The sequence below is a fragment of the Sandarakinorhabdus sp. genome, assembly GCF_040398665.1.
In the GTDB taxonomy this organism is placed as follows: domain Bacteria; phylum Pseudomonadota; class Alphaproteobacteria; order Sphingomonadales; family Sphingomonadaceae; genus Sandarakinorhabdus.
On sequence record NZ_JBBATQ010000015.1, the window covers coordinates 1 to 54,995 of the forward strand.

Annotated in this window: 59 protein-coding genes and 1 pseudogene (1 of these 60 running past the window's edge); 30 read left to right on the forward strand and 30 right to left on the reverse strand. The window is 66.9% G+C overall.

Annotated elements, in window-relative coordinates; translation table 11 throughout:
- Positions 1–214 precede the first annotated feature (214 nt).
- From ABWP22_RS15025 to ABWP22_RS15045, 5 genes and pseudogenes are all read left to right on the forward strand, one after another.
- Positions 215–1,567: pseudogene (locus ABWP22_RS15025) on the forward strand (MFS transporter); the annotation flags it as partial.
- Positions 1,568–1,629: 62 nt separating this feature from the next.
- Positions 1,630–2,241, forward strand: a complete 612-nt coding sequence (locus ABWP22_RS15030; protein WP_353200802.1) for a glutathione S-transferase family protein — start codon at positions 1,630–1,632, stop codon at positions 2,239–2,241.
- Complete coding sequence (locus ABWP22_RS15035) at positions 2,238–2,801, forward strand: class I SAM-dependent methyltransferase (protein WP_353200803.1); 564 nt, start codon at positions 2,238–2,240, stop codon at positions 2,799–2,801. Before ABWP22_RS15030 ends, ABWP22_RS15035 begins: the two co-directional genes overlap by 4 nt.
- 111 nt (positions 2,802–2,912) lie before the next feature.
- Positions 2,913–3,308 carry a hypothetical protein gene (locus tag ABWP22_RS15040; protein ID WP_353200804.1) on the forward strand — a complete coding sequence of 132 codons (396 nt, stop codon included), beginning with the start codon at positions 2,913–2,915 and terminating at the stop codon, positions 3,306–3,308.
- Positions 3,305–4,696, forward strand: a complete 1,392-nt coding sequence (locus tag ABWP22_RS15045; protein ID WP_353200805.1) for a hypothetical protein — start codon at positions 3,305–3,307, stop codon at positions 4,694–4,696. The genes ABWP22_RS15040 and ABWP22_RS15045 overlap by 4 nt, the downstream gene beginning before the upstream one ends.
- A gap of 11 nt (positions 4,697–4,707) precedes the next feature.
- On the opposite strand, the gene ABWP22_RS15050 is transcribed toward ABWP22_RS15045, so the two are convergent.
- Genes ABWP22_RS15050 through ABWP22_RS15060 form a run of 3 tightly spaced genes read right to left on the reverse strand, consistent with a single transcriptional unit; the run spans position 4,708 to position 6,870 of the window.
- Positions 4,708–5,376, reverse strand: coding sequence for a TPM domain-containing protein (locus ABWP22_RS15050; RefSeq protein WP_353200806.1), 669 nt, complete (start codon positions 5,374–5,376; stop codon positions 4,708–4,710).
- Entirely contained in the window at positions 5,376–6,176 is an 801-nt protein-coding gene (locus ABWP22_RS15055) for a TPM domain-containing protein (RefSeq protein WP_353200807.1), read from the reverse strand. The genes ABWP22_RS15050 and ABWP22_RS15055 overlap by 1 nt, the downstream gene beginning before the upstream one ends.
- 28 nt (positions 6,177–6,204) lie before the next feature.
- Positions 6,205–6,870 carry a LemA family protein gene (locus ABWP22_RS15060; RefSeq protein ID WP_502951137.1) on the reverse strand — a complete coding sequence of 222 codons (666 nt, stop codon included), beginning with the start codon at positions 6,868–6,870 and terminating at the stop codon, positions 6,205–6,207.
- Between the two features lie 52 nt (positions 6,871–6,922).
- On the opposite strand from ABWP22_RS15060, the gene mscL reads away from it, so the two are divergent.
- Genes mscL through ABWP22_RS15075 form a run of 3 tightly spaced genes read left to right on the forward strand, consistent with a single transcriptional unit; the run spans position 6,923 to position 8,614 of the window.
- Positions 6,923–7,369, forward strand: a complete 447-nt coding sequence (gene mscL / locus ABWP22_RS15065) for a large conductance mechanosensitive channel protein MscL (protein ID WP_353200809.1) — start codon at positions 6,923–6,925, stop codon at positions 7,367–7,369.
- The gene (locus tag ABWP22_RS15070; protein WP_353200810.1) at positions 7,366–8,154 is read left to right on the forward strand and encodes a bestrophin-like domain; all 789 of its coding nucleotides are present in this window, start codon (positions 7,366–7,368) and stop codon (positions 8,152–8,154) included. Before mscL ends, ABWP22_RS15070 begins: the two co-directional genes overlap by 4 nt.
- 4 nt (positions 8,155–8,158) lie before the next feature.
- Positions 8,159–8,614, forward strand: coding sequence for an META domain-containing protein (locus ABWP22_RS15075; RefSeq protein ID WP_353200811.1), 456 nt, complete (start codon positions 8,159–8,161; stop codon positions 8,612–8,614).
- A 31-nt stretch (positions 8,615–8,645) separates the two neighbouring features.
- On the opposite strand, the gene ABWP22_RS15080 is transcribed toward ABWP22_RS15075, so the two are convergent.
- Complete coding sequence (locus ABWP22_RS15080; RefSeq protein WP_353200812.1) at positions 8,646–9,071, reverse strand: RrF2 family transcriptional regulator; 426 nt, start codon at positions 9,069–9,071, stop codon at positions 8,646–8,648.
- A gap of 294 nt (positions 9,072–9,365) precedes the next feature.
- On the opposite strand from ABWP22_RS15080, the gene ABWP22_RS15085 reads away from it, so the two are divergent.
- The 3 genes from ABWP22_RS15085 (at position 9,366) to ABWP22_RS15095 (ending at position 11,994) form a co-directional block, all read left to right on the forward strand.
- Positions 9,366–9,734, forward strand: coding sequence for a UrcA family protein (locus ABWP22_RS15085; protein ID WP_353200813.1), 369 nt, complete (start codon positions 9,366–9,368; stop codon positions 9,732–9,734).
- A gap of 247 nt (positions 9,735–9,981) precedes the next feature.
- On the forward strand, positions 9,982–11,079 hold the full coding sequence (locus tag ABWP22_RS15090) for a P1 family peptidase (RefSeq protein WP_353200814.1): 1,098 nt from the start codon (positions 9,982–9,984) through the stop codon (positions 11,077–11,079).
- A 3-nt stretch (positions 11,080–11,082) separates the two neighbouring features.
- Entirely contained in the window at positions 11,083–11,994 is a 912-nt protein-coding gene (locus ABWP22_RS15095; RefSeq protein WP_353200815.1) for an aminoglycoside phosphotransferase family protein, read from the forward strand.
- A 9-nt stretch (positions 11,995–12,003) separates the two neighbouring features.
- Here ABWP22_RS15095 and ABWP22_RS15100 read toward each other — a convergent pair whose 3' ends face one another.
- The 8 genes from ABWP22_RS15100 to ABWP22_RS15135 all read right to left on the reverse strand — a co-directional run bounded on the left by ABWP22_RS15100 (position 12,004) and on the right by ABWP22_RS15135 (position 21,252).
- Positions 12,004–12,522: an RES family NAD+ phosphorylase gene (locus tag ABWP22_RS15100; protein ID WP_353200816.1), complete on the reverse strand. Its 519-nt coding sequence runs from the start codon at positions 12,520–12,522 to the stop codon at positions 12,004–12,006.
- The gene (locus tag ABWP22_RS15105; RefSeq protein ID WP_353200817.1) at positions 12,519–12,941 is read right to left on the reverse strand and encodes an antitoxin Xre/MbcA/ParS toxin-binding domain-containing protein; all 423 of its coding nucleotides are present in this window, start codon (positions 12,939–12,941) and stop codon (positions 12,519–12,521) included. The genes ABWP22_RS15100 and ABWP22_RS15105 overlap by 4 nt, the downstream gene beginning before the upstream one ends.
- Positions 12,942–13,007: 66 nt before the next feature.
- Positions 13,008–15,404, reverse strand: a complete 2,397-nt coding sequence (gene gyrB, locus ABWP22_RS15110; protein WP_353200818.1) for a DNA topoisomerase (ATP-hydrolyzing) subunit B — start codon at positions 15,402–15,404, stop codon at positions 13,008–13,010.
- 35 nt (positions 15,405–15,439) lie between these two features.
- Positions 15,440–16,537: a DNA replication/repair protein RecF gene (gene recF, locus ABWP22_RS15115; RefSeq protein ID WP_353200858.1), complete on the reverse strand. Its 1,098-nt coding sequence runs from the start codon at positions 16,535–16,537 to the stop codon at positions 15,440–15,442.
- The gene (locus ABWP22_RS15120; protein WP_353200819.1) at positions 16,537–17,238 is read right to left on the reverse strand and encodes an NUDIX hydrolase; all 702 of its coding nucleotides are present in this window, start codon (positions 17,236–17,238) and stop codon (positions 16,537–16,539) included. The genes recF and ABWP22_RS15120 overlap by 1 nt, the downstream gene beginning before the upstream one ends.
- A gap of 135 nt (positions 17,239–17,373) precedes the next feature.
- Positions 17,374–18,477: an NADH:flavin oxidoreductase gene (locus ABWP22_RS15125; RefSeq protein ID WP_353200820.1), complete on the reverse strand. Its 1,104-nt coding sequence runs from the start codon at positions 18,475–18,477 to the stop codon at positions 17,374–17,376.
- A 79-nt stretch (positions 18,478–18,556) separates the two neighbouring features.
- Positions 18,557–19,420 (reverse strand): tyrosine recombinase, encoded by an 864-nt coding sequence (locus tag ABWP22_RS15130; protein WP_353200859.1) that lies wholly within the window; start codon positions 19,418–19,420, stop codon positions 18,557–18,559.
- 47 nt (positions 19,421–19,467) lie between these two features.
- Positions 19,468–21,252, reverse strand: coding sequence for a hypothetical protein (locus tag ABWP22_RS15135; protein ID WP_353200821.1), 1,785 nt, complete (start codon positions 21,250–21,252; stop codon positions 19,468–19,470).
- Between the two features lie 76 nt (positions 21,253–21,328).
- On the opposite strand from ABWP22_RS15135, the gene ABWP22_RS15140 reads away from it, so the two are divergent.
- Positions 21,329–21,988: a shikimate kinase gene (locus ABWP22_RS15140; protein ID WP_353200822.1), complete on the forward strand. Its 660-nt coding sequence runs from the start codon at positions 21,329–21,331 to the stop codon at positions 21,986–21,988.
- On the forward strand, positions 21,985–23,082 hold the full coding sequence (aroB, locus tag ABWP22_RS15145; protein WP_353200823.1) for a 3-dehydroquinate synthase: 1,098 nt from the start codon (positions 21,985–21,987) through the stop codon (positions 23,080–23,082). The genes ABWP22_RS15140 and aroB overlap by 4 nt, the downstream gene beginning before the upstream one ends.
- On the opposite strand, the gene ABWP22_RS15150 is transcribed toward aroB, so the two are convergent.
- A complete protein-coding gene (locus ABWP22_RS15150) occupies positions 23,083–23,535 on the reverse strand; it encodes a GNAT family N-acetyltransferase (RefSeq protein WP_353200824.1) in 453 nt (150 codons plus the stop codon).
- The gene (locus ABWP22_RS15155) at positions 23,535–23,915 is read right to left on the reverse strand and encodes a hypothetical protein (protein ID WP_353200825.1); all 381 of its coding nucleotides are present in this window, start codon (positions 23,913–23,915) and stop codon (positions 23,535–23,537) included. The genes ABWP22_RS15150 and ABWP22_RS15155 overlap by 1 nt, the downstream gene beginning before the upstream one ends.
- Before the next feature lie 89 nt (positions 23,916–24,004).
- On the opposite strand from ABWP22_RS15155, the gene ABWP22_RS15160 reads away from it, so the two are divergent.
- Both ABWP22_RS15160 and ABWP22_RS15165 read left to right on the forward strand, forming a co-directional pair.
- The gene (locus ABWP22_RS15160) at positions 24,005–24,700 is read left to right on the forward strand and encodes a GntR family transcriptional regulator (RefSeq protein WP_353200826.1); all 696 of its coding nucleotides are present in this window, start codon (positions 24,005–24,007) and stop codon (positions 24,698–24,700) included.
- A 74-nt stretch (positions 24,701–24,774) separates the two neighbouring features.
- Positions 24,775–26,232, forward strand: coding sequence for a DUF8689 domain-containing protein (locus ABWP22_RS15165; protein ID WP_353200827.1), 1,458 nt, complete (start codon positions 24,775–24,777; stop codon positions 26,230–26,232).
- 60 nt (positions 26,233–26,292) lie between these two features.
- On the opposite strand, the gene ABWP22_RS15170 is transcribed toward ABWP22_RS15165, so the two are convergent.
- Both ABWP22_RS15170 and ABWP22_RS15175 read right to left on the reverse strand, forming a co-directional pair.
- Positions 26,293–27,210 carry an alpha/beta hydrolase family protein gene (locus ABWP22_RS15170; protein WP_353200828.1) on the reverse strand — a complete coding sequence of 306 codons (918 nt, stop codon included), beginning with the start codon at positions 27,208–27,210 and terminating at the stop codon, positions 26,293–26,295.
- 47 nt (positions 27,211–27,257) lie between these two features.
- Complete coding sequence (locus ABWP22_RS15175) at positions 27,258–28,868, reverse strand: alkaline phosphatase D family protein (RefSeq protein ID WP_353200829.1); 1,611 nt, start codon at positions 28,866–28,868, stop codon at positions 27,258–27,260.
- A 17-nt stretch (positions 28,869–28,885) separates the two neighbouring features.
- Between ABWP22_RS15175 and ABWP22_RS15180 the strand changes: the two genes are divergently transcribed.
- Positions 28,886–29,110: a DUF2256 domain-containing protein gene (locus ABWP22_RS15180; RefSeq protein ID WP_502951138.1), complete on the forward strand. Its 225-nt coding sequence runs from the start codon at positions 28,886–28,888 to the stop codon at positions 29,108–29,110.
- 26 nt (positions 29,111–29,136) lie between these two features.
- Positions 29,137–29,913 carry a class II aldolase/adducin family protein gene (locus ABWP22_RS15185; RefSeq protein WP_353200830.1) on the forward strand — a complete coding sequence of 259 codons (777 nt, stop codon included), beginning with the start codon at positions 29,137–29,139 and terminating at the stop codon, positions 29,911–29,913.
- 485 nt (positions 29,914–30,398) lie between these two features.
- Here ABWP22_RS15185 and ABWP22_RS15190 read toward each other — a convergent pair whose 3' ends face one another.
- The 4 genes from ABWP22_RS15190 to ABWP22_RS15205 all read right to left on the reverse strand — a co-directional run bounded on the left by ABWP22_RS15190 (position 30,399) and on the right by ABWP22_RS15205 (position 35,423).
- The gene (locus ABWP22_RS15190) at positions 30,399–30,944 is read right to left on the reverse strand and encodes an HD domain-containing protein (RefSeq protein WP_353200831.1); all 546 of its coding nucleotides are present in this window, start codon (positions 30,942–30,944) and stop codon (positions 30,399–30,401) included.
- Positions 30,945–30,966: 22 nt separating this feature from the next.
- The gene (locus ABWP22_RS15195; RefSeq protein ID WP_353200832.1) at positions 30,967–32,694 is read right to left on the reverse strand and encodes a class I adenylate-forming enzyme family protein; all 1,728 of its coding nucleotides are present in this window, start codon (positions 32,692–32,694) and stop codon (positions 30,967–30,969) included.
- Between the two features lie 228 nt (positions 32,695–32,922).
- Positions 32,923–34,059, reverse strand: coding sequence for an acyl-CoA dehydrogenase family protein (locus ABWP22_RS15200; RefSeq protein WP_353200833.1), 1,137 nt, complete (start codon positions 34,057–34,059; stop codon positions 32,923–32,925).
- 173 nt (positions 34,060–34,232) lie between these two features.
- Positions 34,233–35,423 (reverse strand): acyl-CoA dehydrogenase family protein, encoded by a 1,191-nt coding sequence (locus ABWP22_RS15205; protein ID WP_353200834.1) that lies wholly within the window; start codon positions 35,421–35,423, stop codon positions 34,233–34,235.
- Positions 35,424–35,514: 91 nt separating this feature from the next.
- Between ABWP22_RS15205 and lgt the strand changes: the two genes are divergently transcribed.
- The 10 genes from lgt (at position 35,515) to ABWP22_RS15255 (ending at position 44,036) form a co-directional block, all read left to right on the forward strand.
- On the forward strand, positions 35,515–36,372 hold the full coding sequence (gene lgt / locus ABWP22_RS15210) for a prolipoprotein diacylglyceryl transferase (protein WP_353200835.1): 858 nt from the start codon (positions 35,515–35,517) through the stop codon (positions 36,370–36,372).
- Entirely contained in the window at positions 36,369–37,370 is a 1,002-nt protein-coding gene (locus ABWP22_RS15215; RefSeq protein WP_353200836.1) for a class I SAM-dependent methyltransferase, read from the forward strand. Before lgt ends, ABWP22_RS15215 begins: the two co-directional genes overlap by 4 nt.
- Positions 37,367–37,888 (forward strand): GNAT family N-acetyltransferase, encoded by a 522-nt coding sequence (locus ABWP22_RS15220; RefSeq protein ID WP_353200837.1) that lies wholly within the window; start codon positions 37,367–37,369, stop codon positions 37,886–37,888. Before ABWP22_RS15215 ends, ABWP22_RS15220 begins: the two co-directional genes overlap by 4 nt.
- The gene (gene pgeF / locus ABWP22_RS15225; protein ID WP_353200838.1) at positions 37,870–38,640 is read left to right on the forward strand and encodes a peptidoglycan editing factor PgeF; all 771 of its coding nucleotides are present in this window, start codon (positions 37,870–37,872) and stop codon (positions 38,638–38,640) included. Before ABWP22_RS15220 ends, pgeF begins: the two co-directional genes overlap by 19 nt.
- Positions 38,641–38,812: 172 nt before the next feature.
- A complete protein-coding gene (locus ABWP22_RS15230; RefSeq protein WP_353200839.1) occupies positions 38,813–39,730 on the forward strand; it encodes a sulfite exporter TauE/SafE family protein in 918 nt (305 codons plus the stop codon).
- The gene (locus ABWP22_RS15235; protein ID WP_353200840.1) at positions 39,730–40,500 is read left to right on the forward strand and encodes a TIGR02186 family protein; all 771 of its coding nucleotides are present in this window, start codon (positions 39,730–39,732) and stop codon (positions 40,498–40,500) included. The genes ABWP22_RS15230 and ABWP22_RS15235 overlap by 1 nt, the downstream gene beginning before the upstream one ends.
- Before the next feature lie 182 nt (positions 40,501–40,682).
- Positions 40,683–41,534, forward strand: a complete 852-nt coding sequence (locus tag ABWP22_RS15240) for a cold-shock protein (protein ID WP_353200841.1) — start codon at positions 40,683–40,685, stop codon at positions 41,532–41,534.
- Between the two features lie 194 nt (positions 41,535–41,728).
- Complete coding sequence (locus tag ABWP22_RS15245; protein ID WP_353200842.1) at positions 41,729–42,034, forward strand: hypothetical protein; 306 nt, start codon at positions 41,729–41,731, stop codon at positions 42,032–42,034.
- 113 nt (positions 42,035–42,147) lie between these two features.
- Positions 42,148–43,656 (forward strand): class I adenylate-forming enzyme family protein, encoded by a 1,509-nt coding sequence (locus tag ABWP22_RS15250; RefSeq protein ID WP_353200843.1) that lies wholly within the window; start codon positions 42,148–42,150, stop codon positions 43,654–43,656.
- Positions 43,657–43,706: 50 nt separating this feature from the next.
- Positions 43,707–44,036 carry a hypothetical protein gene (locus ABWP22_RS15255; protein ID WP_353200844.1) on the forward strand — a complete coding sequence of 110 codons (330 nt, stop codon included), beginning with the start codon at positions 43,707–43,709 and terminating at the stop codon, positions 44,034–44,036.
- A gap of 102 nt (positions 44,037–44,138) precedes the next feature.
- On the opposite strand, the gene ABWP22_RS15260 is transcribed toward ABWP22_RS15255, so the two are convergent.
- The gene (locus ABWP22_RS15260) at positions 44,139–45,518 is read right to left on the reverse strand and encodes a pyridoxal phosphate-dependent decarboxylase family protein (protein ID WP_353200845.1); all 1,380 of its coding nucleotides are present in this window, start codon (positions 45,516–45,518) and stop codon (positions 44,139–44,141) included.
- 256 nt (positions 45,519–45,774) lie between these two features.
- Between ABWP22_RS15260 and ABWP22_RS15265 the strand changes: the two genes are divergently transcribed.
- Both ABWP22_RS15265 and ABWP22_RS15270 read left to right on the forward strand, forming a co-directional pair.
- The gene (locus ABWP22_RS15265; RefSeq protein ID WP_353200846.1) at positions 45,775–46,485 is read left to right on the forward strand and encodes a CoA transferase subunit A; all 711 of its coding nucleotides are present in this window, start codon (positions 45,775–45,777) and stop codon (positions 46,483–46,485) included.
- Positions 46,482–47,117, forward strand: coding sequence for a 3-oxoacid CoA-transferase subunit B (locus ABWP22_RS15270; RefSeq protein WP_353200847.1), 636 nt, complete (start codon positions 46,482–46,484; stop codon positions 47,115–47,117). Before ABWP22_RS15265 ends, ABWP22_RS15270 begins: the two co-directional genes overlap by 4 nt.
- Positions 47,118–47,122: 5 nt before the next feature.
- Here the strand turns inward: ABWP22_RS15270 and ABWP22_RS15275 are convergent, their stop codons facing one another.
- The 9 genes from ABWP22_RS15275 to leuD form a co-directional block, all read right to left on the reverse strand.
- Positions 47,123–47,518: a type II toxin-antitoxin system VapC family toxin gene (locus tag ABWP22_RS15275; protein ID WP_353200848.1), complete on the reverse strand. Its 396-nt coding sequence runs from the start codon at positions 47,516–47,518 to the stop codon at positions 47,123–47,125.
- A complete protein-coding gene (locus tag ABWP22_RS15280; RefSeq protein ID WP_353200849.1) occupies positions 47,515–47,778 on the reverse strand; it encodes a FitA-like ribbon-helix-helix domain-containing protein in 264 nt (87 codons plus the stop codon). The genes ABWP22_RS15275 and ABWP22_RS15280 overlap by 4 nt, the downstream gene beginning before the upstream one ends.
- A 42-nt stretch (positions 47,779–47,820) precedes the next feature.
- A complete protein-coding gene (locus ABWP22_RS15285; protein WP_353200850.1) occupies positions 47,821–48,441 on the reverse strand; it encodes an outer membrane protein in 621 nt (206 codons plus the stop codon).
- A 253-nt stretch (positions 48,442–48,694) separates the two neighbouring features.
- Entirely contained in the window at positions 48,695–49,735 is a 1,041-nt protein-coding gene (locus tag ABWP22_RS15290) for an aspartate-semialdehyde dehydrogenase (protein WP_353200851.1), read from the reverse strand.
- A 30-nt stretch (positions 49,736–49,765) separates the two neighbouring features.
- Positions 49,766–51,025, reverse strand: a complete 1,260-nt coding sequence (locus tag ABWP22_RS15295) for a dicarboxylate/amino acid:cation symporter (RefSeq protein ID WP_353200852.1) — start codon at positions 51,023–51,025, stop codon at positions 49,766–49,768.
- Complete coding sequence (locus ABWP22_RS15300; protein ID WP_353200853.1) at positions 51,022–51,651, reverse strand: DUF502 domain-containing protein; 630 nt, start codon at positions 51,649–51,651, stop codon at positions 51,022–51,024. Before ABWP22_RS15300 ends, ABWP22_RS15295 begins: the two co-directional genes overlap by 4 nt.
- 11 nt (positions 51,652–51,662) lie before the next feature.
- Positions 51,663–52,727, reverse strand: coding sequence for a 3-isopropylmalate dehydrogenase (gene leuB, locus ABWP22_RS15305; protein WP_353200854.1), 1,065 nt, complete (start codon positions 52,725–52,727; stop codon positions 51,663–51,665).
- Positions 52,728–52,813: 86 nt separating this feature from the next.
- Positions 52,814–53,116, reverse strand: coding sequence for a UrcA family protein (locus ABWP22_RS15310; protein ID WP_353200855.1), 303 nt, complete (start codon positions 53,114–53,116; stop codon positions 52,814–52,816).
- A 123-nt stretch (positions 53,117–53,239) separates the two neighbouring features.
- Complete coding sequence (gene leuD, locus ABWP22_RS15315) at positions 53,240–53,833, reverse strand: 3-isopropylmalate dehydratase small subunit (protein ID WP_353200856.1); 594 nt, start codon at positions 53,831–53,833, stop codon at positions 53,240–53,242.
- Positions 53,834–53,912: 79 nt separating this feature from the next.
- Between leuD and polA the strand changes: the two genes are divergently transcribed.
- A protein-coding gene (gene polA / locus ABWP22_RS15320) for a DNA polymerase I (RefSeq protein WP_353200857.1) crosses the window boundary here: on the forward strand, positions 53,913–54,995 show its 5' end (the start). 1,683 nt of this gene lie beyond the right edge of the window; only the first 1,083 of its 2,766 coding nucleotides appear in the window; the start codon lies at positions 53,913–53,915; its stop codon lies off the right edge, out of view.

Sequence of the window (54,995 nt, forward strand, 5' to 3'; positions counted from 1 at the left end):
AACGCCAAACTGACCGAATAAAAATCCCAAACGTCGGATTATGCAACGATCCCCTGAGGGGGGAGGATCAATAAGTTCCTCCCCCCTCAGGGCAGGTGGCGAGCGCAGCGAGACGGAGGGGTCGCGCGCGTGAACGCAAGGGCCACCCCCTTTCCATCAGGCTTGCACCGCCCGCCCCCGCGCCGCAAAGTGCGCCCGGCCCTGGGGAGGGACCGCGATGTTGTTGAAACGCCGAACATTGGCGGCCTTTGCCGCGCCCTGCCTGCCGCTTACCGGCGTGGGGCTGCCGTTGGTGGTGTATCTGCCGCCTTATTATGCCGGCACGCTGGGGCTGGATCTGGCGATGGTCGGCATCCTGTTTTCGGTGGTGCGCTGGATCGATCTGCCGATCGATATTGCGTTCGGGCACTGGATCGATCGCACCGAGACGCGCTTTGGCCGTTTCAAGCCGTGGCTGTTTGGCGGCGGGCTGGGAATGATGCTGGGGCTGGCCATGGTGTTTTTCGCCGCGCCGGGGATTTCGCCGGGGCTGGCCCTGGCCGGGTTGCTGACGCTGTATGTCGGCTTTTCGGCGGCGCAGGTTTCGCACACCAGCTGGGGGCAGGCGCTTTCGACCGATTATCATGAACGCAGCCGCATCTTCGGCTGGTGGCAGGCCGCCAACATGCTGGCGTTGATCAGCCTGCTGGCGGTGCCGCCGCTGGCCAATGCGCTGGCGCCGCGCTTTGGCTGGATGCCTTCAGCATCGCTGGGGGTGCATGCCATGGGCTGGGTGCTGCTGCTGTTGGTGGTGCCGACCTTTGCCGCCATCATGCTGGGCGTGCGGGAGACGAAATCGGTGCATCAGCATCCGCATGGCTGGGCCGATATCGTGATGGCCTTGAAACGGCCGCTGCTGCGCCGGCTGCTGCTGATCGATCTGTTCGCCAGCCTGCCGCCGGGCTTTGGTGGCGCGCTGCTGATCTTCTTCTTCGAGGCGGCGCGCGGGTTCAGCGTGGCGGAGGCGCGGCTGCTGCTGCTGTTCTATTTCGCCGCCGGGCTGATCGGCGCGCCGCTATGGGGCTGGGTGGCGCGACGCACATCCAAGCATATGGCGGTGGCGTGGGCGATTGGCAGCTATGCCGTGCTGCACGCCGCGCTGGTGCTGGCGCCAAGCCAGAATTTCTGGCCGGCGGCGGCCGGCATGTTGCTGGCGGGCCTGCCAGCCGTGGCGCCGGCGTTTCTGGTGCGCGCCATGCTGGCCGATGTCACCGATGCCGAAACCCTGGCCACCGGGCGCAACAATGCCGGGCTCTATTATGCGGTGCTGGTGGGCGTGCAAAAGCTGGGCTACGCGATCCCGGTGGGGCTGGCCTATATGGTGCTCGATATGGTAGGCTTCGATGCCAGATTGGGCGCGGGCAACACGGCCAGTGCCATTGACGGCCTGGTGCTGCTGTTCCTGGTGCCGCCGATCGCCACCGCCCTCACCGCCGCCTGGTTGGCGCGCGGCTGGACGATCGGGCAGGACGAGCAGGCGCGCATCGTTGCAGCGCTGGACGCAGGGGCGGCGAAGCAACAGGCGTGACTTGACGCTGGTGCGGTCGGCGCTCATGCGTGTCGCTGGGAAAACCAGCGAAAGTATTTGCCATGCGCCTGTTCGACAGTGTGGGGCCCAATCCGCGGGTGGTGCGGATGGTGGCGGCGGAAAAAGGCATTGCGCTTGAACGCGTGAGCGTGGACATCATCAAGGGCGAGAACCGCAACGCGGATTTCGTCGCGCGCAATCCGACCGGCAGCACCCCGGCGCTGGAAACCGACGACGGCAGCATCATCGCCGAGATCGTTGCCATTGCCGAATATCTCGAAGAAACCCAGCCCGGTCCGGCGCTGATCGGCGAAACGGCGCTGCAACGCGCGCAGACCCGCATGTGGGTGCGGCGGATCGATCTGAACATCGTGGAGCCGATGGCCAATGGCTTTCGCGCTTCGCAGGGCCGCCGCATGTTCGCGCCGCGCATGACCCTGGTATCCGAAGCGGCTGCGGAGGAGCTGAAGGCGATTGCAGCCGAAAAATTGCGCTGGATCGATGGGCTGATGACGGGTGACTTCGTCTGCGGCGATCGCTTCACGCTGGCCGACATCTTGCTGTTCTGCTTCGTGGAATTTGGCGCGCAAGTGGGGCAGCCGCTGCCGGATGGTCTGGCCTGGCTGCCAGCCTGGCAACAGCGCATTGCCGCGCGCCCGTCGGCCGCCGCTTGATCGCGCGCGCCATGGCCAGCCCGGCGCTGTTGTTTGCCCGGCAATTTCTGGCCAATCCGCGCCGGATGGGGGCGGTGGCCCCAGCATCAACCGCGCTGGTGCGCTGCCTGCTCGATGGCGTTGATTGGGCGCGCGTGATCCACGCGGTGGAATATGGGCCAGGCACCGGGGTGGTGACGCGGGCCATGCTGGCGCGGATGCGGCCTGATGCCAGGCTGACGGCGTTCGAGATCAACCCGGATTTCGCCGATTATCTGCGCACCACGATCCCCGATCCGCGGCTGACCGTGCTGGCGGTGTCGGCCGCCGATGCCGCGCAGCATGTGGACGCCCGGTGCGATGTGGCGATTTCCAGCCTGCCGCTCGGTGTGATGCCGCAGGCCGTGCGCGCGGCGGTGCTGGCGGCGACGGCGCAGTTGCTCGGCCCCGGCGCGGCGCTGATCGGCTATCAATATTCCCCCGCCCGGCTGGCCGAGGTGCGGCGGGTGTTTCCCCACCTGTCGCTGCGGCTGGAACCGCGCAATCTTCCGCCCGCCGTGGTGTTCACGGCCCGGCGCTGACGCGGCGCCACGATAACCAATGGAACAGCTTGTCCGCAAAAGTTGCTGACGGAAGATTGTCAAAATGGTGGAAATGCCGTTAAGTGGCCCCCGGGAATATCGGGACGGGTCATGGCGTCAGGCGTTTCGGATGATCAGCAGGCGGAACTTGTGCGCCTGCGCCGCGAACTGCTCAGCTTTGTGGTGGCCGATCTGGCGCAAGTGCAGCCCGATGGCCAGGCGCATCCGTTGACCGGCAAGATCGCCGCCGCCATCGCCAGCGAAGCCAACAGCGCCACCCAGGCCGAACTGCGGCAATCGGCCGAACGGCTGGCCGGCGCGGTGATCGATGCACTGGAACCCCATCTGGCGGCACGAATTCCGGCAATTGTGGAACCGGCGGTGGCGGCCGCGCTGGCCGTGCACGAGGCCACGGCGGCGCGGCGGGTGCCGGATTGGATGCTGTGGGCCATGCTCGCCATCAATGTCGCGGCGATTGCCGTCACCGGCTTGGTGCTGGCGGCATGATTCCCAGGCTGGCGACGGCGCCGGCGCCGGCGCTGGTGCTCGGCCCGCCTGCGGCGGACGCGCCGTGGCAATTGCTTGCCGCCAGCCCGCCGCCGGATCTGACGGCGGCGCAGCAGTTGCGGCTGGACGAGATCATGGCGTCGCTGGCGCACTGGGCGGGGAGCGGCGAGGCACCGATCGTGGCGCTGCTGCCGCTGGGGCAAGGCGCAGCGCTGCTGATCCGTGCGGCGAGCGGTGCGGGCATCGGGCCGGGGGCGCTGCCACAGGCGCACGCAGTGCTGGTGACGCCGACGCTGCTTGGCCAGATCGATGGCCGCGCCGAACGGCTGTTGCCCGTGTTGCCGGCACCCGATGGCAGTCGCAGTTTCGGCCGCGGCCCGATCCTGATCCCGCCGCTGTTGCCGGCGCTGCCGCTGCGCATCGGATGGCAGGATATCGGCGTCGTCTGGCGCAACCGGGTGGTGATCGTGCCCGAAGCGGCCGATGTGCTGCCGACGCTGGTGACCCTGCTCGCCAATGCCGGCCCGCCCGAACAGGCGGCGCGCATCACCGGCTGGGCAACGACTGCGATCCTGCCGCCGGCGGGCGATTTCGATCCCTGGGATGATTGCCAGTTGCTGGTGCTGGGCCCCGGCCGCCGCCAGCCCAACGGCATGCCCTATCTGGCGGCGCGCTTCAATCTGCTGGGGGAACCCGAACCGGTGATCGCGCCGCCGCCGGCTTGGGCAGCCTGGACGGCGTTTCGCCACGCGACCGATGGTGCTGCGCTGCTGCCCTGGGATCATGACATGACCGTGGAGCCGGTGCCGGCGCTGCTGGCGCGCCTGGCCGACCATGCCGATGCCTCGCGCCGCAACCGCACGGCGCTGGTGCGTGCCCTGCTGGCCGGGCGCGGGCCGCAAGCTGCCGATCTGAACGCGGCGGGCCTCAATCTGCTCGCGGGCTGGCTGGAACAGGATGGCGCGGCGGATCTGGCCGATGAGGATTGCGCCGCGCTGGGACGGCCGACGCTGCTGGCGGCGCTGGCCCGGCTGGATGCGCCGGGGCTGGCCTTGGCGCAAATGCGTCAAACCCGTGCGGTGTGGCTGATCGAAGCGCTGGTCGATCATGCCGTGGCCGCCGGCCCGGTGGGCAGTGCGGCAGCACTGTGGCTGGCGCGCCATGTGCCCGATCACCCGGCGCTGCCGGCGATTGTTGCGGCACGGCTGGCGGGGGTGCCAGGGCTGGATGTGACGCGGCTGGCGTCTCCGGCGGTGCTGGCGGCGCTGGGGCCGCGCCACGCCGAATTGGCGCTTCAGGTGACGGCGGCGGGCCTGCGCCGGCCGGCCGGCAGCCTGGCCGGCATCGCCACCAGCCTGACGGCGCTGCGGCTGGTGAGTGCAGCTTGAAGCGCGATCCCCTATAGTTCGATCAGCGTATCCGGCAGTTCGTTCACATCGCCGACATGCGGCGGCAGGTGGCGGGACAGGACAGCGCCCGCGCGGGTGATCGCGGCCACCATGCCGTCGGCGGCGCGGCCGGCCTTGATGCCATCGATCAGCGCGGCGATCGTATCGGCCCAATCATCGGCGGCCACCAGCGCGAACACGCCATCATCGGCGATCACTTCGGCGACATGTTCGGGTTCATCGACATAGAGCAATAGCCCGGTGCGCCCCTGCGTCGCCGACAGGCCGCGAGCACGGAACTGCACCATGGCAGCGTGATGGACGCGGTCGCGGCGCAGCGGTCGCGGCGTAAGGATGCGATCGAGCCGCAGCCCCGCCACCAGCGCCAATGTGGCGACGAACAGCACCGCCTGCGCGGCGACAAAGCCTTCCACCGCATGGCGTTCGCGCGTGGCGGCATCCAGCACATCCCAATCCGGGAACAGCAGGGACGGCGCCCAGCCGGCCAGCACCGCGCCGAACGGCAACACGAAGGCGGCAAGCACGGCGGCGGCGAGCATGGTCGCCGTGTAGCGGTGCGGCCGCGTGTTGACGATCACCACGATCTCGCCAGCGGTGGTCGCCTCGGCATCGGCAATGGCACGGGCGATGCGGGCGCGATCGGAATCGTTGAACAACATCACCAGCCCCCCGACGCGCCGCCGCCACCGCCGGAGCCACCGCCGCCGCCGAAGCCACCGCCACCGCCGCCACCCCAGCCGCCCCCGCCGCCGCCCCAACTGCCGCCGATGCCAGGGCCCCAGATCACCACCGGGCCACGACTGCGGCCACGCCGGCCGGGCCGGGACGCCAGGACAATCCAGACGATCAGGATGACCAGCCACACCAGTGCGCCCAGTCCGGGCCGGTCCTTGCTGTCCTTTTGCGCTTGCGCCGCACTGGCGACGGCCATCGCCTGTTGATCGGGCGGCAATTGCAGCAACTTGATCAGCGCGTCGGCGCCGGCGACGATGCCGCCCGCCATGTCCCCAGACTTGATGCGCGGCACGATGGTGCGGCGGATGATCTGGCTGGATACCGCATCGGTCAGCGTGCCTTCCAGGCCATAGCCAACTTCGATGCGCAATTTGCGCTGCGCCGGCGCCACCAGCAAAATGGCGCCGTTGTTGGTGCCTTTCTGGCCGATGCCCCAACTGCGCAGCAGGCCGACGCCATATTCGTCGATCTCATAGCCTTCGAGATCGGCCACGGTGGCCACCACCAACTGCGTGCCGGTCGTGTCTTCCAGCGTCTTCAGCCGGGATTCCAGCGCAGCGGCGACATCGGCCGGCAATACGCCGGCCGCGTCGGTCACGCGGCCGGTGAGCGGCGGATAGGTGGGTGCGGCAAAGGCCGGGCTGGCGAGCTGCAACACCGCCAGCACGACGGCCAGCAGCAGCGCAATCAGGCCCATCCGCCGCATCTGGCGGTCGTGGTTCATGGTCAACTCTCTCCCCGCGCGGCGGGGCTCAGAATTTCACTTCCGGTGCCTTGTCAGCATTGACAGTGGTGGCCTTAAACGGCGCGATCGGTTCGGCGCCATAGATGACCTTGGCGGTGATCAGGCTGGGGAAGGTGCGGATTTCGGTGTTATAATCCTGCACCGATCCATTGTAATCGCGCCGCGCCACCGCGATGCGGTTTTCGGTGCCTTCCAACTGGCTCATCAGCGTGGCGAACTGTTCGTTGGATTTCAGATCGGGGTATTTTTCCACCGTCACCAGCAGCCGGCCGAGCGACTGGGTGAGCGCGCCCTGCGCCTGATCAAACGCCGCCAACTGCGCCGGATCGGACAATTTGGTCGGGTCCACCGTCACCTGGCTGGCGCTGGCGCGCGCCTTGGTCACGCTTTCCAGCACATCCTTTTCCTGGGCGGCATAGCCTTTCACGGTGCTGACCAGATTGGGGATCAGATCGGCGCGGCGCTGATACTGGTTTTCCACATCGGCCCAGCGCGCCTTCACGGTTTCTTCCTTGGCGGGAATGCTGTTCACGCCGCAGCCGGACAGCAGCAGGGCGGTGCCGGCAAGGGCGGCCAAAGCGGCGGGTCGGCGGAAATTCTTGTTGCTCACGAACGTCTCCAGACAGGTCGCCGGCTTGCGCAAAGCGGTCGGCGTGGTCAAACTGTGAACCATGCGCATGACATGAGATAGTGCGCTGTTGGAATATTCAAGGGGGGCATGCCCGGTGTTTCAGGAATTCAAGGCGTTCATTGCGCGCGGCAACGTGCTCGATCTGGCGGTGGCGGTGATCATCGGCGCGGCGTTCGGCACCATCGTCACCAGCTTCACCGAAGATCTGGTGATGCCGATCATCGGTCTTTTCAGTGGCGGCGCCGATTTCACCGGGCTTTTCCTGGTGCTGGGCGATATCCCCGCCGACTACGCGGGCAGCCCCACCGATTATGAAGCGCTGAAGAAAGCCGGAGTCGCGTTGTTCGGCTATGGCAAGTTCCTTACCGCGCTGCTGAATTTCCTGATCATCGCCTGGGTGATCTTCCTGATGGTGAAGGCCGCCAACAAGGCGATGGCACCGGCGCCAGCCCCTGCCGCGCCGGCCGAACCGTCGCCCCCCACGCCGTCCGAAGCGTTGCTCGCCGAAATCCGCGACGAATTGCGGAAGGGCCGCGGTTGATCTCCAATCTGGCCGGCCTGCTCGATCAGGTGCCCCTGGCGGCCGTGCCGGCGGTGCTGGTGGCGCTGTTCTTCCTGGCGTCCGAACTCGGCTTTCGCCTGCACCGGCGCTTTGGCGGCAGCGGATCGGCCGAGGATGAAACGCAGGTGTTGTCGACCGCGCTGCTGGTGCTGGCGCTGCTGCTCGGCTTCACCTTCTCCATGGCGCTGGGCCGCTATGACGAACGACGGCAACTGGTGGTGCAGGAAGCCAATGACATCGGCACCGCCTGGCTGCGCGCCGGGCTGGTGCCGGCACCGCACGGCCCGCACCTGCAACAGGCGCTCGGTGCCTATGCACAGGTGCGGCAGACCAGCCCGCTGCCAACCGAAACCGAAAAACTGGCCAATGCCGCCCGCTTGCGCGACCAGGTGTGGCGTATCACCGGCCTGGCCCAGGCCGGGCTGGACGGCGCCCGCGCCGCCAATCTGGTCGCAGCGGTCAACGCCGTGCTCGATACCGGCACCACGCGCGAAAAATCGGTGGCGGCGCGCGTGCCGGGCGAGGTGATGATCCTGCTGGTGTTTTTCGCCAGCGTCGCCTGTTTCCTGCTGGGTTATGTGCTGGCCGCGCACGGCCATCGCCACCGCTTTGCGTCGGGCGTGCTGTTCTTGCTGATGGCGCTCACCGTCATGCTGATCCTCGATCTCGATCGGCCGGCCGATGGTGCCATCCTGGTCGATCAATCGGCGTTGGTGGAATTGGCAGCACAGCTTGCCATCGCCGTGCCGGCACCGCAGGAGTGATGTGATGCGTGCATTTGCCCTTGCCTTTGTGTTGCTTGCCCTGTTGCCCGGCTGTCGTGAACAGCGCAGTCAACTGAAGCAGGCCCTGTCGGGCCAGCCGCCGGTGGTGGCCGGCAACCTGGAAGGCGAATGGCAATTGGCCGATCTGAATGGCGGCGGCGCGCCCGATCCGGTGATCACCCTGCGCTTCGACGGCGGTGATCAGAACAATAGCACGGTGGCTGGCAGCAGCGGCTGCAACCGGTTCAGCGGGCGATGGGCGCAGGAAGGCCGCATGCTGAAGCTTGGGCCGTTCGCGGGCACGAGAATGGCCTGCGCGCCAGCGGTGCTGGCGGTGGAGGAACGGTTCCTCGCGGCGCTGGCCGATGTGACCAGCCTGGTGTTCACGACAAGCGGGGAGGCGGTGCTGGCAACCGCAGATGGCCGCCGGCTGCGCCTGCGGCGGCCGCCTGCCCGCTGAATCTGGCGGTCAAAGCCGCCGGCAAACGGGATCAGGCCGCCGCGCGATCGATCGACAGGTCGGCCAATGAGGTGTGATCCAGGATATTGGCGGTTTGTTCGCGCACCTCGATCATCGTCTTGCGGATCACGCAGGTCGCTTCCTCGAAACAATCCACGCAGCGTTGATAGGCCGAAACCGATACGCACGGCACCAGCGCCAGCGGGCCTTCGATCTGGCGGATGATCTCGCCAAAGCTGATCTGCCCGGCGGGGCGGGCGAGGCGATAGCCGCCCAGCTTGCCGCGATAGCTGGTGACGAGGCCGCCATTCTTGAGCTCGAGCAGGATGGCTTCGAGAAATTTGCGCGGCAGTTTCTGATCGGCGGCAATCATCGAGATCGGCACCGGCGCCACTCCGTTGGTCCGGGCGATGAAGATGAGCGCGCGTAACGCATAGCGGGAGCGTTGGGTAAGCATGGGACCGTTATCCTATGCACCGGCAAGGGATTGCTGCCAACCCGCCCCATGGAGTCTCCGCGCGTGCCAAGCGCGGAATGCCAAGCGCAATCGACGCCGAAAGATGGGAAAATGCGCCAATGTTTCGCATTGCTGAACAAGTGTGTCATCATTGAGTAATACAGTTATTCCGCCAACATACTGGTTTCATTGATTTAAAGATTATTGCCAGCACTTGGCACGGGCGTTGCAAAGCATGTGATATCGGCAGCCGGATGGTCCGGCAGGCCGAACAATCGAGAAAGGTCCCCTATCATGTTCGCTTCGACCCACAGTTTCTCCCGCACCTTTGCCGGCCTGGCTGGCACGCTGCTGTTCGCTGGCCTGTGCGTCGGCGCCGCCACGGCTCCGGCCCAGGCCGCCACCGCGTCGCCGATCACCTACGGCGTCAACGCCGATGGCCAGCGCATCGCCCATGTCGCCTTTGCCGATATCAACCTGGGTTCGAAGGCTGGCCAGACGCAACTGGAAACCCGCTTGCGCATCGCAGCGCGCGCCGTGTGCAGCAACAGCGAGCAGGACCCCCACGCCGCCTCGCAGGCCAATCGTTGCTACAACGAAGCGCTGCGGGTGACCCGCAACACCACCATGGCGGCGATCGCCTCGGGCAAGCTGGCGGGCTGATCGGCTGATGTGACCCACGGCGGGCAGTGGCAGGGGCCGTCCCTGTCCGCCGATCCGGCCTGCGGTGCGCCTGTTGCCCCCATCAGCGCACCGCCGGACCAAAGCGCCCCCCAATTTCCCACGGCTTCCCAGCTCTGGTGCGTTCTCCCGCCCCCCTCGGACGCATCATGACGGTGTCGCCCGGCAGGTCTTTCCCTTCCTGCCGGGCGACACTTTATTTTTGAGAGCAGCGCGTCATGATGGCGTGATGCGCATCGCTCTCACCGCTCTGCTTGTCCTGTCCGCCACGCCCGCGCTTGCCGAGCGGGCCCGCGCCCTCGGCATCGCGCCGGGGCCACTGCCAACCGGTGCGCTGAACGCAATCACCGACGTGCCGGGTGTGCTGGTCGGCCAGGTGACCATCGACAGGGATGAAACCATCCGCACCGGCGTGACCGCGATCCTGCCGCACGGCGGCAATATCTTTGCCGACAAGGTGCCAGCGGCGATCTTCGTCGCCAATGGCTTTGGCAAGCTGATGGGGCTTTCCCAGGTGCGTGAACTGGGCGAGATCGAAACACCGATCCTGCTGACCAACACGCTGAACGTGCCGGAAGCCGCCGCCGCCATCATCGAACACACGCTGGCACAGCCGGGCAATGAAGGTGTGCGATCGGTGAACGCGGTGGTCGGGGAAACCAATGATGGCGGGCTGAACGATATCCGCGCTCGTGCCGTGACCGTGGCTGACGCACGTCGGGCGATTGCGGCGGCGACAGCCGGCCCGGTTTCAGAAGGCGCAGTCGGCGCCGGGCGCGGCACCATCGCGTTCGGATACAAGGGCGGCATTGGCACCTCGTCGCGGGTGACGCCGCAGGGTTTCACGGTCGGCGTGCTGGTGCAGAGCAATTATGGCGGCCGGCTGATTCTGGGCGGGGTGCCGGTGCTGCCGCCGCCTGCTGCCGCGCCGGCCAGCGCCGATGGCTCGATCATGATCGTGGTCGCCACCGATGCGCCGCTGTCGGATCGCAACCTCGAACGGCTGGCGGCGCGCGCGATGGTGGGCCTGGCGCGCACCGGATCGGCCTTTTCCAATGGTTCGGGCGATTATGCCATCGCGTTTTCCACGCACCCCGATGTGCGCCGCAGCCCCGCCCGCCGCGCCGCCACCACGGCCGCGCCGGATGTGGGCAACGACAATATCTCGCTGCTGTTCGTCGCGGTCGCGGATGCAACCGAAGAAGCCATCGCGAACAGCCTGTTGATGGCCGAGCCCGTCAGCAGCCGCGATCCGGCGACCGGGCAAATGCGCCGCGTGCCGGCCGTGGATGCGGGGACGGTACGGCGGTTGCTGGGTGCCCGCTGAACCATGGCGGTTGATCTGATCCGCCTTGCTGCTGGCCGTGTCGCGCCGCCGCCGGAACTTGTGCGGGCGATGATCGCCGGGCAATTCCCGCAACTGGCCGAACTGAATGTGCAGCCCGTTGCCCGCCCTGGCTGGGACAACGCCAGTTTCCGGCTGGGTGACGATCTGCTCGTCCGATTGCCCACCGCCGAACATTATGCCGCGCAAGTCGCCATTGAGCAGCAGTGGCTGCCCTGGCTGGCGCCGCAGCTGCCGCTGCCCATCCCGCAGCCGGTGGCATTCGGCCAGCCGACCGCGGACTTCCCCTGGCCCTGGTCAATTTATCGCTGGCTGCCCGGCGCGCCGGCTGACGGCGCCGCCATCGCCGATCAAAATGGATTGGCCAGCGATCTGGCAGCCTTCCTGACCGCTTTGCACAAGCTGGACGCGCACGGCGGTCCGCCACCGTGCAGGCGCAACTTCCACCGTGGTGGCCCATTGGCGATCTATGACCAGGAAACGCGAACCGCAATTGCCGTCCTCGGTGCCGCCATTGATGGCACTGCCGCCCTGGCCTGCTGGCAGGCGGCGCTGGCCACCCCATGGACCGGACCGGCACGCTGGCTGCACGGCGATATCGCGCCCGACAATCTGCTGGTGCGCGGGGGCCGGCTGGCCGCCGTGATCGATTTCGGCGGCTGCGCCGTGGGCGATCCCGCCTGCGATCTGGCCATCGCCTGGCGCTGGTTCGATGCGCCGGCGCGCCGGATCTTTCTGGATGGCTGCGGGCTGGATGCAGCGACCATCCAGCGCGGTGCCGCCTGGGCCTTGTGGAAGGCGTTGATCGTGTTGGCTGGCCTGCCCGGCACCAATCCGGCTGGCCGGGATCAGTGCCAGGCCATCATTGCCAGCATTTTGGCCGAAGTTCCGGGCTGAAGTTCGTCTTCAGCGCCAGGATCGCTGATTGCTGGGCAAGCGGCCGCTCGGGTCATGCACGGTCACTTGCGTCGGCAAATCGGGGCCCCACCGCCACAGGATCAAGTTCAGAGCGTCGGACCCAGCGCCGGGCGCGAAGCTGGGGGCGATCATCCCGGCAAAGCCCTGACGCTTGAGCGCATCCACCACCCGCCACGATGGCGGCTCGCGGCCCGCGCGCATGTGGGTCAGCCAGCCGCATGCCAGATCGGCCAGATCTATCCCGAGTGTGGCCCGGCTGCTGTCGGTGCCCAGATCGGCAATGGGTTCGCAATCCACGTCATATTCGCAGATCAGCAGTGGTTGCAGCCGCTGGCCGAGGCCCTGCATGCATTCATTCACCGCAGTGACGATCTCCAGCGCCAGATAGAGCGTCGGCTCGCCGGCGCGGTTGAAGCGGCCACCGCGCTTGGCGGCGCCGTCGCCCGACAGCGGCGCGAACGACCATCTCGGATCATGGCCGCAAAAGCCACGCCCCTGAAATCTCAAGCAAAACCGCCCAACGCCAGATGATCGAGATAATCACGCACGGCAGCGGCTTCACCGGATTTGACCAGTGCTTCGGCCGTGCGGCCATCCAGTGCCGGGATCGGCTGGGATCGATACCAGGCCATCGCCTGCGTCTCGCCGCCCGCGAACTCGCGGACCAGCGCGACGATCTCCAGCATTTCCAGCACGCGCGTCTGCGTGCGCGGGGCTGTCTTGCGGTCGGATTTGCTGATGGTGGCGACGCCCAGCCCGATGGTGTCGGCCAACTGACCCTTGGTCATCCGGAAGGCATCAGCGACGCGATCGACATCGACGGCACCGCTGGTACCGGTGAAGTGCGTGACGAAACCGGAACCGGATCGCGCAGGCAGTTTTTCCGCGAGCCGCCCAGGGTTATTGCGTGTGGTCGCGACGCCCATGTCCCAAACTCCGCCAGTTATCGGGACACTATATGGGACAATAGGAGCAAATGCACAAGCGAGCGGTCAGACGTCCAGGTTCGCCACGTTCAGCGCATTTTCCTGGATGAACGCGCGGCGCTCCTCCACCACATCGCCCATCAGCTTGGCGAAGATATCGTCGGCTTCGGCCGCTTCGTCCACGTCCACGCGCAGCAGGGTGCGCGCCGCCGGATCGAGCGTGGTTTCCCACAATTGCTCGGCGTTCATTTCACCAAGGCCCTTGTAACGCTGCACGCCCAGGCCCTTGCGCCCGGCTTCGAGCACGCCGGCCAGCAGATCGGAGGGGCGGGTGACCCGCATCGTGCCGAGCATGGCGGGCGCCGCATAGGCCGCGGCTTCCTGGGTGACCAGCGCGTGCAGGCGCGGGGCTTCCGGGGCGGTCAGAAACGCGCCATCGATGACATGATAATCGGTGACGCCGCGCCAGGCGCGTTCCACCTGATAGCCGCCGTCCACGGACAGCCGCGCCGTCCATTTGCCGCCTTCGGTTTCGGCGACATTCAGCCAGGCGGCGGTGGCCTGCGCGGCGGACTCGCTGGCGGCGGCAAGCGCGCCATTGAGCGCCAGCGCCTCCACGACATGCGCCGGGTAACGGCGCGGCACATAATCCATCAACGCGCGCATGCGGCGGGCGTGATCGACCAGCGACGCCAGATCGGCACCGGAGCGCGGGCCGGCGGCGGTCATCAGCGCCAGATTGCCGGTGCCGGCCTCGACCAGATAATCCTCAAGCGCCGGATTGTCCTTCAGATAGACTTCCGATCGGCCGCGCGCAACCTTGTAGAGCGGCGGCTGCGCGATGAAGAGATGCCCGGCATCGATCAGTGTCGGCATGTGGCGGAAGAAGAAGGTGAGCAGCAGCGTGCGGATATGGGCGCCGTCCACATCGGCGTCGGTCATGATGATGATCTTGTGATAGCGCAGTTTTTCCAGGTTGAATTCCGTGCCGATGCTGGTGCCCAGCGCCTGGATCAGCGTGCCGATTTCGCGGCTGCCGAGCATGCGATCGAGCCGTGCGCGCTCCACGTTGAGGATCTTGCCGCGCAAGGGCAGGATCGCCTGATACTGGCGGTTGCGGCCCTGCTTGGCGCTGCCGCCGGCGCTGTCGCCTTCGACCAGGAACAGTTCGGATTTGGCCGGATCGCGCTCCTGGCAGTCGGCGAGCTTGCCGGGCAGCGAGGCGATATCAAGCGCGCCCTTGCGCCGCGTCAGGTCGCGCGCCTTCTTGGCGGCTTCGCGGGCGGCGGCGGCGTCGATGATCTTGGCGACGATGGTCTTGGCGTGGGCGGGATGTTCCTGCAGCCACACGTCCAGTCGGTCCGCCATAAGGCTTTCCAGCGGCTGGCGCACTTCGGAGGACACCAATTTGTCCTTGGTCTGGCTGGAGAATTTCGGATCGGGCAACTTCACTGACACGATGGCAGTCAGGCCTTCGCGCATGTCATCGCCGGTGAGCGACACTTTCTCTTTCTTCAGCAGGCCGGATTTTTCGGCATATTGATTGAGCGTGCGGGTCAGCGCGGCGCGGAAGGCGGCCAGGTGCGTGCCGCCATCGCGCTGCGGGATGTTGTTGGTGAAGCACAGCACCTGTTCGTAATAGCTGTCGTTCCATTCCAGCGCGACTTCGATCCCGATGTCATTGGCCTGGCCGGTGATGGCAATGGGTTCCGGGATCAGCGCGGTCTTCGACTTGTCGAGATACTGCACGAACGCCGCGATGCCGCCTTCGTAATACAGCTCCACCACCTTGCCTTCGGCATGGCGGGCGTCGGTGAGGAACAGCCGCACCCCACTGTTCAGGAACGCCAGTTCGCGGAAGCGATGCTCCAGCCGGGCGAAATCGAAATCGATGGCACGGAAGGTGGCGATGCTGGGGAAGAAGGTCACACGGGTGCCGCGCTTGCCGCCGGATGGCCCGCGCACGACCAATGGCCCTTCCGCGTCGCCATGGGCAAAGCGCATCCAGTGTTCTTCGCCGTCGCGCCAGATGGTCAATTCCAGCCATTCCGACAGCGCGTTGACCACCGACACGCCCACGCCGTGCAGGCCGCCCGACACCTTGTAGGCATTGTCGTCGCTGTTGTTGAATTTGCCGCCGGCGTGCAGCTGGGTCATGATGACCTCGGCGGCCGACACGCCTTCTTCGGCGTGGATACCGGTGGGGATGCCGCGGCCATTGTCGGTCACGCTGACCGAACCATCGGGGTTCAGGCTGATGTCGATGCGGTCGCAATAGCCGGCCAGCGCTTCATCAATGGCATTGTCCGACACTTCGAACACCATGTGGTGCAGGCCCGAACCATCGTCGGTATCGCCGATATACATGCCGGGGCGCTTGCGCACCGCGTCCAGCCCGCGCAGCACCTTGATGCTGTCGGCGCCATAATCTTCGCTGTTGTGGGCTTTTGGATTGTCGGACAAGATTTTGCCTGATCGTTGAAGGTCAATCCCAATGGCTATAGAGACTCGTGCGCACGCGCGCGAGGAAAGATTTGGCTATCCGCCAGGCACAGGTGGGTGGCGGGGTTGGCGCCGGCAAACAGGTCTGCATCGGTGCCGGTGGCCCAGGCCTGCACCCCCATGGCGGCCAGCCGGGCGAACAGCGCTTCGCGGCGTTCCGCATCCAGATGCGCGGCGATTTCATCCAACAGCAGGATCGGCGGGCGGCCGTGGCGCTGGCTGACCAGGGCGGCATGAGCGAGCACAATGGCGATCAGCAGCGCTTTCTGCTCGCCGGTGGAGCAATGCGCCGCCGGCATCGCCTTGGCGGCGTGGGTGACGATCAGATCGGCGCGGTGCGGGCCTTCGAGCGCGCGGCCAGCAGCGGCGTCGCGGGCACGGCCCTTGGCCAGCCGGGCGGCGAGATCTTCCGGATCATCGCCCGAAAGCTTGATCAGTGGCCGGGCAAAGGGACCATCCTGCGCAGCGGCGGCCTGGCCGGCGAGTGCCATCACCACATCGGCCCGCGCGTCGGTGATGGCGGCACCGTGGCTGGCCATGTCGGCTTCCAACCCGGCCAGCCAGACCGGATCGGCCGGCGTATCGCCAGCGAGCAGTCGGCTGCGTTCGCGCATGGCAGCGTCATATCGATTGACGCGCGCGCCGTGGCTGGGGTGCAGCGCCAGCACCAGCCGATCCAGAAACCGCCGGCGCGCCCCGGCGCTGTCGGAAAACAGCCGGTCCATGGCGGGGGTGAGCCACACCAGCGCCAGCCATTCGCCGAGGGACGCGGCGCTGGCATTGGCGCCATTGATGCGCACCAGTCGGCGATCGGGCGCGCTGGCCTGTGTGCCGGTGCCGATCTGCACCTCACCGGCCGCTGTTGCGAGTGTCGCCGCCACGCTCCAGCCGCCGGGTCCAGCGTGGCGTGCGGCGTCTGACAGGGCGGCGCCGCGCAGGCCGCGGCCGGGTACGAGCAGGGAAATGGCTTCGAGGATGTTGGTCTTGCCGGCGCCATTTTCGCCGGTGATCACCACCAGGCCCGGCGCGGCGGCAAGGCTGGCGGCGGCGTGGTTGCGAAAATCACTGAGGGACAGCCGGGTGATCGCCGCGATCACAGCATCAGCAGCCGGTGCTGGCCGCGATCGAAGCGGTGATAGGGGATCGGCCGCGTCGGGTCATCCAGCCGCGCGGCGACATCGGCGAGAATGGCGCGGGTGATGCTGGGCAGATCGAGCTGCGCGGCGGCGTCCCAATCGAACCAGGCGATTTCATCAAGCTCGCCGCAGCCGGCGGTGGGATCGAGGCTGACAAGATGTTGCGCATCGACCGTGAAGAAGCGCGCATCGAAGCGGCGCGGGCGCACCGGCGGCGTGATGGCGCGGCCGACGAAGCTGAGCGGCGCGAGATGCGGCAGGTGGCCGGTGGCGAGAAAGTCACGCCATTCCGGCGATCTGGTGCGCGCCGCGCCGGGCGCGCCCAGCACCAGGCCGGTTTCCTCGAACAATTCGCGCACCGCTGCCGTGGCCAGCGCGCGGGCGCGGCCCAAAGCCCTTGGTCCCGGCGCGGTCTGGCCTAGGCGGCGCGCCGTGTCGTCACCAAGTTCGCTGGCGGCGGCGACGCGGTAATCGGATGGGTGCAGCCGCCCGCCGGGGAACACCCATTTCTGCGCCATGAACACATGGCCCTTGGCCCGCCGGCCCATCAGGACGCGGGGGGCGGGGCCATCGCGGCGGATCACCAGCAGGGTGGCAGCATCCTTGGGCCGCAGCGAGCGGCCGGCAAGGATGGGCACATTGTCTTCATCGACCTTCATGGGCGGACCGTAGCGCATTGACGGCGCGGGCGTCACCCCTCCGTCGCCCTTCGGGCGCCACCTCCCCTGAAAGGGGGGGAGTTGATTGATCCTCCCGTTCCAGGAGGGGTGGCCGCCAGGCCCGAACGCAGTCGTTCAGACCAGCGTGCCCAGCGCCGCCGCCGTATAATCCGTCAACTCGCCAAAGCGGCCATCGCGCACCTTGTGCGCCCAATCGGGATCGACGATCAGCGCGCGGCCCACTGCGACCAGATCAAATTCATCGCGCTCCATGCGGGCGATCAGGCCATCCAGGCTGGCGGGCTGCGAGGCTTCGCCGCCCATGCCGGCGATGAATTCGCCGGAAAGGCCGACGCTGCCGACGCTGATCGTGGCCTTGCCGGTGAGCTTCTTGGCCCAGCCGGCGAAGTTGAGGCCGTCCGGGCCGTCGATTTCGGGAAACTCCGGTTCCCAGAAACGACGCTGCGAACAATGGAAGGCATCGGCGCCGGCATCGGCGAGCGGTGCCAGCCACGCCAGAAGTTCAGCAGGCGACGGCGCCAGCCGATAGCCGAAATCCTGCTGCTTCCACTGGCTCAGCCGGATGATCACCGGGAAATCCGGGCCAACTTCGGCGCGCACGGCCTTCAGCATCTCGGCGGCAAAGCGCGCGCGTTCGGGCAGGGTCGGGCCGCCCCAGGCGCCGCCGCGCTGGTTGGTGACGTCCCAGAAGAACTGATCGATCAGATAGCCATGGGCGCCGTGCAGTTCCACCGCATCGAAACCCAGATTCTTGGCGTCTCCGGCGGCGCGGGCGAAGGCGGCGATGGCGTCGGCGACGTCCGCATCGGTCATGGCAACGCCATTCTCCCGGTCGGCCATATAGACGCCCGACGGGCTTTCGGCGGTTTCAGCCTTGGGGTTGCGGCGATTGGGCAGGGCGCCGACATGCCACAATTGCGGCGCGATAAGGCCGGCTTCGCTGTGCACGGCCTTGACCACTTCGCCCCAGCCCGGGAGCGCGTCGCCAAAGAAATGCGGCACATTGGGGTCGTTGGCGGCGCCCGTGCGCTCGATGGCGGTCCCTTCGGTGATGATCAGGCCAACACCGCCGGCAGCGCGCTTGCGATAATATTCCGCCACATTCTCGCGCGGAATGCCGCCCGGTGAAAAGCTGCGCGTCATCGGGGCCATGGCGATGCGGTTGGGCAGCGTCAGGCCATTCAGGGTGAAGGGGCGGAAAAGGGTTTCGGTGCTCATGGCCGCTGGTTAGCCGGGGCGCGCGTGCAAGGGAACCTCATCTTTTCTTCATGGGGGTGTGGCCCCGTTATCGGCCCCGTCATTCGGGCGTCTGCGCCAGCGGATGGCAGCGGTTGACCAGTTCCACCAGCGCCGCGGCGGCGACATGGGTATAGATCTGCGTGGTGGCGATATCGGCATGGCCCAGCAAGGTCTGCACGATGCGCAGATCGGCGCCGCCTTCCAGCAGGTGGGTGGCAAAGGCATGGCGCAGCACGTGCGGGGAAATGCGCGTCGCCGGGATGCCGGCCGCCGCTGCCAGTGCGCGGATCAACTGCCACAGCCGCAGTCGTGTCAGGTGCGCGTCGGCACTGCCGCGCCGCCCTGATGGAAAGAGAAAGCGGCTGGTGACATGCACATGGACGGCCCAGGCCAGCACGGCGGCTTCGGCGCGGCGGCTGATCGGCACCAGCCGTTCCTTGCCGCCCTTGCCCAGCACCACCATGTGGCCGCGCCCGGCGCGCACGCCGCTGCGCGGCAAGGCCACCAGCTCGGTGGCGCGCAGGCCGGAGCCATAGAGAAGTTCGACAAGCGCACTCAGCCGCAGCGTGCGCGGATCGTCTGGCTTTGCCGCCACCTGTTCGGCCAGCGCGGCAAACAGGCGCTCGACGTCGCCGGCCCCCAGCGTCTTGGGCAATGGCCGGGCGGCGCGGGGCAGCGCGAGATCGCGCCCCGGATCATCGCCGCGAATGCCTTCCGATGCCAGAAACGCCAGGAACTGCCGCACCGCCGAGCCCTTGCGCGCCGCACTGGCGCGGGCCAGCGGTGCCCAATGGCGTGCCAGCACGGCGAGCGCGGCGGCGTCTGCCGCGGCGAGCCGGCCGCCGAGAAATTCGCTGGCCTGGGCAAGATCGCGGCCATAGGCGAGCAGCGTGTTCTTCGCGGCACCACGTTCGGCGGCCATGGCATCGAGGAACAGGGCGATCGCCTGCGGATCGCCGATGTTGGCGCTCAAGCCGGCAGGCCCCCGGCAGCCCGGGTGACGGCTTCGGCGGCAAAATGCCGGGCTTCGGCGCGGTGTCCGGTCGCCACCAGCGCAGCGACAATCGCCTCGATATGCGCGGGCGGCACATCGGCCCAACCGCCCTGCAGGCCGGTGGCCGCGAGCAGGGCGACTTCGCCCGCGGCGCCGCGGCGGGCGGCGTTGTCGATGGCGGTGCGCCAGCGGCCGGGGGTGGGCGTGATCAGTTCGCGGCGCAGCCCGTCCCAATCCTGGCCCCGCGCCGCGCCCAGCCCGCTGAGCGCGGCCAGCAGTATGCCGGCGCTGCGCGGCGAAGCATCGGTGCCGCTGCGCCATTCCTTGAACGAACCCAAGGATGCCGACACGTCGCTGCCGACCGCCAGCAAGGCCCAGGCGCGCACCCTCGCGTCGTCATCGGCGGCCCTGGCGATGGGCCACCAGCGCGATGCGGCGCGCTCGTTGCCGGCGGCCAGCAACGCCGCAATGATGGCGGGGGAATCGCTGGCCAGCGCCGCCTCCGGACGCAAGGCCGCAGCGGCCGTCGCGGTTTCCAGCAGTGCGCCATAGGCATCGCCGCCCGCCGACACGCTTGCGCGGATCGCGGCCATCGCGGCCGCGCGCGCGGCCGGCGCGCCGGCGGTGAAGGCATCGCGCAGATTGGCGGCACGGCTGCCGGATGCAAACCCGCCATTGGCATCGGCCGGCGACAACGCCGACACGCCGCTGGCCAGTTCGGCAGTGGATAGATTGCCCTGCATGGCCGCAGCGCGCAGCAATGCCAGCCGGGTTTCGCCGCTCACTGCCGGATTGCGCACCACCCAGCCCGCATGGGCCGGGCCCAATGCGGCCAGGCGATCCGCCGGCACCGGCACCCCGGCGGCCGTGGCGACGCCGTAACGATAGACGGTCAGCCCCTCCACTTCCTCCCAGTTCACGCCATCGGCGCGGCCGCTGCGTCCGGCACCGCCGGCCAGCACGGCAACGCGCTGCGCCAGCCGCACGTCGAAGGGCGCGACGCGGCGGCGCTGACCGCGCAGCACATCGATGATGTTGGCCGACGTCAGCTCATCCCCCTCCATCGCCGCGCACATGCCATAGGCCAGATCCCACAGCGGCCCCGGCGTCAGCGCGCGCCCGGTGGCGGCGATCGGGCACAGGCCGGCGATGTCGGCCGCCGCCAGCGAGACTTGCGCGGCCATCGCATAGGTGGCCGGCGTGAAGCGATCGACGGGCAGCACATCGATCAGCCGGCGGGCGCCATCCACTTCGCCCTGGCGCAGCAGCAGGCCTGATCTGGCCGCCACCCAATCGCCATCGCCAAGCCCGCGCGGGCCCGGCACGCGCGCCAGCAGCGCGCGGCGCAGCGCGATCGCCGCCCAGCGCGAGGCCACCGGCCGGGTGATGCGCGCCGCCAGCACGGCCAGGAACCGGCCATTGCTGCCGGCAAAGCTGTCATTGCCAAAGCCGCCTTTGGTCTCGGCCGGAAACACCCCGATCGGTGCGCCGGGGGGCAGCGCGGCGCGCGCGGCAAAGGGATCGGCCGCCTCGGGCGGCAGCACCATGCCATCGGCAGGCGCGTCGGACAGCAGCGGCGGCACATCGGCGCCGGAAGCATTGGCGCTGGGCGCTGTTGGCGGCGCGACGCCGGGCAACAGCGGCGCCGGTGCAGCAGCCGGTGACGATGCCGGCACGTCAAAGCCCGGCGGCAGCAGCGATTTCGGCTTGTCCGCCGGCTGGCTGCCCGCCGGCGCAGCCAGCAGCGCAGCCACCAGCATCAGGCCGCGCCGTGCCCGGTGCGCCCTGAATGGGCCCATGTTTGCCCCAAGGCTTGCCCCCAGGTTTGCTGTCGCCATGGCCGCGTGTATAGCGGTGCAGACGATGGACGGCGACCCGAAAATCCTTGGCGAGGGCACGACCCCGGCGCCAACCCCTGCCGCTGCACCGGTGACCGACCGGCTGGCGCTGGCAGCGCGCCGGCCGATCACGCTGGTCGGCCTGATGGGCGCCGGCAAATCCAGCATCGGCAAGCGGCTGGCGCTGCGGCTGGGCCTGCCGTTTGCCGATGCCGACACCGAAATCGAAGCCGCCGCCGGGCTCAATATCCCGGAAATCTTCGCACGTTTTGGTGAGGCGCATTTTCGCGACGGGGAGCGCCGGGTGATCGCGCGGCTGATCGATGGCGTCCCCAAGGTGATTGCCACCGGCGGCGGCGCCTTCATGCACGCGGAAACCCGGGAACTGATCCTGGCACGCACCCAGGCCGTGTGGCTGAACGCCGAAGTGTCCACTTTGGTCGATCGGGTGCGACGGCGCGGCGGCCGGCCGCTGCTGGCCGGGCGCGATCCCGGTGTGGCGCTCGCCGAGCTGGCCGCGGTGCGCAATCCGGTTTATGCGCTGGCCCCGATCCAGGTGCTCAGCCGGCCGGGGCCGCACCACGACATGGTGGAAGCAATCATCACGGCGCTGGCCGCCGCGAATGCCACCAACATCGAGGCGGGAGAGGCCACATGATCGTCGATGTCGCGCTCGGCGCGCGGGCCTATCCGATCACCATCCAGGCCGGACTGCTGGGCAATGCCGCGCCGGTGCTGGGCCGGTTTGCCCGCGGTGGCCGTCTGGCGGTGGTGACCGATGCCAGCGTGGCGCCCCTGTATCTGGATGCGTTGGCGGCCGGCCTGCCCGATATCGTGCTGGAACCGATCGTGCTTCCGCCGGGCGAAGCCACCAAGGATTGGGCACATCTGCAACTGGTGGTCGAACGGCTGCTGACGCTGGGCATCGAGCGCGGTGATGCGGTGGTGGCGCTGGGCGGCGGCGTGATCGGCGATCTCACCGGCTTTGCCTGCGCCATCCTGCGCCGCGGCTGCCGGTTCGTGCAGGTGCCCACCACCTTGCTGGCGCAGGTGGACAGCAGCGTCGGCGGCAAGACCGCGATCAACGCCGCTGCCGGCAAGAATCTCGTCGGCGCCTTTCACCAGCCGTCGGCCGTGCTGATCGATCCCGAAGTGCTGGCCACGCTGCCCCTGCGCGACCTGCGCGCCGGCTATGCCGAGGTGGTGAAATATGGCCTGATCAACGATGCCGCGTTCTTCGCCTGGTGCGAAGCCAATGGTGCGGCCGTGCTGGCCGGCGACACCGCAGCGCAGACCCATGCCATTGCCCATGGCTGCCGCGCCAAGGCCGCCGTGGTCGCCGCCGATGAGCGCGAGACGGACGATATTCGCGCCCTGCTCAATCTGGGCCACACCTTCGGCCATGCGTTCGAGGCCGCGGCAGGGTTCGGCGACCGGTTGCTGCACGGCGAGGCGGTGGCGCTGGGCATGGCGCTGGCGCATCGCTTCGCGGCGCGGCGCGGGCTGATTTCGGCCGCCGATGCCGCGCGCGTCGATGCGCATCTGGCCACCATGGGCTTTGTCATCCATCCCGCCGCGCTCGGCCTTGATACCAGCGCCGCCGAACTGATCCACCACATGCGGCAAGACAAGAAGATGACCGCCGGCACCCTGCCCTTCATCCTGCCGCGCGCGCTGGGCAACAGCTTCGTGGCCAAGGACGTGCCTCTGGGCGAGGTCGAGGCGTTTCTGACCGAAGAATTGGCCGCCTGATCAGCGCGGAATCGGGATGCGGTAATCGACAAATCCCGACCGCGTCGCCACCCGATCATAGAGCCTTCGCGCCTGCGCGTTGGTTTCGTGGGTGAGCCAGCGCACATGCGCCGCGCCGAACCCCGCAGCATCGGCCACGACATGCGCGATCAACGCACCGCCGACGCCGCCACTGCGCAGCGCTGGGTCCACATACAGATCCTGCAGATAGCAACTGTCGTGCACATCCCAGCAGGTCGGCTGGCGCAGCCAGTGCACCAGGCCCACCGGCGGGCCACCGTCACGCCGCGCCAGCGCGCCATACATGCCGTGGGCTGGATCGAGCAGTCGCTGCCACGTGCGGTCAAACACCGCTTCGGACAGCGTGACGCCATAGAATGTCTGATACGCCGTCCACAGCCGCCGCCAATCGGTTGCGTCCGCTGGTTGCAATGGGGCGATGCGGATGGCCATCAGGCACCCAATGGCCGAAACGCCAGCCACGCCGCCACGGCCAGCAACGGCAGGCCGGCGAGATCGACCAGCGCGATCTGGCGCAGCGCCGCCGGCTGACCAGCGGCCGCGAACAGCCACAGGAAGGACAGCATCGATGTCGCCACCGCCACACTCGCCAGCGGCCGCACGTCCGGCCGCCACACCGCCCAGGCGCAGACCAGCACGATCACCAGAAACAGCGCCGCACGGTGGTGCAGCAGCAGGAAAGTCGCGCTGCCTGGTGGCACACGGTACAAGCGGCTGATCAAGGCCGGCTGTACCAGCGCTACAGCCGGCGTGAGGTGAATCAGGCCCAGCCCGGTCCAGCACAGGGCAGCAATGATGTTGGCGGCGGTCATGGCGAGCGGACTCGTGTTGACAAAGGCTGACATGCTTGTGACATGTCAGCGATCAAGGATCAAGTGGCAGTCGAGATCACGGAGGCAGCATGGCCACACCTGGCACCGGCAACGACGATCCAGCCGCACGGCAAAGCGATGCGGCCTTCGGGATGATCAAGGCCGAGATCGTGGCGTGCCGCCTGGCGCCGGGCAGCCGCTTTTCCGAAGCCGGCCTGTCGTTGCGATTTGGCCTGGCGCGGGCGGCGGCGCGGGCCGCACTCACCCGGTTGGCTGAACAGGGCCTGGTCGTGCCCGTCGCGCGCCATGGCTATACGGTGGCGGCGGTGACCGTGCAGTCCATCCGTGATCTGTTCCAGGTGCGGTTGATCACCGAGCCCAAGGCCGCGGCGCTGGCCACCGGGCGGATCGACGTGCCGGCGCTGCGGCGGATCAACCAGCCGCCACAGGACGCGCGCACCGCCGCAGCGCAACTGGGCTTCGTTGCGGCCAACCGGGCCTTCCACCATGCCATTGCAGCGGCCACCGGCAATGCCAGGCTGATTGCCATCCTCGATGCGCTGGCCGACGAAGGCGAGCGGCTGGTGCATCTGGGCCTGTTCGGGCCTGGATCCCAACATGGCGACCGCGCCGCTGCCGACGATGGCCATGCGGCCTTGCTGGCGGCCTTCGCGGCCGGGGATGCCGCTGCTGCTGAACAGGCCGCCACCGCGCACATCGAACACGCTCGCGCCATCGTGCTCGCCCGCGTGATGGATGGCATGGGCGATGTGCCGATCCGGTGAGGCTGCGGCGGCGGCGAAATCATTGCTAAACACTTCTGCCGTAAGGACGATATCGGGCTGGTGCGGGGGTGCTTATGCGGATCGGGGAATTGCTGGTCGCGGCCGGCGTGGTCAGCGAAGCCGATATCGCGCGCGCCCTTGATCGGCAGCACGAGGACGGCGGCCGGTTGGGGCCCAATCTGGTGGCGGTGGGTGCCATCACTGCCGACGAACTGGCCCGTTTCTGTGACGGTGTGCCGGTGGAGCCGGCGACCATCGAAGACACCGGCCTGCCCGAAAATTTCCTCATCGATCTGTTGCTGAAATTCCTGTTTCTCGGCCCCGCCGAAACCGTGGCCGATCTGTCGGCGGCGGTGCGGCTGTCGCCCCGGCTGGTCACCGATCTGCTGGAAGCGGCGGTGCGCGGGCAATTGACAGTGGCGCTGGGCGGCGCCGGGCTGATGATGCGCCACCAACTCACCAACGCCGGCAAGACCCGCGCGCGCGAGGCGCTGTCACGATCCGGCTATATCGGCCCGGCGCCGGTGCCGCTGGAGGTCTATGCGCATTGGCTCGAACGCCAGAAGGTCACCAACGAAGTGATCGACGTGCCGTGCATGCGCCGGGCCTTCGAAGGCCTGGAGATTGCCGATGTGCTGGTCGACAAGCTCGGCCCCGCGGTCACGTCGGGCCGCGCGCTGCTGATGTATGGGCCGCCGGGCAACGGCAAGACCTCGGTGGCGCAGCGGCTGGAACGCGTGTTCCGCCAGATCATCCACATCCCGCATGCCGTGCTGGTCGAAGGCCAGGTGATGACGGTGTTCGATCCCGATGTGCACCAGCCCGTCGATCCCAACGCGCTCGCCCGGCCGCGGCTGGTGACGTCGCTGTACCGCGACGAAGCCGATGGCCGCTTCGTGGCGTGCCGCCGGCCGTTCATCATCACCGGCGGCGAACTCACCATGGAAATGCTCGATCTGAAGCATGAATCCGGCGGCAATTTCTATGTGGCGCCGCTGCACATGAAGGCCGCTGGCGGCTGCCTGCTGATCGACGATTTCGGCCGCCAGATGGTCTCCCCCACCGCATTGCTCAACCGCTGGATCGTGCCGCTGGAAAACAAGGTCGATTATCTGAAGCTCGCCACCGGCAAGAGTTTCCGGGTGCCGTTCCAGACGGTGGTGATCTTCTCCACCAATCTGGCGCCGGCCGACCTGATGGACCCGGCCTTCCTGCGCCGCATCCCCTACAAATTGGAAATCGGCCCGCCGTCTTCGCCCGCCTGGCGCCGCATCTTCAAGGGCGTCGCCGCCAGCCATGGCATTGCCGCCGACGACAGCCAGATCATCGAGATCGAGCGCGAATTGACCGTCACCCACGGCCTCGCGCTCGCCGCCTATCAGCCGCGCTTTCTGATCGAGCAGATCATCGCCTCGGCGCGCTTCAAGGCGATCCCGCCGATGTTGACGCCGGATCTGGTCGCGCTGGCGCTCGACAATCTTACCGTGGGCGGCGGTGGGGGTGAGCCGGGGACATTGGCGCGGGTGGCGTGAGGCTTTGGCGGGCAGCGCGCATGGCAATATCATACCGGACCACGCGGCGCGGCCTCGCCCTCACTTGCGCTCCCACACATCGCCGGCCGGCAGCGCCGGCTTGGCCAGCGCCGCCTCCACCGCTTCATCGCCCAGCAGCCAGCGGCGCCACCAGAGCGTGGCCATCATGGCGACACGATCCTGCATGGCGGCTTCCACCGCATCGCGGCGCGTGTCGCCGGCGAAGACCATGTGTTCGGCGTTGGCCAGCACCAGCAGCGCCTTGCGGCCATCTGCCGGCGCGCCCACGTAGGGCGCGCTGCGCCTGGCGACTTCGCGAGCAGCCACTTCGGGCGTGGCGTTGGCGGGCACGCCATCGCGACTGCCGGTGATCACCAGCAGTGGCCGGCCAATGGCGCCGAACAGGCGGATCGCTTCAGCCGGATCGGCGGGGCCGGAGCTGCTCATCGCGATGAAAGCGCGAAAACGGCGATCGATGGCGGACGTCTCGCCGTTGGTGTCGCGCTGTCCGGCCATCGCCTGCACCACCCAGCCGCCCATGCTGTGTCCGGCCAGGCCCAGCCGCTGCCCATCGATGCGGGTCAGGTCACAACCGCCCTCGCGCGGCCGCCGCGCCAACTCGTCCGCCACGAAACCGATATCGGCAATGCGTGCCAACACTTGCGCCGGTGAAGCGCCGGCACGCACCTTGGCAGCCCGTTCGGCCGGCGTCGCGGTGCCGGCATAGACCACGCCGTCGCTGCCCGGATGCTGCACGCGCACCACGGCGACGCCGGCCGCGACCCAGGCCTGCACCCAACGGCTGGCATTGCCCAGCCCGCCGCCCAGGCCCGGAGTCCAGAGCACGGCGGGCACTGCGCCCTTGCCATCGGGCAGGGTGATGCGCACCGGCACGTCGCGCCCGCGCGGGGCGTCACGCCACAGGCCATCGCAGGTCGCGCCGGTGGCCGGTGCGGCCAGCAGGACGGGCAAGAGCAAGGCCATGCAGGCCGGATACAGATGCATCCGGCCAACATAAGCGAGGATCAGGCCAGCGTCATCTGCCGCTTGCCGTGCTTGACCACCGCAGCCTGGCCGATGCTGGTCGCGGTGGAGACGGTCTGGATCGTTTCCATGAACACGAAATCGCAGCGGGTTTCGGCGGGCGTGAACGTCAGGGTGAGATAGCCGCGCCGGCTGGTGTCACACCAGGCCAGGCCCGGCGAGCTTTGCAGCAAGCCGGCGCGGATCACCGCCGGATCGGCCTTGAGCGACTGCTCATAGCCAGGAGACGTGACCGACTGCACACCGAATTCGGCGGCAACCGGCTTGTTGTCGAGCCTGTGGTTGAACGCCCAGGCATTGTGGCTGTCCCCGGCGATGACGATCGGGTTGGCGCCGGCGTCGGCCATCGCCTTGAGCAGCCGGCGGCGCGCCTGCGGGTAACCGCTCCACATGTCCTGCGCGCCGGGGATGCCGGCCTGCGCCGCCATCAGGCCGCCCTGCACATAGGCCTTGGCGCGGGCATCGGCATCGGGGCCGAGCCATTCCACCGCCTGTTTCGGCGTGAAGATGTCGCCCATCACCACTTGCTGCGCCACCAGTTGCCAGCGCTGCCCGGATTTGACGCTGGCGGCGATTTCGGATGCGAACCAGGCTTCCTGTTCGCTGCCCAGAATCGTGCGGGTGGGCGATTGCCATTCACCGCCGGCAAAGGCCTTGATGGCATCGGGGCCGCCGCGCAGCGCCGCATTCAGGTCCAGCTGCTTGTCGCGGGCGGTCATGCGGGTATCGAGCGTCATCACCGACAGGAGATTGCCGAAATCATAACGCTGATACGGGCGATCGGGGGACATCAGCCATTCGCGGTGCGCCTTCACGGCGGCGTCGCGGCGCAGGTTCCACACGCCTTCATTGTCCTGATGGTTCTGCGCGCCGCCTTTCCAGGTGTCGTTGGCGAATTCATGATCGTCCCAGATGGCAATCATCGGGAAGCGCGCATGGATGGCCTGCAAGGCCGGATCGGCGCGATAGCTGGCATAGCGCTGGCGATAATCGTCGATCATGATGATTTCATCGGCCGGCAATATCTCGCGGCCGGGCATCACCACTTCGGGATACACGCGGGGCTGATATTCATAGATATAATCGCCCAGGTGGATCACCAGATCGATATCGTCGCGCGCGGCGGCATGGGCATAGGCGTTGAAATGCCCGAACGGCCGGTTGGAACAGGACAGCACGGCGATCTTCATCTGATCCAGCTTGCCGGACGGCAAGGTGCGGGTGCGGCCGATCGTGGATTGGCTGCCATCGGGCGCGGTGAAGCGATACCACAGCCAGCGGCCATCGGGCAGGCCGGTGATGCGCGCCTGCGCGGTGCCCCAGGTTTCGGCGCCGGCCACGGCTTCGCCGCGCGCGATGATGCGGGTCAGCCCGGCGTCTTCCGCGACCTCCACCTTCAGCGTGGCGGCAGCGCCGGTGACGCTGGCATAGCGCGTCCACAGCGTGATGGCGCCCGCCGCCGGATCGCCGGACGCAACACCATGGGTGAAACCGCTGCCCGGCCACAGCCGCGCCAGTGCCGGGCGCACCGGCAGGATCAGGCCGGCGGCGGTGGCCGTCAGGAAGGCGCGACGATCAATGGCAGGACGCATGGCAGATTCCCCGTTAGATGCTGGTCGCCAATAAACCGGATATTGTGACAATTTCGAGGGCGCTCGCAACCATGCCGAAAATGCGCCGCAAGGCCGATCTGCCCACCAAGGACTGCGCCGCTTGTGCCCGGCCGTTTGCCTGGCGCAAGAAATGGGCGAAGGATTGGGATCAGGTGAAATATTGCTCTGACGCGTGCCGCACGGGCGCCTATTTGCGCAGCCGTCCAAATGGTGCAGGATGATGGCAAATCTTCCAGGGGAATCGACCATGGCCACCCAATTGAAGCCGCAGAGTGTGCAGGATCAGGTATCGGCGGAGGAGTGGGCGCTGCGCGTCGATCTGGCCGCCGCCTATCGCCTGGTGGCCATGTATGGTTGGGATGATCTGATCTTCACCCATCTTTCGGTGCGGGTGCCGGGTCCGGACCATCATTTCCTGATCAACCCCTATGAGCTGATGTTCGAGGAAATCACCGCGTCGAGCCTGGTGAAGATCGATGTGCACGGCAATCCGGTGATGGAAACGCCCTATCGCACCAATGCCGCCGGCTTCACCATCCACAGCGCCATCCACATGTCGCGCGAGGATGCCCATGCCGTGATCCACCTGCACACGCCGCACGGCCAGGCGGTGTCGGCGCACAGCGAAGGGCTGATGCCGCTCACCCAGACCGCGATGCTGATCCGCGATGAACTGACTTACCATCATTATGAAGGCGTCGCGACCGATCTGGATGAGCGTGAGCGGCTGGTTGCCGATCTCGGCCCGACCAAGACGGCGATGATCCTGCGCAACCATGGCACGCTGACTGTGGGCGAAACGGTGGCTGAGGCCTTCATCAAGATGTATTTCCTGGAACGTGCCTGCGAAGCGCAATGCCTGGCCCTGGCTGGCGGCCAGGATCTGATCAACCACCCGCCGCAGGGCACGCCGGAAAAGGCCGCTGATCAAGGCCGGATGGGCCTGAAACTGGTGGGCAACATGCTGGCCTGGCCGGCGCTGCTGCGCAAGCTGGACCGGATGGACCCGAGCTTCCGGGATTAAAGCGGTTTTCGATCAACCTCGATCAACGTCATCGCCCTTGCGGGCGACCCCTTCAGGGCAGGGCGATCTTGGCTCAGGGCTGCGTTGCTCGTCGGTCACGATGCGGCCAGCATCGCGCCCTTCCCGCGCCTTGCCCTGCACCAAGATCGCGCCCGCGCCGCCGACCCACGTTGGTCGGAAAGCGTTCTAGGCCGTGAACTCATAAATTCCATGCCCCGGCACGGCCCGGAGCGGTCCGGCACGAGTGAGTGAGCGCCGTGGCGGTGGCAGAGCCACCGTCCAAGCGAAGCGAGCGCCCCAGCCGCGTTTACGCGGCGTCCGCCGCTGGGGCCGGGCCGCTCCGGGCCGCCCTTCGGGTTGCCCGCAGAAGCGAAATGGCGTCGTCGACCGGCCTTGCCGGGGGGCGAAGCCCCGCCAGCGGCCGCTCTCCTAGCCATTTCGCTTCTGCGGGCAATGACGGGGTATGGAACTTATGAGTTCACGGCCTAAATCCCCCGCTTCGGCGCGGCGAATACCCGGCGGATTTCGGGTTCAAAGCTTTCCAGGCTGTCCACGTCGAAGCCCGGATCAAAGGCGGGCGCGTCCCAGCGGTCGACGATCTTTTCGGCCATGTCGAACCAGGATTCCCCGCGATATTTCTCGCGGGCGGCCGGGTCCTTGCCCAGATGCTCGTAATAATAACGGCCCTGGAAATCCTGGTGGTGGACGATGGCGTGATAGATATCGTCCGACACATAGGGTTTCAGCATTTCGCCGGCGATGGCGCCATGATTGGGGATGCTGAACAATTTGCCGAGATCGTGGCACAGGGCGGCGACCACTTCCTCATCGCTGGCGCCGTCGCGGCGGGCGAGGGTGGCGGTCATCAGGCTGTGCACCAGCTGGTTGGCACCAAAGCCGACCTCGATGGCTTCCAGCCGCTGCAGCGATTCGATGATCTGCGTCGCGGCGGCGGATTGCTGGTGCTTCATGTGCTCGGCGGCAATGTGCATCCAGTCGTCGCGAGTGCCTTCCAACATGGTGGTGAACATGCGTCTTCTCCCGTTTGCCGACTCAGGCTGCCCGATCGGCCCACACGGCGCGATATTGCTTGCGCAAACTGACCTTGTCGATCTTGGCCGAACCCAGCTTGGGCAATTGCTCTGCCGACATCCACACCTTGGCGGGAATCTTGAAGCTCGACAGGCCGGCTTTGAGGAAATCCACCAGCGCGTCGGGATCGAGATGCTCGCCCGGCTTGGCATAGACCACCGCGCCGACAATTTCGCCCAGCCGCTCATCGGGCAGGCCGAACACGCTGACCTCGGCCACGGCCGGATGGGCATAGATGGCTGATTCCACTTCCTGGCAGCTGATATTCTCACCGCCGCGGATGATGATGTCCTTCTTGCGATCGACGATGAACAAATAGCCTTCGTCATCGAGATAGCCGAGATCGCCGCTGCGGAACCAGCCGTCTCCCACAAACGCGGCTGCGGTGGCTTCCGGCTTGTTCCAGTATCCCCGGCAATTGCACACTGAACGGATGCACACTTCGCCGACCGCCCCGGGTGGCAACGCCGGCCCCACCGCACCGTCGCCATCGGCGATGCGGATTTCGACCAGCGGCGGCGCGGCGCGCCCCGTGGAGGCCGGCTTCGCGCGATAGGATTCGCGGATATTGCCGGCGCCGACGCCGTTGGTTTCGGTCAGGCCATAGCCCTGAACGGGGTGCTTGCCGGCAAATTCGCCGGCCAGCCGCTCGACATGTTCGGGCGGACGCGGCGCGCCGCCGCTGGCGATATCGACCAACGTGGAAAGATCATATTTGTGGCGATCGGGGTGCTGCATCAGCTCCAGCGACATCGTCGGCACGCCGACGAAATAGGTGCAGCGTTCCTTTTCGATCAGACGCAGCGCCTCGCCGGCATCCCATTTGTGCATGATGATCATCTTGCGGCCAATGGCGATCGACACCAGCAGCACCGGCACCAGCCCGGTGATGTGGAACAAGGGCACGTTCAGCAGCATCACCTGCTGCTCTGCCGGTGCCACGCCGGCCTTGGCCGACAGTTCCAGCAACGCCAGGCCGGTGACGAGATAGTTCATCGAAGCCGACACCTGCGCCCGGTGCGTCGACACCGCGCCCTTGGGGCTGCCAGTGGAACCCGATGTGTACATGATCGTGCAATCATCTTCGGGCGACAGTTCGGGCAGATACCACATGCTGTCCGGGCTGGCGGCGAGTTCATCCTCGGCGCGAACGAAGCCCAATTGCTGGGCAACTTCGCCCGACGTGCGCACGGTGATGACGCTGGCCGAGCAGGACAAGGTCGCCAGCCGGCGGGCGCGTTCCTCGTCCGCAATCACCAGCCGGGCGCCGCTGTCGCTGATGCCATATCCCATTTCATCGGCGGTCCACCAGGCGTTCATCGGAATGCACACCGCGCCCATGTGGACGATGGCAAGATAGGCGATGACCCATTCGGGATAGTTGCGCATGGCAACGCCCACCCGGTCACCCTTGGCGATGCCGTGCCGGTGTTGCAGCATGGCGGCGAATTTCAGCGACCGCGCATAGACTTCGGCAAAGGTCAGCCGCTCTTCGCCGAACACCAGAAATTCCTTGGGGCCCTGGGCCGCAAAGAAGGCGCCGAGAAATTCGCGCATCGTTGGCGGCGCCGCACTGAACAGCGGCAGCGTGACGCCACGCACTGGCACCTGCGCCACACCCAGCATGCCGCCGGGCGCGGTGATGCCGGCCACCACTTCGTCAAGCGCGGTATCGAGCGCGGATTTCATGCGTGTCTCTCCAAATCAACAAAAGGCGCGACGACCGCTGCCCGCAGATCTCACCGGCCCTTTGTGCCATGCTCAGCAATGCTTGCAAGCGCAACCATCTGCTCCCCTCCTGCTTGCGGGAGGGGTCGGGGGTGGGATTGCAGAGGTGATGGCCCAAACTTCCAGATAGAAACCCGTCATCCTGAAACAAGTTCAGGATGACCTGTGCTGGATGGGAAACAGCGCCCCTCAATAACCCAATGTGCGCGCCAGCCGGTCGGAATGGAACGCCGCGTCGCCGAACGTCTCCTGGGCGGCGCGGGCGCGCTTCATGAAGAAGCCGATGTCGAAATCGTCGGTCATGCCGATGCCGCCGTGCATCTGCACGCCTTCGTTGGTGGCCAGGATCGCTGCCTCGCCGGCCTTGGCCTTGGCCAATGACACATACAGCGGTGCGCGCGCATCGCCTGCATCCAGCGCCTGCAACGCCTTCAGCGTGGCGGATCGCGCCAGTTCCAGTTCGCAGAACAGATGCGCGGCGCGGTGTTGCAGCGCCTGGAAGCTGCCGATCTTCTGGCCGAACTGTTCGCGCTGCTTGAGGTAATCCACCGTCATCGTGAACGACGTGCCCGATACGCCGAGCATCTCGGCGGCGAGGCAGGCGCGGCCGGCGTTGAGCATCGTTTCCAATATGGCATGGCCTTCACCCACCGTGCCGAGCACATCGGCGCCATCGACCTGCACGTCATCCAGTGTGACACGCGCGGCGCCCCGGCTGTCGACCATCGATCGGCGCGCGACGTTCACCCCTTGCGCCTTGGGGTTCACCAGGAACAGCGTGATGCCGGCCGCATCGTCGGTGTCGCCGCTGGTGCGCGCCGCGACGATCAGCGTGTCTGCGGCATGGCCATCGATGACGAAGCCCTTCACCCCGTTCAGCTTGAAGCCGTTGCCCGAGGGCGTGGCGGTGGTTGCGACATGATTGGGCTTGTGCCGCGCCGCTTCGTCGGCGGCGAGCGCCAGCAGATGCGCGCCCTGCGCGATCAGCGGCAGATATTTCGCCTGTTGTTCGGGCGTGCCGTGTTTCAGCGCCGTGGCGCCGAGCACCGCGGTGGACAGCATCGGCGCGGCGGAGAGATTCTTGCCCATCGCTTCCAGGATGATACCGGCAGCAACATGGCCCATATCGGCGCCGCCATGCGCTTCGGGCACCAGCACGCCGGCAAAGCCCATCTCGGCGATCTTCGCCCACAGGTCGCGCGAGAAGCCATCGGCGTCATGGCGGTCGCGCAACTGGCGATGCTGCGCGACTGGCGCTTCATCGCGGAAAAATCCATCCGCGCTGTCGCGGATCATCTGCTGGTCTTCGGTGAGAACAAGAGCCATTTTTTACTCCACTTCTCTCTCCCCCCAAGTGCTTCTGGGCGGGAGAGGGCGACTCGCCGCAGGCGAGCGGGGTGAGGGGGTGCGGGGAGTGAAGGACTGGGTGCGGGAGCAACCCCTCACCCTCCCACCGCTGCGCGGCGGGCCCCTCCCTCTCCCGCAAGGGGAGAGGGGTCTTAAGCCCCCGGCAATTCCAGCACGCGCTTGGCGATGATGTTGAGCTGCACTTCCGATGTGCCGCCTTCGATCGAATTCGCGCGTGACCGCAGCCACGACCGCGCCAGATCGCCTTCGCCCTTTTCCTCGCCTTCCCAGGCCAGGCCATCGCTGCCGCGGATCGACATCAGCAACTGCATGCGCTCCTTGTTCAGCTCGGTGCCGTAATATTTCAGCATCGAACTCAGCGCGCCGGTGCCCTGGCCCTGCTTGGCTTCGGCCAACGTGCGCTCCATGGTCAGTGCGAAGGCCCAGGCGTTGATTTCGTGGCGGGCGATGTCGGTGCGCAGCGCCGTGTCGGCCAGGATGGCGGCATCCAGCCCGATCAGCTTCCTGGCGATGTTGGAGACCGAATCGCGCTGGCCGCCGCCGGTCGAATCGCTGCCGCCGATCATGTCGCGCTCGTGCGTGAGCAGATATTTGGCGATGTCCCAGCCCTTGCCAGGCGTGCCCATCAGATTTTCCTTCGGCACCTTCACATTGTCGAAGAAGGTCTGGCAGAACGGTGAGGACCCCGAAATCAGCTTGATCGGGGAGGTCGACACGCCTTCGGAGGCCATGTCGAACAGCAGGAACGAAATCCCCTGATGCTTCGGGCCGCTGGCGTCGGTGCGCACCAGGCAGAAAATCCAGTCGGCCTTGTCGGCATAGCTGGTCCACACCTTGGAGCCGTTGACCAGATAATGGTCACCCATATCCTCTGCACTGGTGCGCAAGCTGGCCAGATCGGACCCGGCGCCCGGCTCGCTATAGCCCTGGCACCAGCGGATTTCGCCGCGGGCGATTCGCGGCAAATGTTCCAGCTTCTGGGCTTCATTGCCATATTTCAGCAGCGCCGGCCCCAGCATCCAGATGCCGAAGCTCGACAGCGGCGATCGCGCCTTGATGGCGGCCATTTCCTCGCGCAGCACCTTGGCCTGTTCGCGGCTCAGCCCGCCGCCGCCATATTGGCTGGGCCATTCCGGCACCGTCCAGCCCTTGGCGCCCATGCGCTCCAGCCACAGCCGTTGCGCCTCGCTGGAAAATTCGCATTTGCGGCCGCCCCAGCACACATCATCGTCCCCGCGGATCGGCAGGCGCATTTCGGCCGGGCAATTCGCCTCCAGCCAGGCGCGCGTTTCGGCGCGGAACGCTTCAAGATTGGACATCATCCCTCTCCCACTGGCAATTATGCTCCCCGGCTTTATGGTGCGCCGCGGCGCGCGCGCCAAGCTGGCAGTTGAGATGGACAATCCGGGGCGAATGATGATCGATCTTCTTGCAGCCGCCGTGGATTTTTCCACCCTGCCCATCCGCCCCGAAGCCTTCACCATCCCGGCGTTCAGCGTGGGCGGCAGCCTATGGGGCCCGTTTGCGCTGCGCTGGTACAGCCTGGCCTATATCATCGGCATTGCCGGCGCCTGGTTCCTGCTCACCCGCATGATCAAGCGCGCCGGCGCACCGCTCGATCAGCCGCGACTCGATGATTATATCACCTGGGCGACGCTTGGCGTGATCGGCGGCGGCCGGCTCGGCTATGTGATCTTCTACAACCCCGAAAAATACATGGCCGACCCGATGGAGATAATGCGCCTTTGGGATGGCGGCATGAGCTTTCACGGCGGCTGTTTCGGGGTGATCGCCGCCTGTTTCCTGCATGGCTGGTTCTCGAAATACAACGGCCTGCGGCTGCTGGATTATGTCGCCACCGTCACGCCGCTGGGGCTGGGGCTGGGCCGCGTCGCCAATTTCATCAATGGCGAATTGTGGGGCCGGCCCACGGGCACGGATTGGGGCATCATCTTTCCGGATGCCGGCCCGGAACCGCGCCACCCCAGCCAGCTTTACGAGGCGGCGCTGGAAGGCGGGTTGCTGATGATCATCCTGACCATCCTGTTCTGGGCGACGCCGGCGCGGCTGCGGCCGGGTGTGCTGTCCGGCGTGTTCGGGCTGGGCTATGGCCTCTCGCGCTTCATCGTTGAATATTATCGCGAACCGGATCGCCAGCTCGGCATATTGGGCAGCGGCCTCACCATGGGGCAAACGCTCACCCTGCCGATGATCGCCGCCGGTCTGCTGCTGATCATCATCGGGCTGGCAAGGAAGCCCGTGCAGGCGTGACGCTGGCGGATCAGTTGCGCGCGCGTATCGACAGCAGTGGCCCGCTGCGTCTGGATGCGTGGATGGCGGCCTGCAACCGCGCATTTTATGCCGGCGCCGATCCGCTGGGCCGCGATTTCACCACCGCGCCGGAAATCAGCCAGATGTTCGGCGAGATGATCGGCGGCTGGATCGGCGATCTGTGGCTGCGCGCCGGTGCGCCGGCCTTCGATCTGGTCGAGCTGGGGCCGGGCCGGGGCACATTGTTGGCCGATGCGCTGCGGGTGCTGCGCCGGTTGCCGGGCTTTGCCGCGGCGGTGCGGGTGCAACTGGTGGAGACCAGCGACGTGCTGCGCGACGCGCAGGCGGCGCGATTGGCGGGCTGGCCGGTGCAGTGGCACGCCGACCTGGCGGAACTGCCCGGCGACCGCCCGCTGATCCTGATTGCCAACGAATTTTTCGATGCGCTGCCCATCCGCCAGCGCAAGGACGGTCAAGAACGGCATGTCGGGATTGCCGGCGATGCCTTCGTGCCCATGTGGCGGGTGTCACCAGGCCCCGATGCCGAATGGAGCGAAGCCAGCACCGCGATCATGGCCGGGCTGGCGGCGCGGCTGGAGCGCCAAGGCGGCGCGGCGCTGATCATCGATTATGGTCATGATGGCGGGTCCCATGGCGACACGCTTCAGGCGCTGAAGGGCGGCGCGCGCGCGTGCCCGTTTGCCGATCCCGGCGCCCATGATCTGACCGCGCATGTCGATTTCGGCGCACTGGCCGCCGCGGCACAGGGTCTCGCCTGCCATGGCCCGGTGGGGCAGGGCGCGTTTCTGGCCGAACTCGGCATCGCCGCGCGCGCCGCCGCGCTGAAATCCGGCAAGCTGCCCGCGCAAGCCGCCACCATCACTGCCGCGCTGCACCGGTTGACCGCGCCGCAGCAGATGGGGGCGATCTTTCGCGTGGCTGCCGTCACTGCGCCGGGCTGGCCAGCGCCGGCCGGATTTGGCATGGCAGCCGCATGAGCAAGCAATTGATCGCCTACCGCGATGCCACGCCGGCCGATGGGGCCGTGCTCGGCGGCATCGCCCGTGCCACCTTCATCGACACGTTCGGCACGCTCTACAAGCTGGAAGACCTCGCCGTGTTTCTGGAACAGGGCAGTGACGCCGCCTATGCCGCCGAACTGGCCAATCCGGATATCGAAGTGCGTTTTGCCGAAACCGGCGGCACGCCCATCGGCTTCTGCAAGGTCAGCTCGTTGAAGCTGCCGGCCCCCGATCCGGCGCCGGGCGCGATGGAGCTGCGCCAGCTTTATATCTACAAGCCCTGGCAGGGCCTGAAGATCGCCGATGCACTGACCGATTGGGCCAAGGACCGCGCGCGGTCGCGCGGTGCGTCGGAACTTTGGCTCAGCGTGTTCACCGAAAATGCCCGCGCCCGCCGCTTCTATGCGCGCCACGGGTTTGTGGAGGTCGCACCCTATCATTTCATGGTCGGCGACCAGGCCGATGAGGATATCTTGTGCCGGGCGACGCTGTAGATTTCCGCACCGTGCCGGCGCTGGCGGGAACGCGCCACGGCTTCCTCACCCGGCGCGGCGGGGTGTCGGGCGGCCTGTTCGCCAGCCTGAATGTCGGGCTGGGCAGCAGCGATGATCGTGCTGCCGTGCTGGAAAACCGCCGTCGCGCCATTGCCGCCGTCGCGCCGGGCGCGGCGCTGGTCACGTTGCACCAGGTGCATTCGGCCACGGTGGTGCCCGTCACCGCCGCCTTCGCCGATGACGCCCGCCCGCATGCCGACGCGATGGTCACCGCCACGCCGGGCCTGGCGCTCGGGATCCTCACCGCCGATTGCGCGCCGATCCTGCTGGCCGACAGCACCGCCGGGGTGATCGGCGCGGCGCACAGCGGCTGGAAGGGCGCGCTGGCCGATATCGGGCCGGCGACGGTGGCAGCAATGGTGGCGCTGGGCGCACGCGCCGATCGCATCGTGGCGGCGATCGGGCCGACGATCGCGCAGCGCAGCTATGAAGTGGACACCGCATTCCGCGACCGATTCTGTGCCGTCGATCCGGCGCACGAGTCCTTTTTCCGCGCCGGCAAGCCCGGTCACTGCCAGTTTGATCTGGAAGGCTTCATTGCCGCGCGACTGGCCCGTGCCGGGGTGCGCACGGTCGTCGCGATGGGGGTGGACACCTATCCCGATGCCGCGCGCTGGTTCAGCTTCCGCCGCACCACGCATGCGGGGGAGCCGGATTATGGCCGGCAATTGTCGGTGATCGCGCTGGGGTAATCCCACCTCCAGCTCCCCTTGGCTGCGGGAGGAGAGCCGTGTGTGCTGGCAGGGCAATCTTGCAGCGATGACCAAACCGCTCCCCTCCCGCTCGCGGGAGGGGCTGGGGGTGGGAAAAAGCCCCCACTCAATGATTCCCTTTTCCGCCGCGCCGCCCTAACCTGCGCCATCCATGGACATCTATCTGCCCATTGCCGAAATGTCGGTGAACGCGCTGGTCATCCTGGTGCTCGGCGGCGTGGTCGGTTTCCTGTCGGGCATGTTCGGAGTGGGCGGCGGCTTTCTGACCACGCCGCTGCTGATCTTTTACGGCATCCCGCCGGCGGTGGCGGTGGCATCGTCGGCCACGCAGATCACCGGCGCATCGGTTTCGGGTGCGCTGGCCTATTGGGAACGCGGCCAGGTCGATGTGAAGATGGGCGGCGTGCTGGTGGCCGGCGGCGTGGTCGGCGCCGGCTTTGGCCAGGTCATCTTCCGGCTGCTGCAGGATTTCGGGCAGATCGATGTGGTGATCAGCCTGATCTATGTGCTGTTCCTCAGCGTGATCGGCACCCTGATGCTGCGCGACGCGCTGGCGGCGCTGCTGGCCAGGCGCGCCGGGCGGGTGGTGCCGACCCGGCGGATGCGGCACCTGCCGTGGGTGGCGGCGCTGCCCTGGCCGATGCGTTTTCCACGCTCCGGCCTCTATATCTCGCCGCTGGCCCCGCTGGCGCTGGGCGCGGCGGTGGGGGTGCTCACCGTCATCATGGGCATTGGCGGCGGCTTCATCATGGTGCCGGCCATGGTCTATGTGCTGGGGATGCGGGCGCAGGCGGTGGTGGGCACGTCGCTGTTCCAGATCATCTTCGTCACCGCCACCACAACATTGTTGCATGCCACGGCATCGCAAACCGTGGATATCGTGCTGGCGCTGCTGCTGCTGGTCGGCGGCGTCACCGGCGCGCAGGTCGGCGTGCGCGCTGCGCAGAAACTGTCGCCGGATCGGCTGCGGCTGGCACTGGCGTTGATCGTGCTGGGCGTGGCGGTGCGGTTGTTCATCGGCCTGACCTGGACGCCGGCCGAGCCCTTTGCCTTGTTCGGCGGCCAATGATGGCCCGTGTCATTGGCCGCGCCGGCCTGCTGGCCATGGCCTGGTTGGCGCTGGTCGGTGCGGCGCCGATCCGGCTGATCACGCAGCTCAGCCAGGCGCGCATCGATATCAACACCAGCTTTCGCGGCGCCGAACTGCTGGTGTTCGGCGCCATCCAGTATCCGCGCGGGGCGGTGCCCGATGCGCCGCCCGATATCGCCGTGGTGGTGCGCGGCCCGGCTGCCCCGGTCACGGTGCGGCAGAAGACGCGGGTGGCCGGCATCTGGGTGAATGCACGCGGCATGCGCTTCGAATCGGTGCCGGGCTTCTATGCCGTCGCCTCGACCCGGCCGATCGACGCGCTTGCCGACGATCGCATCACCGCGATTTACGAGATCGGCATCCGCAACCTGCAATTGTCTCCGGCCAGCGGCGCCGATGAGGCCACGACGCGGGCGTTTGAAGCCGGCCTGGTCTCCATCCGCGAGCGCGCCGGCCTGTTCGCGGAACGGCCGGGCGGCGTGGCTGTGACGCGCGGCGTGCTCTATTCGGCCCGCATCGCGCTGCCGGCAGCGGTGCCGGTGGGGGATTATACGGCGGAAATTCATCTGGTTGGCAAAGGCCGCGTGCTGGCCAGCACGTCCACCGGCTTTGCCATCGGCAAATCGGGGTTTGAACGCTGGGTCTATGTGATGGCGCAACAACACAGCCTGGCCTACGGGCTGGCGGCGGTGGCGGCGGCGCTGCTGGCCGGCGGAATGGCGGCGCTTGTGACAAGGCGGCGCTGGTAGGCGCGCGCGACCGGCGCGGGCAAATATGGGCAAAATCGCCGCCTGAATATTCGACTCGCTTGCCGCGGCATTTTGGTATAGCTTCGTGGTTGGCGCAATATCGGCCGGCTGCTTTGGAAATTTCACCGCATCGCCCGACAGGCTCCAGCAAACAGGCAATAATACGGATTTGGAATTAGGTAATGAGCTTTGATCGACGCGGACGTGGTCCGGGGCGCGGTGGATTTGACAAGCGCGAAGGCGGCTTTGACAGTTTCGAGGACGCAGGGCGCAGCTTCGGTGGCGGCGGCTTCGGCGGCGGTGATCGCTTCGGCGGTGGCGGCGGTGGCGGCGGTGGCGGCCGCGGTGGTTTCGGCGGCGGTGATCGTGGCGGCTTCGGCGGCGGCGGTGGCGATCGCGGCGGCTTCGGCGGCGGCGGTGGCGGTCGTTTCGGCGGCGGCGGCGGTGGTGGTTTCGGCGGCGGTGGTCCGCGCCGCGAGCAATCGCCGGGCATCATCATCGGCACTGGGCGCGGTACCGTGAAATTCTTCAACGCGCAAAAGGGCTTCGGCTTTGTGGTGCGTGAAGATGGCGGCGAAGACGTGTTCGTGCACATCTCGGCGGTGGAAGCCGCTGGCCTGACCGGCCTGGCCGATGGCCAGCCGCTGGAATTCACCCTGTCGGAACGCAATGGTCGCGTTTCGGCCACCGAACTGAAGATCGACGGCGAACCGCTGCCGGTTTCGGATCGTGGCCCGCCGCGTGAAGCGCGCGAACCGCGTGAAGGTGGCTTCGAACGTCGCCCGGCGCCGTCGCGTGATCGCCCGGCCCCGATGGGCGATGGCCAGCGCGTTGATGGTACCGTGAAGTTCTTCAACGGCACCAAGGGCTTCGGCTTCATTCAGCGCGACGATGGCGCGCCGGACGCCTTCGTGCACATCTCGGCCGTGGAACGTGCCGGCTTCGCCAATCTGAACGAAGGCCAGCGCGTCTCGTTCGAACTGGAAGAAGACCGTCGCGGCAAGCAGGCTGCGGTGAACCTGCAGCCGCTCTGAACCACGGGTTCTGACGGATTGACAAGGGGCGGTGGCCATGTGGCCGCCGCCCTTTTTCTTTTGTATGCAACAACATGCCGCACTGCGGCAGTTCCGCCCGCGACCATGGTGACCATGATCTGTGCGTCACAATCCTGCCATGGGCCGCGCACATGCCCGGGCCATCCCGCCCGGCAACCGAGCGGAGACCTGCCATGCTGGCCAACAACGTCGTTCCGATCCTGATGACCGTGTTCACCCTGATCACCCTGTCGGGCCTCGTCGCCTGGGCGATGATCCTGGTGCCGCCGCAGCTGGAGCGCCGCAAGCTTCGCGAGATCGCGATGTTGACGGCCGGGGCCGAACTGCTCGCCGATGCCATCGCGCGCCACACCGGCGATGCCAACCAGCTCGCCCGCCTGAGCGCCAACTATGCCGCCCACGCACGCGCCCTGACGCAACTTGGCCATCCGGTGCCGTCGGTGTCTGACGCGCCGGCACCGTTGGCGCGCGCCGCGTAACGGCGCCACAAGCCGCGCCGCCTGACGGCGCCGCGTGAATATCGCCGGGCTGATCCCCCAACCCGTCCAAGAAAGCAGTTTACTTGGACGGGCCGGCTGGCAAGCTGCCGGCCATGACCAGTCCCGACAGCATCTTCGATTTTCCCGCCGCCCTGGCTGCCAACGCCGCCAGCGCTCCCGATCACCCGGCGGTGATCTGCGGTGCGTCACGCCTGAACTGGGCCGCCTATTGGCAGCGCGCACAGCGGCTTGCCGCCACGCTGGCTGCGCACGGTGTCGGCCCCGGCGACAGTGTCGCCAGCATCGCGGCGTCGTGCGTGGATTATGCCGTGCTGTGGGCCGCGGTGCTGCGGCTGCGCGCCACCATCGCGCCGCTGGCGCCCAGCTCCACGCCGGACCAGATCGCCGCCATGGTGGCGGATTCCGGCGCGCAACTGGTGTTTGTCGATGCCGCCAATGGTGCCGAATTCGGCGCAGTTCTTGCGGGGCGCACGCTGGTCGATCTCGACGCACTCGATGCCTGGCTGGATGCCGATGCCGTGCTGCCGCCGCTGGCGCCGCTCGATCCGGCGGCCGGTTTCAACATCATCTACAGCAGCGGCACCACCGGCACCCCCAAGGGCATCGTGCAAAGCTGCACCATGCGGTCCCTGCACATCACCGGCGCGCGCCGGCTCGGCTATTCGGCCAGCAGCGTCACGTTGTGCTCGACCCCGCTGTACAGCAACACCACGCTGGTCAGCTTCATTCCCACCCTGGCCTGGGGCGGCACCGTGGTGCTGATGCCCAAGTTCGACACCGCCAAATGGTTGCAGCACGCCGAGATGACCCAAACCACCCACGCCATGCTGGTGCCGGTGCAATATCGCCGGCTGCTCGCCGATCCGGGCTTCGATGCGACCAATTTGTCATCCTTGCAGATGAAATTCTGCACCTCCGCGCCGTTCGCCGCCGATCTGAAGGCGGACGTGCTGCGCCGCATGCCCGGCGGCCTGGTCGAGTTTTTCGGCATGACCGAAGGCGGGGTCGGCTTCATGCTGGTTGCCCACGAACACCCCGACAAATTGCACACCGTCGGCCTGCCGCAGCCCGGCCACGAAGTGCGCATCATCGATGAAGACGGCCATGATGTGCCGCCCGGCACGCCAGGCGAGATTGTCGGCCGCTCCCCGGCCACGATGAACGGCTATCGCAACCGCCCGGATCTGACCGCCAAGGCCTATTGGATCGACAGCGACGGCAAGGAATGGCTGCGCACCGGCGACATCGGCCGGCTGGATGAGGATGGCTTCCTCACCCTGATGGACCGCGCCAAGGACATGATCATCTCCGGCGGCTTCAACATCTACCCGTCCGATCTGGAAGCCGTGCTGCTGGCGCTGCCGGGCGTGGTGGAGGCGGCGGTGGTCGGCATCGCATCAGACGCGTGGGGCGAAACCCCGGTGGCGTTCGTCGTCGCGCCGGATGGCGATGCCGACGCCCTGCGCACCGCCGCCAATGCGAAGCTGGGCAAGACCCAGCGCCTCGCCGCCGTGGTGCTGACCGACGAACTGCCGCGCAGCCACATCGGCAAGGTGTTGAAACGCGAACTGCGCGATGGTTACACCGGCAAGGTTGCCTGATCGGCCCAAGGCGCGCAGCATTCCCGTTCAGCCTAGGGGGGGATGAAGTCATGAACCAGACTTTGCGCGCCACACTGATCGGCACCATCGCCCAGATCGCGATGGTCGTCGCCGGCCACTATAGTCCCGCTGTCGCCCAATTGTTCGCCATCGGCGGCATGGGCCTTTCGGCATTGGCCGGCTGGGGCGCGCTGCGTGGCCGCAGCGCCAGCCTGGGCAGCGCGGCCGGCAGTGGCGCGCTGGCCGGCGCGGCGTGCGCGGTGATCGGCATCGGCGTGTCGGTGGTGCTGGGCGATGTGCCGGCCAGCCTGCTGGCGGTGGGCACGGCCGGATCGGCGGTGACCGGCTTGATCGGCGGCGTCATCGGCCGGCGGCGGTAGGTCGACCCACCCCCAACCCCTCCCGCAAGCGGGAGGGGCGCCGGTTGGTTCATGCGCAACTCGCCCGCCTCCCGCTTGCGGAAGGGGCTGGGAGTGGGAATATTACCGCAGCCCCGCCAACGCTGCCTGTGCCGCCGCCACCGTGCGGCGCACATCATCCGCATTGGTCTGCCAGTTGCATACGCTGATCCGCATGGTGCGCTCGCTTTCCCAGGTGGTGCCGCTCAGAAAGGCTTCGCCGCTGGCATTGATGGCGGCGATCACGGCGTCGGTGATGTTGGCGCCGGCGCGGTCGTGGAATCGCAGCATCCCCTGGTTGATGGTCGGCCGGGCGATGCTGGTCGCCCCATCCAGCGCGGCGATGCCATCGTGGAGGGCGAGGGCGTGGTCGCAGCAGCGTTCGATCAGATCGGCCAGGCCATCACGGCCCAGTTCCAGCAGCGCCGCCAGCGTCGGCAGCGCGCGCATGCGGCGCGACCATTCCGGCGTATAATCCATCGGGTCACGCGTATCGCCACCTTCGGTGAGATAGCTTGCCGTCTGCCGCATCGCGCCCTTCAGCGCGTCGCCGTGGCGGGTGATGGCCATGCCGCAATCATAAGGCGTGTTCAGCCATTTGTGGCCATCGGTCGCCCAAGAATCGCACAGGTCGATGCCGGCCACCTGCGGCGCAAGGCGTGGGGACGCATTCAGCCACAACCCGAACGCACCATCGACATGCACCCAGGCGCCGGCGGCGTGCGCGATTGGCACCAGTGCGGCGAAATCATCGCAGGCACCGACATTCAGATCACCGGCGTTGAGCACGACGATGGTCGGTGCGCCGGGCGCAACAGCCAGCGCGGCGCGCAGATCATCGGCGCCCACCTTGGCGCGGCCGCCGCCGCCCAGCGGCACGATGGCACCGGTGCCGATGCCCAGCAGCCGCAGTGCGCGGTCCACGCTCGAGTGGCGGTGCGCATTGGCCAGCACGCGGATGGCCGGCGCGCCGCACAGGCCGTTCACCTCCACATCCCAGCCGACCTTGGCCAGCACCTGGTGGCGCGCAGCGGCGAGGGCGCTGGTGTGGCTCATCTGGCAGCCGGTGGTGAAGCTGTAGGCGCAGGTTTCCGGCAGATGCAGCGCTTGCAGCAGCAAGCTGGCCGCCACTTCTTCCAGCACCGCGCCGGCCGGGCTGGTGGCGGCGAGCACGGCATTCTGATCCCACAGGCAAGCCAGCACATCGGCGGCGTGCGCGGCGGGCAGCGCGCCGCCCTTCACCCAGGCAAAGAAGCGGCCGGACAGATTGCCCATCAGGCCCGGCTCGGCGGCGCGAGCGATGAGATCGATGACCGCGGCGGGATCGATACCGGTGGCCGGCATGGCCGTGGGCAACGGCGCGAGCATGTCGGCACGGGCACCGGTTGGTGCAACACTGCGGGTGGCCTGTTCGGCGACAAAGCGGCGGCCGTGGGCGATGGCAAGATCAAGGGCGTCGGTCATGGGCGCGCCATATCAGACGATATGGAGGTTTGCGCGTGAAAATCGGCCGCTGTCCTACAGGGCGCGAGGCATGGCATGCTGGCGCTCGGGCGGCGGATTGGCGGCAGGGCAGAATATGGCATGAATCATGCCAGGAAAACCGAAAAAGCGGAACTTTTGTAACCTTGTGAATTGCGTTTGCAGGCAATCAACGCACTGGCGCCGGTGCGACATTCTGGCTATCTCGCAACTGCAACATGAAGTGAAGGAGCCGGCCATGGCCAGCAAGCTCTACCCCGATGCCGCCGCCGCGTTGGATGGCCTGCTCTTTGATGGCATGTCGATCATGTCCGGTGGCTTCGGCCTGTGCGGCCTGCCCGAAAAGCTGATCGCGGCGCTGCGCGATGCGGGCGTCACGGGCCTGACCTGCATTTCGAACAATGCCGGCGTCGATGGTTTCGGGCTGGGGCAATTGCTCGCCACCCGCCAGGTCGCCAAGATGATTTCCTCCTATGTCGGCGAGAACAAGGAGTTCGAGCGGCAATATCTCGCCGGCGAGTTGCAACTGGAATTCAATCCGCAGGGCACGCTGGCCGAACGCATCCGGGCTGGCGGGGCGGGCATTCCGGGCTTCTACACCAGGACCGGCGTCGGCACGCTGGTGGCCGAGGGCAAGGAGCACAAGGCGTTCGGTGGCGAGACGTTCATCCTCGAAACCGGTCTGGTCGCCGACCTCAGCATCGTCAAGGCGTGGAAGGCCGACCCCTATGGCAATCTCGTCTACCGAAAAACCGCACGCAATTTCAATCCGATGATGGCCACCGCCGGCAAGGTGACCGTGGCGGAGGTGGAGGAACTGGTCGAGGCCGGCAGCCTCGATCCCGATCATATCCACACGCCGGGCATCTATGTGCAGCGGCTGATCGTCGGCACGGATTATGAAAAGCGCATCGAGCAGCGCACGGTGCGCGCGCGGGAGACAGCATGATGTGGACGCGTGACGAACAGGCGGCGCGCGCCGCGCGCGAATTGCAGGACGGTTTCTATGTGAACCTGGGCATCGGCATGCCCACATTGGTCGCCAATCACATTCCGCCGGGCATCGACATCACCCTGCAGAGCGAGAATGGCATGCTCGGCATGGGGCCGTTCCCGCATGACGACGAGGTGGACGCCGATCTGATCAACGCCGGCAAGCAGACCATCACCGAACTGCGCCGCAGCAGCTATTTCAGCAGCGCCGACAGTTTCGCGATGATCCGCGGCGGCCATATCGACCTGTCGATCCTGGGTGCCATGGAAGTCGCCGAAAATGGCGACATCGCCAACTGGATGATCCCCGGCAAGATGGTGAAGGGCATGGGCGGCGCCATGGATCTGGTCGCCGGCGTCAAGAAGATCATCGTGCTGATGGAACATAACGCCAAGGATGGCAGCGCGAAGTTCAAGACCGCCTGCACCCTGCCGCTGACCGGCAAGGGCGTGGTGGACATGGTGGTGTCCGATCTATGCGTGCTGGCGCGGCCCGCCAAGGGCGCGCCGTTCCGGCTGGTGGAATTGGCGCCCGGCATCGATCTGGAGACGCTGCGTGCGCGCACGGAAGGCCATTTCGAGGTCTGATGGCTTTAACCCAGCAGGCGCACCCGCGCGGCATGGGGCGAACCGGCGCACGCGGCATGGAAGCGGCGATCGGCGGTGATCAGCACGTCGTCCTCGGCAATGGCGAGGGCGAGGTAGAAGCAATCATGAGCCGGGTGGCTGAGTTCGATTGCGAGGCGCAGGGCATCGGGCAAGAGGTCTTCGTTCGGAACGACACGGTCGATGAGCGTTCGAACCTTGGCCGCAGCGATCGACCAATTGAACGTCCGTTCCCGACCAGAGAATCGCCATATCGCATTGGCCAATTCGGCAAAAATCAGATCAGGCGCAGTCAGCGATGTAGAGCCAGCCAGCGTAACAGCTGCTTCAAAGCCCGGCTCGGGCACAACGAGCTTGAAGGCGACACTGGCATCGATGATCATCGATACGGGTCATTCGTAGCATCGCGGTCCTCGCGGATCAGTTCCCACGCTTCGCGCTTGTCGGTGCATCTTTCGAGCATTGGGCCCGTGATCGCGTGCATTTCACTGATAAGGGCCAGCTTCTCTTCCCCGGTAAGGCGTGTGGCCCGCCGCAGCGCCTCGCGCGCTTCCGCCTCCATCGAACGCCCCGCCGCTTCGGCACGGCGCTTCAATGTTTCGATGATGCGGTCATCGAGGTTGCGGATGATGATCTGGCCCATGCGGGGATGATAGCATGATGCTATCATCCCCGCCAGTTGGGCTCAGAAGCGGACGTTCACGCCGGTCATCACCGCGTGGCGGTGATAGTTCAGGCGGGCGCCGCCGCCGATGCCGGGCAGATTGTCGTTGCCGTAATCGGCATAATTATACTCGACCCGCGCCGAGACATTCTTCGCCAGCATATGTTCGTAACCGGCGCCGATCAGATAGCCGTCACGCGTTTCGGAAGCGCCTGCCGGATTGCGGATGTTGAAGCGCGCGTTGGAATAGCCGCCGCGGGCATAGAGCAGGCCTTCCGGGGTGATCAGCCAGCCGGCGCGCGCCGTGGCGTTGATGGTGCGCCCGGCTTCCAGATCGAAGGTCGGGAAGCGGTTGCTGCCGGTGCGTCCGGTGATCGAGGCTTCAAGGCCGAGCACGGCGCTGGAACCGACCTGGAAATCCCAACCGGCCTGGCCGCCATAGGCAAGGCCATCGCCGCTGGCGCGCGTGGTGGTGGGCGGCACGGTGCTGGTGGTCAGCGATTGGCGATCCTGCTGCCAGCCGAGCTGCGCACCGATGAAGGGGCCGTTGAAATTCTTGGCGGCATCCTGCGCGACAGCCGGGGCGGCCAAGGCGGCACCAGCCAGCAGGGCGAAAGCGATACGCGAAAATGACTTGGTCATGGATTTGATCCTTCTTGTTGTTCGTGCACCGGCGATGGGGGAAGCCGGTGCCCGGACCGTATGAGCCCCGCAGTCTGGCCGCCCGCTGAACCAACCGGGGCCATTTGGTGGCGGTGTATTGTTTTTGCCATACACATGCCCACATTGGTTCATCCGGCCTTCAGCTTGCGGCCAAATCGGCCCTGAATCCATGAAGTTGCGCCCCGCAAGCCGGTTGGCCTGCGGGGCGCGGGATCACGCGATGTGGCGGGGCTCAGCCCTTCTTCAGATGCCGGCGGCCGAGTAGCTCGGCGATCTGCACGGCATTCAGGGCAGCACCCTTGCGCAGATTGTCGGACACGCACCACAGCGCCAGGCCATGCTCCACGGTCGGGTCCTTGCGCACGCGGCTGACGAAGGTGGCATAATCGCCGACACATTCGATCGGGGTGACGTAACCGCCGTCCTCGCGCTTGTCGACGAGCATGATGCCGGGGGCTTCGCGCAACAGGCTCTGCGCCTTGGCGACGCTCAAAGGCATTTCAAACTCGACATTGATGGCTTCGCTATGGCCGACGAACACCGGCACCCGCACGCAGGTTGCCGTCACCTCGATATCGGGATCGAGGATCTTGCGGGTCTCCACCGTCATCTTCCACTCTTCCTTCGTGTACCCGTCCATGCCGCTTTCCGGGCCGACGAAGCTGTCGATGTGCGGGATGACGTTGAAGGCGATGCGCTTGGTGAACTTGTTCTGCACCGGATCATCGCCGACGAAAATGGCGCGTGACTGGGTGAACAGCTCGTCCATGCCGTCCTTGCCGGCGCCGGACACCGATTGATAGGTGCTCACCACCACGCGCTTGATGATCGCGGCATCGTGCAGCGGCTTCAGCGCCACCACCATCTGCGCCGTCGAGCAGTTGGGGTTGGCGATGATGTTGCGCTTTTTATAGCCATCGATGGCTTCGGGGTTCACCTCCGGCACGATCAGCGGCACGTCGTGATCCATGCGGAACAGGCTGCTGTTGTCGATCACCACACAGCCCTGGGCGGCGGCCTTGGGCGCATAGATTTTCGTCGGGCCGGAACCGCAAGCGAACAGCGCGATATCCCAGCCGGTGAAATCGAAATGCTCGAGATTCTGCACCTTGATCTCGCGACCGGTCTCGCCAAACTCGACCTTTTCACTAACCGAGCGTGAGCTGGCGACGGCGGCGATCTCGGCGATCGGGAATTCCCGTTCCGCCAGGATGTTCAGCATTTCGCGCCCGACATTGCCGGTGGCACCCACGACGACGATCTTGTAACCCATGAGAAAGCTCCTTGGGTTGCGGCTGTTAGCCTATCGGCCGCGCAAGTCCAATGGTGCTTGGGTGCGATTGCGGGACAGAATCGCGGTCACGCCCAGATCGGCGGTGACATTGCCCAGCGTGCGGAAGATATCCGGCACCAGTTCCACCGCCAGCAACAGGGGCAGCACGGCGATCGGCACGCCCATGGCGTTGGCAATCGGCACACAGGCCGCCAGGAAGGTGATCGATCCGGGCAGGCCACCGGTGGAGACCGCCGCCACCAGCGACGCCAGCAGCGCGCCCACGAACGCCAGCGTGCTGTGCTCCATGCCATAAAGATGCCCGCAATAGAGCACGACCGCGATGTTGGCGCAGGGGCTGGTGATGCGGAAGATGCTCACGGCCAGCGGCAGCACCACGCGGCTGGTGGCTTCCGGCAGGCCAAGCCGTTCCGCGCCATCATAGATCGCCGGCAGGCTGGCGATGCTGGACTGGGTGGACACCGCCACCGCCTGCGCTGGCAGCACGGCCCGGGCAAAGGCCAGCGGACCGACACGGCCGAAGATCATGGCCAGCGGATAGACCAGGATGATCAGCCCGATCTGCACCGACGCCAGCACGGCGATATAGTGGCCGAGCAGGCCGAAGGCGCCCAGGCCCGCCTTGATGCCGACGCTGATCGCCAGGGCAAACACGCCCAGCGGCGCCACCAGGAAAATCCAGCCGACCAGCACCAGCATGGCATCCTTGATGGCATCGAACATGTTCACCAGCAGGCCGCGGCGCGTTTCATCCAGCCGTGTGGCGGCGAGCGCGAACACCGCGATGAAGGTGACGACGGGCAGCATCTCGCCCTTGGCCAGCGCCTCGAAGATATTGGCCGGCACCAGGCTGAGCAGCCATTTGCCGATATCGACCTTGATCTCGCCCACCGCCGCGGCTTGGCCAGAAAGAGCTTGGGCACTGTTGCTGATCAGGGCCGCCGCCGCATCGGCCGGCGCCGGCCACCAATCGAGCAGCAGCGGCACGAACAGCATCGACCAGCCGGCCGAAAACACCAGCAGCGCCAGAAACGCCAGCAGCGCGCGCGCCGCCACCCGGCCGCCGCCGGCCTGGCCCACCGATTGCGCGATGCCGGTGAACAACAGCCCGGCGATCAGCGGGATGATCGTCATCTGCAAGGCTTGCAGCCACAGATTGCCGACCGCATCGCTGATCGGCAGCAAGGGCTTGCCCATCTCGCCGGGCAGTGCCGCGCCCACCACCAGGCCAGCGACCAGCGCCAGGAAAATACGCAGCGTCAAGCTCATTGCAGGGCCTCCGCGCCGGTCAACGTGCCCATGGTGACGTAGAGTTTGGCGAGATCATCGACGCCCATGGTCGGCACCGGTTTCACATCGGCAACATCGACGAACAACAGCCCGCCGCCCACCGGCACCGGCGCGGTGGGGATCAGGATCAGATAGCGCGGCCCCTGGCCGAAATCATGGACGCGCGGGGAGGTGAGCAGCGACAAGATCTCCACATTCGGCCCGAAGCTGACCGAGACCACCGACATGCCGGTCATCTCGCCGCCCGGTGCATTGCCCATCAGCCGCACGAACTGCGCCAGCGGGCGATACAGCGTGCCGAGGCCCGGAATGCGCGAGATCAGCCCGTCCAGCCCGCCTTCGAGTTGCGGGCGAAACCGCGTCTGCACTGCCAGGCCGATGAGCCAGACCACCAATCCCGCCAGCCCCAGCCCGGCCCAGAACGCCGCAAACGGCGATGGCGTGAAGAACATGCCGGCGGCGCCAAGCGCCTGGCCCAGCGGCGTGCCCGGCCCCAGCGCGGCGATCAGATAGCCCGAAAGCCAATTGAGTAGGATGATGGTCAGCAGCACCGGCGCCAGAAACAGCAGCCCGGTGGCAAACGGTGCAAGAATACGCTGGATCAAAGGCCGGCGGATCAAAGGCCGGCCAGGATGGCGTCACCCATGGCCAGTGTGGACAGGGTGCCGCCCAGATCGGGGGTGCGCGCGCCCTTGTCGAGCGCGGCTTCGACCGCCGCTTCCACCCGCAATGCCAGTTCGGGCGCGCCCAGGCTGTGGCGCAGCGCCATGGCAAAGCTGAGCACCGCCGCACAGGGATTGGCGATGCCGCGCCCGGCGATGTCGGGCGCCGAGCCATGAATGGGTTCATAAAGGCCCGGCCGCCCGGGATCGCCAATGGCGGCGGATGGCAACATGCCAAGCGAACCGGTGAGCATGGCGGCTTGATCGGACAGGATATCGCCGAACAGATTGTCGGTCAGGATCACATCGAACTGGCGCGGGCTCTTCACCAGCTGCATCGCCATATTGTCGGCCAGCATGTGCGACAGCTTGATATCCGGATATTCGGCATCACGCAGCGCCTGCACCTCTTCGCGCCACAACAGCCCGGCTTCCATCACATTGGCCTTTTCCGCCGACACGACTTCACCCTTGCGGCCGCGCGCCAGTTCGAAGGCGACGCGAGCGACCCGGCGGATTTCGTTGCTGGTGTAAACGTGCGTGTTCACGCCGCGGCGCTGGCCATCGGCCAGGGTTTCCACGCCGCGCGGCTCACCGAAATAGACGCCGCCGGTCAATTCGCGGACGAACAGGATGTCGAGGCCTTCGACATAGACGCGCTTGAGGCTGGAAGCATCGGCGAGCGCCGCAAAACAGCGCGCCGGGCGCAGATTGGCATAGACCTGCATGCCGGCCCGCAAGCCCAGCAAGCCCGCTTCGGGCCGTGTCGCATAGGATTGGTTCGCCCATTGCGGCCCGCCCACGGCACCCATCAGCACCGCATCGGCGGCCTGCGCGCGCTGCAACGTTTCGTCGGTCAGCGGCACGCCGTGCGTATCGATGCTGACACCGCCGAACAGCGCTTCCTCGACAACCAGGGGCAGGCCCTGGCTGATCAGCCGGCCGGCCACCCGCCGGGCCACAGCGGAGACTTCGGGGCCGATACCGTCACCGGGAAGCAGGAGCAGGGTCTTGGTCATGACCCGCCCTTACCGACAATCGCTGCCCCTGCCAACGCTGTCAGGTGGGGAAAATGGCGCAGGCGCCCAGAGAGGCCAGCCCGGCCTCAATCGGCCAGGCTGCTGGCCTGCCGGGCGTTGACGCGGGCCAGCGCATCGCTGCGGCAGCGATCCACCAGCCGCGATTCGCTCAGATCGCGCAAGCGCGTGAAGCTGCACACATCGCGTGCGGCGCGCCACAGCCGCAGATCGAGCTGGCGCTGGCCGGCGGCGCTGGCCAGATCGAGATCGCTGGTGCTGACGGCGATGCTGCGGCCGTGCGGGGCCGTCACCGTGGTCATGTTGTCATTCTGGGCAAAGGCCGGGGCCGCAACAGTGGCTGCAACGGCGAGCAGCAGAAAGATGCGCATGGTTGGTCTCCAAGGCCCGTCCCCTGTCCTGTGCAGGGGGGACCACAGCCCACCACCTGCGGCAGGCTGTCGCAGTGTAACGCAAGTTTTCGGGCAAATCTACGTCAAATGACGTAGGCTGGATCAGCGTCCGGCAGCGCCGGCCAACCAAGGCCGTTCCGTCGCCGCCCGCGCTTCATGCGCGGCTATTGCCGCGTCCATGCCCAGCGTCAGCCCGATTTCATCGAGGCCATTGGTCAGGCAATGCTTGCGGAACGGGTCCATGGCGAATTCGAACCGATCCTGGAACGGCGTCGTCACCACCTGGTTTTCCAGATCGACGGTGATGGCCTGGCCATCCGCCGCCACCGCCATCAGCCGATCAATGGCGTCTTGCGGCAGCGTGACGAGCAGCAGGCCGTTCTTGAAGGCATTGCCGGCAAAGATATCGGCAAAGCCCGGGCTGATCACCACGCGGATGCCCAGATCGGCCAGCGCCCACGGTGCATGCTCGCGGCTGGAACCGCAACCGAAATTGGCCCCGGCAATCAGGATCGGCGCGCCGGCATTGCTGTCGAACACATTGTCTGCGCGCTCGCGCACCGTGGCGAAGGCCCCGGCGCCCAGCCCGGCGCGGCTGACCGTTTTCAAAAATCGCGCCGGAATGATCACATCGGTATCGACGTTGGCGGCGCCGAACGGAATGGCCTGGCCGGTCAAGGTGGTGAAAGCCTGCATGGGGCTGCGCATGCCACAGCCGCCGGAGTGGTGCAACGCAGCGCTTTGCGCGCATCCGGCAACGCGCTTACAAGGGGGCATGGCCGCTCAACAGCATCTCTATCTGGTCGATGGCTCCAGCTTCATCTTCCGCGCATACCATCGCCTGCCGCCGCTCACCGACCCGGAAGGCACGCCGGTCGGCGCGGTCTATGGCTTCACCGCCATGCTGTGGAAGCTGATCGCCGAACTCAACAAGGCGGAAGCGCCCACCCATCTCGCCGTCGTCCTCGATGCCGGCAGCCACACGTTCCGCAACGACATGTATGATGGCTACAAGGCCAACCGGCCGCCGGCGCCGGAGGATCTGATCCCGCAATTCCCGCTGATCCGCGATGCGGTGCGCGCCTTTTCCGTGCCCTGTTTCGAACAGGCGGGCGTGGAGGCCGACGACATCATCGCCTCCTATGCCGTGGCGGCGCGGGCGGCGGGCTTTGATGTGACCATCGTCAGTTCCGACAAGGATCTGATGCAGTTGGTCGGCCCGGGCGTTTCGATGCTCGATACCATGAAGAACGAGGTGATCGGCCCGGCGCAGGTGCAGGGCAAATTCGGCGTGCCGCCCGAACAAGTGGGGGAGGTGCTGGCGCTGATGGGCGACACCGCCGACAATATCCCCGGTGTGAAGGGCGTCGGCCCCAAGACCGCCGCCGAACTGATCGTCGCCTATGGCAGCGTCGAAGGCGTGATCGCCAATATCGACGCGATCAAGAAACCCAAGCTGAAGGAAACGCTTGGCGCCTCGGTGGAGATGGCGCGGCTGAGCCGGGAACTGGTGCGGCTGAAGGATGATCTGCCGCTGCCAGCCCCCTTGAGCGAACTCACCCTCAAGGAGCCGCCGCACGAACCGTTGGCGGCGTTCCTGAAGAAGCACGGCTTCCGCGCCATGCTGGCCAAACTGGGCAGCAGCGGAGCGAGCGGCCCGGCCCCCAACACGCACCGGCCATCAACGGCGGTGGTGGTTGAGGATGAAGTCGCCTTCACCCACGCCGATTACGAGACGGTGACGACGCTCGAGCGGCTCGATTGGTGGATCGCCGAGAGCGTCCGCCTGGGCGCAGTGGCGGTGGACACCGAAACCACCGGCACCGATCAGATGCGCTGCGATCTGGTCGGCATCAGC

Bases quoted from the DNA above. Each gene is read 5' to 3' on its own strand.
- ABWP22_RS15030 (WP_353200802.1), top strand. From the start codon at position 1,630: ATGCGCCTGTTCGACAGTGTGGGGCCCAATCCGCGGGTGGTGCGGATG.
- ABWP22_RS15040 (WP_353200804.1), top strand. From the start codon at position 2,913: ATGGCGTCAGGCGTTTCGGATGATCAGCAGGCGGAACTTGTGCGCCTG.
- ABWP22_RS15045 (WP_353200805.1), top strand. From the start codon at position 3,305: ATGATTCCCAGGCTGGCGACGGCGCCGGCGCCGGCGCTGGTGCTCGGC.
- ABWP22_RS15050 (WP_353200806.1), bottom strand. From the start codon at position 5,376: ATGTTGTTCAACGATTCCGATCGCGCCCGCATCGCCCGTGCCATTGCC.
- ABWP22_RS15055 (WP_353200807.1), bottom strand. From the start codon at position 6,176: ATGAACCACGACCGCCAGATGCGGCGGATGGGCCTGATTGCGCTGCTG.
- ABWP22_RS15060 (WP_502951137.1), bottom strand. From the start codon at position 6,870: ATGGTTCACAGTTTGACCACGCCGACCGCTTTGCGCAAGCCGGCGACC.
- ABWP22_RS15075 (WP_353200811.1), top strand. From the start codon at position 8,159: ATGCGTGCATTTGCCCTTGCCTTTGTGTTGCTTGCCCTGTTGCCCGGC.
- ABWP22_RS15080 (WP_353200812.1), bottom strand. From the start codon at position 9,071: ATGCTTACCCAACGCTCCCGCTATGCGTTACGCGCGCTCATCTTCATC.
- ABWP22_RS15085 (WP_353200813.1), top strand. From the start codon at position 9,366: ATGTTCGCTTCGACCCACAGTTTCTCCCGCACCTTTGCCGGCCTGGCT.
- ABWP22_RS15090 (WP_353200814.1), top strand. From the start codon at position 9,982: ATGCGCATCGCTCTCACCGCTCTGCTTGTCCTGTCCGCCACGCCCGCG.
- ABWP22_RS15095 (WP_353200815.1), top strand. From the start codon at position 11,083: ATGGCGGTTGATCTGATCCGCCTTGCTGCTGGCCGTGTCGCGCCGCCG.
- ABWP22_RS15105 (WP_353200817.1), bottom strand. From the start codon at position 12,941: ATGGGCGTCGCGACCACACGCAATAACCCTGGGCGGCTCGCGGAAAAA.
- ABWP22_RS15120 (WP_353200819.1), bottom strand. From the start codon at position 17,238: ATGAAGGTCGATGAAGACAATGTGCCCATCCTTGCCGGCCGCTCGCTG.
- ABWP22_RS15125 (WP_353200820.1), bottom strand. From the start codon at position 18,477: ATGAGCACCGAAACCCTTTTCCGCCCCTTCACCCTGAATGGCCTGACG.
- ABWP22_RS15130 (WP_353200859.1), bottom strand. From the start codon at position 19,420: ATGGCCGCCGAACGTGGTGCCGCGAAGAACACGCTGCTCGCCTATGGC.
- ABWP22_RS15135 (WP_353200821.1), bottom strand. From the start codon at position 21,252: ATGCTGGTGGCTGCGCTGCTGGCTGCGCCGGCGGGCAGCCAGCCGGCG.
- ABWP22_RS15140 (WP_353200822.1), top strand. From the start codon at position 21,329: ATGGCCGCGTGTATAGCGGTGCAGACGATGGACGGCGACCCGAAAATC.
- aroB (WP_353200823.1), top strand. From the start codon at position 21,985: ATGATCGTCGATGTCGCGCTCGGCGCGCGGGCCTATCCGATCACCATC.
- ABWP22_RS15150 (WP_353200824.1), bottom strand. From the start codon at position 23,535: ATGGCCATCCGCATCGCCCCATTGCAACCAGCGGACGCAACCGATTGG.
- ABWP22_RS15155 (WP_353200825.1), bottom strand. From the start codon at position 23,915: ATGACCGCCGCCAACATCATTGCTGCCCTGTGCTGGACCGGGCTGGGC.
- ABWP22_RS15160 (WP_353200826.1), top strand. From the start codon at position 24,005: ATGGCCACACCTGGCACCGGCAACGACGATCCAGCCGCACGGCAAAGC.
- ABWP22_RS15165 (WP_353200827.1), top strand. From the start codon at position 24,775: ATGCGGATCGGGGAATTGCTGGTCGCGGCCGGCGTGGTCAGCGAAGCC.
- ABWP22_RS15175 (WP_353200829.1), bottom strand. From the start codon at position 28,868: ATGCGTCCTGCCATTGATCGTCGCGCCTTCCTGACGGCCACCGCCGCC.
- ABWP22_RS15180 (WP_502951138.1), top strand. From the start codon at position 28,886: ATGCTGGTCGCCAATAAACCGGATATTGTGACAATTTCGAGGGCGCTC.
- ABWP22_RS15185 (WP_353200830.1), top strand. From the start codon at position 29,137: ATGGCCACCCAATTGAAGCCGCAGAGTGTGCAGGATCAGGTATCGGCG.
- ABWP22_RS15190 (WP_353200831.1), bottom strand. From the start codon at position 30,944: ATGTTCACCACCATGTTGGAAGGCACTCGCGACGACTGGATGCACATT.
- ABWP22_RS15195 (WP_353200832.1), bottom strand. From the start codon at position 32,694: ATGAAATCCGCGCTCGATACCGCGCTTGACGAAGTGGTGGCCGGCATC.
- ABWP22_RS15200 (WP_353200833.1), bottom strand. From the start codon at position 34,059: ATGGCTCTTGTTCTCACCGAAGACCAGCAGATGATCCGCGACAGCGCG.
- ABWP22_RS15205 (WP_353200834.1), bottom strand. From the start codon at position 35,423: ATGATGTCCAATCTTGAAGCGTTCCGCGCCGAAACGCGCGCCTGGCTG.
- lgt (WP_353200835.1), top strand. From the start codon at position 35,515: ATGATGATCGATCTTCTTGCAGCCGCCGTGGATTTTTCCACCCTGCCC.
- ABWP22_RS15220 (WP_353200837.1), top strand. From the start codon at position 37,367: ATGAGCAAGCAATTGATCGCCTACCGCGATGCCACGCCGGCCGATGGG.
- ABWP22_RS15230 (WP_353200839.1), top strand. From the start codon at position 38,813: ATGGACATCTATCTGCCCATTGCCGAAATGTCGGTGAACGCGCTGGTC.
- ABWP22_RS15235 (WP_353200840.1), top strand. From the start codon at position 39,730: ATGGCCCGTGTCATTGGCCGCGCCGGCCTGCTGGCCATGGCCTGGTTG.
- ABWP22_RS15240 (WP_353200841.1), top strand. From the start codon at position 40,683: ATGAGCTTTGATCGACGCGGACGTGGTCCGGGGCGCGGTGGATTTGAC.
- ABWP22_RS15245 (WP_353200842.1), top strand. From the start codon at position 41,729: ATGCTGGCCAACAACGTCGTTCCGATCCTGATGACCGTGTTCACCCTG.
- ABWP22_RS15250 (WP_353200843.1), top strand. From the start codon at position 42,148: ATGACCAGTCCCGACAGCATCTTCGATTTTCCCGCCGCCCTGGCTGCC.
- ABWP22_RS15255 (WP_353200844.1), top strand. From the start codon at position 43,707: ATGAACCAGACTTTGCGCGCCACACTGATCGGCACCATCGCCCAGATC.
- ABWP22_RS15260 (WP_353200845.1), bottom strand. From the start codon at position 45,518: ATGACCGACGCCCTTGATCTTGCCATCGCCCACGGCCGCCGCTTTGTC.
- ABWP22_RS15265 (WP_353200846.1), top strand. From the start codon at position 45,775: ATGGCCAGCAAGCTCTACCCCGATGCCGCCGCCGCGTTGGATGGCCTG.
- ABWP22_RS15270 (WP_353200847.1), top strand. From the start codon at position 46,482: ATGATGTGGACGCGTGACGAACAGGCGGCGCGCGCCGCGCGCGAATTG.
- ABWP22_RS15275 (WP_353200848.1), bottom strand. From the start codon at position 47,518: ATGATCATCGATGCCAGTGTCGCCTTCAAGCTCGTTGTGCCCGAGCCG.
- ABWP22_RS15280 (WP_353200849.1), bottom strand. From the start codon at position 47,778: ATGGGCCAGATCATCATCCGCAACCTCGATGACCGCATCATCGAAACA.
- ABWP22_RS15285 (WP_353200850.1), bottom strand. From the start codon at position 48,441: ATGACCAAGTCATTTTCGCGTATCGCTTTCGCCCTGCTGGCTGGTGCC.
- ABWP22_RS15290 (WP_353200851.1), bottom strand. From the start codon at position 49,735: ATGGGTTACAAGATCGTCGTCGTGGGTGCCACCGGCAATGTCGGGCGC.
- ABWP22_RS15295 (WP_353200852.1), bottom strand. From the start codon at position 51,025: ATGAGCTTGACGCTGCGTATTTTCCTGGCGCTGGTCGCTGGCCTGGTG.
- leuB (WP_353200854.1), bottom strand. From the start codon at position 52,727: ATGACCAAGACCCTGCTCCTGCTTCCCGGTGACGGTATCGGCCCCGAA.
- ABWP22_RS15310 (WP_353200855.1), bottom strand. From the start codon at position 53,116: ATGCGCATCTTTCTGCTGCTCGCCGTTGCAGCCACTGTTGCGGCCCCG.
- leuD (WP_353200856.1), bottom strand. From the start codon at position 53,833: ATGCAGGCTTTCACCACCTTGACCGGCCAGGCCATTCCGTTCGGCGCC.